Origin of the sequence: Borborobacter arsenicus (assembly GCF_003934165.1) — a bacterium.
Classification (GTDB): Bacteria; Pseudomonadota; Alphaproteobacteria; order Rhizobiales; family Rhizobiaceae; genus Pseudaminobacter; species Pseudaminobacter arsenicus.
In genome coordinates this window covers 1-45,180 of the sequence record NZ_RKST01000032.1, presented here as the reverse complement: position 1 = coordinate 45,180, position 45,180 = coordinate 1, and the positions used below count along the sequence as shown (strand labels likewise).

General features: G+C 63.2%; 42 protein-coding genes. 10 read left to right on the top strand and 32 right to left on the bottom strand.

Features of this window, described 5'->3' with window-relative positions:
* Positions 1-274: 274 nt before the first annotated feature.
* The 14 genes from cueR to EET67_RS22295 all read right to left on the bottom strand — a co-directional run bounded on the left by cueR (position 275) and on the right by EET67_RS22295 (position 13,242).
* Positions 275-673: a Cu(I)-responsive transcriptional regulator gene (cueR, locus tag EET67_RS22360; RefSeq protein ID WP_128628439.1), complete on the bottom strand. Its 399-nt coding sequence runs from the start codon at positions 671-673 to the stop codon at positions 275-277.
* A gap of 355 nt (positions 674-1,028) precedes the next feature.
* The gene (locus tag EET67_RS22355) at positions 1,029-1,430 is read right to left on the bottom strand and encodes a four-helix bundle copper-binding protein (RefSeq protein ID WP_128628438.1); all 402 of its coding nucleotides are present in this window, start codon (positions 1,428-1,430) and stop codon (positions 1,029-1,031) included.
* A gap of 139 nt (positions 1,431-1,569) precedes the next feature.
* A complete protein-coding gene (gene copM / locus EET67_RS22350; protein WP_128628437.1) occupies positions 1,570-2,004 on the bottom strand; it encodes a CopM family metallochaperone in 435 nt (144 codons plus the stop codon).
* 42 nt (positions 2,005-2,046) lie between these two features.
* Positions 2,047-2,373, bottom strand: a complete 327-nt coding sequence (locus EET67_RS22345; protein WP_128628436.1) for a hypothetical protein — start codon at positions 2,371-2,373, stop codon at positions 2,047-2,049.
* A 137-nt stretch (positions 2,374-2,510) separates the two neighbouring features.
* Positions 2,511-5,654: an efflux RND transporter permease subunit gene (locus tag EET67_RS22340; RefSeq protein ID WP_128628435.1), complete on the bottom strand. Its 3,144-nt coding sequence runs from the start codon at positions 5,652-5,654 to the stop codon at positions 2,511-2,513.
* Complete coding sequence (locus EET67_RS22335) at positions 5,651-7,105, bottom strand: efflux RND transporter periplasmic adaptor subunit (protein ID WP_128628434.1); 1,455 nt, start codon at positions 7,103-7,105, stop codon at positions 5,651-5,653. The genes EET67_RS22340 and EET67_RS22335 overlap by 4 nt, the downstream gene beginning before the upstream one ends.
* Positions 7,102-7,503: a FixH family protein gene (locus EET67_RS22330; RefSeq protein WP_128628433.1), complete on the bottom strand. Its 402-nt coding sequence runs from the start codon at positions 7,501-7,503 to the stop codon at positions 7,102-7,104. The genes EET67_RS22335 and EET67_RS22330 overlap by 4 nt, the downstream gene beginning before the upstream one ends.
* Before the next feature lie 854 nt (positions 7,504-8,357).
* Positions 8,358-8,642, bottom strand: a complete 285-nt coding sequence (locus tag EET67_RS22325) for a copper-binding protein (protein ID WP_128628432.1) — start codon at positions 8,640-8,642, stop codon at positions 8,358-8,360.
* A gap of 32 nt (positions 8,643-8,674) precedes the next feature.
* Complete coding sequence (locus EET67_RS22320; protein WP_128628431.1) at positions 8,675-9,163, bottom strand: cupredoxin domain-containing protein; 489 nt, start codon at positions 9,161-9,163, stop codon at positions 8,675-8,677.
* A gap of 41 nt (positions 9,164-9,204) precedes the next feature.
* Entirely contained in the window at positions 9,205-10,566 is a 1,362-nt protein-coding gene (locus EET67_RS22315; protein ID WP_128628430.1) for a multicopper oxidase family protein, read from the bottom strand.
* Positions 10,567-10,580: 14 nt separating this feature from the next.
* A complete protein-coding gene (locus EET67_RS22310; protein ID WP_128628429.1) occupies positions 10,581-12,026 on the bottom strand; it encodes a TolC family protein in 1,446 nt (481 codons plus the stop codon).
* Positions 12,023-12,253 carry a hypothetical protein gene (locus EET67_RS22305; protein ID WP_128628428.1) on the bottom strand — a complete coding sequence of 77 codons (231 nt, stop codon included), beginning with the start codon at positions 12,251-12,253 and terminating at the stop codon, positions 12,023-12,025. The genes EET67_RS22310 and EET67_RS22305 overlap by 4 nt, the downstream gene beginning before the upstream one ends.
* An 86-nt stretch (positions 12,254-12,339) precedes the next feature.
* Positions 12,340-12,981, bottom strand: a complete 642-nt coding sequence (locus EET67_RS22300; protein ID WP_128628427.1) for a hypothetical protein — start codon at positions 12,979-12,981, stop codon at positions 12,340-12,342.
* A gap of 63 nt (positions 12,982-13,044) precedes the next feature.
* A complete protein-coding gene (locus EET67_RS22295) occupies positions 13,045-13,242 on the bottom strand; it encodes a heavy-metal-associated domain-containing protein (RefSeq protein ID WP_128628426.1) in 198 nt (65 codons plus the stop codon).
* Positions 13,243-13,519: 277 nt separating this feature from the next.
* On the opposite strand from EET67_RS22295, the gene EET67_RS22290 reads away from it, so the two are divergent.
* The 9 genes from EET67_RS22290 (at position 13,520) to EET67_RS22255 (ending at position 22,776) form a co-directional block, all read left to right on the top strand.
* Positions 13,520-14,551: a hypothetical protein gene (locus EET67_RS22290; RefSeq protein ID WP_128628425.1), complete on the top strand. Its 1,032-nt coding sequence runs from the start codon at positions 13,520-13,522 to the stop codon at positions 14,549-14,551.
* Positions 14,552-14,684: 133 nt separating this feature from the next.
* Positions 14,685-15,002: a hypothetical protein gene (locus EET67_RS22285; RefSeq protein WP_128628424.1), complete on the top strand. Its 318-nt coding sequence runs from the start codon at positions 14,685-14,687 to the stop codon at positions 15,000-15,002.
* A gap of 90 nt (positions 15,003-15,092) precedes the next feature.
* Positions 15,093-16,616, top strand: a complete 1,524-nt coding sequence (locus EET67_RS22280; protein WP_128628423.1) for a multicopper oxidase family protein — start codon at positions 15,093-15,095, stop codon at positions 16,614-16,616.
* Positions 16,617-16,634: 18 nt separating this feature from the next.
* A complete protein-coding gene (locus tag EET67_RS22275; protein ID WP_128628422.1) occupies positions 16,635-17,078 on the top strand; it encodes a DUF411 domain-containing protein in 444 nt (147 codons plus the stop codon).
* Between the two features lie 64 nt (positions 17,079-17,142).
* Entirely contained in the window at positions 17,143-17,286 is a 144-nt protein-coding gene (locus tag EET67_RS25725) for a hypothetical protein (protein WP_165899998.1), read from the top strand.
* Complete coding sequence (locus EET67_RS22270) at positions 17,283-17,759, top strand: c-type cytochrome (RefSeq protein ID WP_128628421.1); 477 nt, start codon at positions 17,283-17,285, stop codon at positions 17,757-17,759. The genes EET67_RS25725 and EET67_RS22270 overlap by 4 nt, the downstream gene beginning before the upstream one ends.
* 508 nt (positions 17,760-18,267) lie before the next feature.
* The gene (locus EET67_RS22265) at positions 18,268-20,802 is read left to right on the top strand and encodes a heavy metal translocating P-type ATPase (RefSeq protein ID WP_128628420.1); all 2,535 of its coding nucleotides are present in this window, start codon (positions 18,268-18,270) and stop codon (positions 20,800-20,802) included.
* 50 nt (positions 20,803-20,852) lie between these two features.
* A complete protein-coding gene (locus EET67_RS22260) occupies positions 20,853-21,293 on the top strand; it encodes a YqaA family protein (protein WP_128628419.1) in 441 nt (146 codons plus the stop codon).
* A gap of 118 nt (positions 21,294-21,411) precedes the next feature.
* A complete protein-coding gene (locus tag EET67_RS22255) occupies positions 21,412-22,776 on the top strand; it encodes a glucoamylase family protein (RefSeq protein WP_128628418.1) in 1,365 nt (454 codons plus the stop codon).
* Positions 22,777-23,010: 234 nt separating this feature from the next.
* Here the strand turns inward: EET67_RS22255 and EET67_RS22250 are convergent, their stop codons facing one another.
* The 18 genes from EET67_RS22250 to EET67_RS22165 all read right to left on the bottom strand — a co-directional run bounded on the left by EET67_RS22250 (position 23,011) and on the right by EET67_RS22165 (position 42,419).
* The gene (locus EET67_RS22250; protein WP_128628417.1) at positions 23,011-23,940 is read right to left on the bottom strand and encodes a DMT family transporter; all 930 of its coding nucleotides are present in this window, start codon (positions 23,938-23,940) and stop codon (positions 23,011-23,013) included.
* A gap of 108 nt (positions 23,941-24,048) precedes the next feature.
* Positions 24,049-24,705 (bottom strand): CBS domain-containing protein, encoded by a 657-nt coding sequence (locus tag EET67_RS22245; protein WP_128628416.1) that lies wholly within the window; start codon positions 24,703-24,705, stop codon positions 24,049-24,051.
* A 3-nt stretch (positions 24,706-24,708) separates the two neighbouring features.
* Complete coding sequence (locus tag EET67_RS22240; protein WP_210211153.1) at positions 24,709-26,127, bottom strand: hypothetical protein; 1,419 nt, start codon at positions 26,125-26,127, stop codon at positions 24,709-24,711.
* Between the two features lie 227 nt (positions 26,128-26,354).
* The gene (locus EET67_RS22235; RefSeq protein WP_342634681.1) at positions 26,355-27,641 is read right to left on the bottom strand and encodes an acetate/propionate family kinase; all 1,287 of its coding nucleotides are present in this window, start codon (positions 27,639-27,641) and stop codon (positions 26,355-26,357) included.
* Positions 27,562-29,952 carry a phosphoketolase family protein gene (locus EET67_RS22230; RefSeq protein WP_128628415.1) on the bottom strand — a complete coding sequence of 797 codons (2,391 nt, stop codon included), beginning with the start codon at positions 29,950-29,952 and terminating at the stop codon, positions 27,562-27,564. The genes EET67_RS22235 and EET67_RS22230 overlap by 80 nt, the downstream gene beginning before the upstream one ends.
* Positions 29,949-30,497 (bottom strand): SRPBCC family protein, encoded by a 549-nt coding sequence (locus tag EET67_RS22225; RefSeq protein WP_128628414.1) that lies wholly within the window; start codon positions 30,495-30,497, stop codon positions 29,949-29,951. The genes EET67_RS22230 and EET67_RS22225 overlap by 4 nt, the downstream gene beginning before the upstream one ends.
* Before the next feature lie 17 nt (positions 30,498-30,514).
* Complete coding sequence (locus tag EET67_RS22220; RefSeq protein WP_128628413.1) at positions 30,515-30,976, bottom strand: DUF411 domain-containing protein; 462 nt, start codon at positions 30,974-30,976, stop codon at positions 30,515-30,517.
* The gene (locus tag EET67_RS22215; protein WP_128628412.1) at positions 30,973-31,902 is read right to left on the bottom strand and encodes a ribose-phosphate pyrophosphokinase; all 930 of its coding nucleotides are present in this window, start codon (positions 31,900-31,902) and stop codon (positions 30,973-30,975) included. Before EET67_RS22215 ends, EET67_RS22220 begins: the two co-directional genes overlap by 4 nt.
* Positions 31,899-33,449 carry a thymidine phosphorylase family protein gene (locus EET67_RS22210; RefSeq protein WP_128628411.1) on the bottom strand — a complete coding sequence of 517 codons (1,551 nt, stop codon included), beginning with the start codon at positions 33,447-33,449 and terminating at the stop codon, positions 31,899-31,901. The genes EET67_RS22215 and EET67_RS22210 overlap by 4 nt, the downstream gene beginning before the upstream one ends.
* The gene (locus EET67_RS22205) at positions 33,446-34,810 is read right to left on the bottom strand and encodes an MBL fold metallo-hydrolase RNA specificity domain-containing protein (protein WP_128628410.1); all 1,365 of its coding nucleotides are present in this window, start codon (positions 34,808-34,810) and stop codon (positions 33,446-33,448) included. Before EET67_RS22205 ends, EET67_RS22210 begins: the two co-directional genes overlap by 4 nt.
* A 5-nt stretch (positions 34,811-34,815) precedes the next feature.
* The gene (locus tag EET67_RS22200; protein ID WP_128628409.1) at positions 34,816-35,487 is read right to left on the bottom strand and encodes a methyltransferase family protein; all 672 of its coding nucleotides are present in this window, start codon (positions 35,485-35,487) and stop codon (positions 34,816-34,818) included.
* 3 nt (positions 35,488-35,490) lie between these two features.
* Entirely contained in the window at positions 35,491-35,769 is a 279-nt protein-coding gene (locus EET67_RS22195) for a DUF2933 domain-containing protein (RefSeq protein WP_128628408.1), read from the bottom strand.
* An 84-nt stretch (positions 35,770-35,853) separates the two neighbouring features.
* Positions 35,854-36,456: a Spy/CpxP family protein refolding chaperone gene (locus EET67_RS22190; RefSeq protein ID WP_128628407.1), complete on the bottom strand. Its 603-nt coding sequence runs from the start codon at positions 36,454-36,456 to the stop codon at positions 35,854-35,856.
* Positions 36,457-36,511: 55 nt separating this feature from the next.
* The gene (locus tag EET67_RS22185; RefSeq protein WP_128628406.1) at positions 36,512-37,651 is read right to left on the bottom strand and encodes a YncE family protein; all 1,140 of its coding nucleotides are present in this window, start codon (positions 37,649-37,651) and stop codon (positions 36,512-36,514) included.
* A 26-nt stretch (positions 37,652-37,677) separates the two neighbouring features.
* Positions 37,678-39,117: a multicopper oxidase family protein gene (locus tag EET67_RS22180; RefSeq protein ID WP_128628405.1), complete on the bottom strand. Its 1,440-nt coding sequence runs from the start codon at positions 39,115-39,117 to the stop codon at positions 37,678-37,680.
* Between the two features lie 65 nt (positions 39,118-39,182).
* Positions 39,183-39,641 carry a hypothetical protein gene (locus EET67_RS22175; protein ID WP_128628404.1) on the bottom strand — a complete coding sequence of 153 codons (459 nt, stop codon included), beginning with the start codon at positions 39,639-39,641 and terminating at the stop codon, positions 39,183-39,185.
* A 51-nt stretch (positions 39,642-39,692) separates the two neighbouring features.
* Complete coding sequence (locus EET67_RS22170; RefSeq protein WP_128628403.1) at positions 39,693-41,765, bottom strand: copper-translocating P-type ATPase; 2,073 nt, start codon at positions 41,763-41,765, stop codon at positions 39,693-39,695.
* A 270-nt stretch (positions 41,766-42,035) separates the two neighbouring features.
* A complete protein-coding gene (locus EET67_RS22165; RefSeq protein WP_245451147.1) occupies positions 42,036-42,419 on the bottom strand; it encodes a hypothetical protein in 384 nt (127 codons plus the stop codon).
* A gap of 561 nt (positions 42,420-42,980) precedes the next feature.
* Here EET67_RS22165 and EET67_RS22160 point away from each other — a divergent pair.
* Positions 42,981-44,465 (top strand): oligosaccharide flippase family protein, encoded by a 1,485-nt coding sequence (locus EET67_RS22160; protein ID WP_245451145.1) that lies wholly within the window; start codon positions 42,981-42,983, stop codon positions 44,463-44,465.
* Positions 44,466-45,180: the final 715 nt, after the last annotated feature.

The window sequence follows — 45,180 nt, the reverse complement described above, 5'->3', positions numbered from 1 at the left end:
TCCAAAACGCAAATGCCTCCGATGAAACCGGAGGCATTTTGATGACCCCACGTTAAGGGGTCCCGTTTGGACGAAAATCACCCCTCAAACAGGGTCCTCATTCCACGAAAAATCACACCCTCAAACATTCCGGAGATGGTCTTGGCGGCCTCTGCCATGGCCTTCATCGATGCCTGTCGCTCGGCGACGAGCGGAGCCACGGCCGTGCTCGCGAGTGCCATTCCCGCGGCGCTCCCGACCACGACAAGAACTGCTGCAATGACGGGCGCGCGACTCACTGGGGCGTACCGCTTCCCGCAAGGCCGTCGATGATCGGGCAGTCCGGGCGCTCGTCGCCGTTGCAGGCCCGCACGAGATGGTTGAGCATTTCGCGCAGGCTCGCCAGTTCCGCGATCTTGCGGTCGATCTCGGCAAGTTTGACCTCGGCGATCGCCTTCACGTCGGCGCTCTCGCGTTCCTTGTCTCCGTAAAGCGACAGCAGCTGGCGGCATTCCTCGACCGAGAAGCCAAGGCTGCGGGACCTCTGCAGAAAGCGAAGCCGATGCACGTCCGACATCGAATAGTCGCGATACCCATTTCCTGCCCGGTCGGCCTTCAGAAGCCCGATTTCCTCGTAGTAGCGGATGGTCTTCGGCGGCAGACCGGATTTCACGGACGCGGTTCCGATATTCATAGGTTGTCTCCTTGTCACCAAGCAGGAGAGATATAATGCTTCCAGTTACTGGAAGCTCAAGGGCTTTTTTTTGAGGCAGCAGCCGCGCTTCCCTTCGGCATTCGCCTTTCCACTCGTGATCTTCAGGCGGAATATGGCCTTAGCGCAGGCATAAGGCGGCTCCTCGCTGTCCGTAGATATCCTCACGGGCGCTTTGCCCGCGCAAGACTAGAAGCCGCCAGGGGGAAGTTCGGCCCGTCGAAGGCCTCCATGGCGGCGGAGGCTTCAAGGCGTCCGCCGTCATGGAAGCGTTGCATTCACCTCACGGGCCTGCCGACAACGCACGGCGGGGGCAAGAGGCGATCACGTCGGAAGGTCATCGCACCTCAGCAACCGCATCCCTGCAGGATTCCGCACAGCGCATGCATTCGTCGGCGCAGACGCGGCAGTGTTCGTGCATGTCGGCGTGCCTCCGGCACTCGTCGCCGCACGCACGGCAAGCCTGCTCGCATGCCAGCATGACGGCGCGCAGGACCGGGACGTTAGAACCCGTCCTGCGGGATGCCATCGAGCCGGTCGCCGCACAGACATCGGCACAGTCCAAGTTCAGCCGGATGCACTGCTTCAGCGTGTCAACGGAGGGTTCGGCCAGGCAGGCATCGGCGCATGAAGTGCACGTCTGCGCGCAGGAATAGCAATCCTCGATGCAGCGGAGCAGCTTCTCCGCGACGTTGCCCTGAACCTCAGGGTGGGAAGTGATCATCTCATGGACATGCATGGTGGACTCCTATGTCTTGAATAAGTTCGGAGACTGCGGACGCGGCAGGACGCGGCCTGCCGAACCCGGACCCGTTCCGGCAAAAGCCAACCGGCGCTGGCTGGAGGAGCGGCAGGCTGGCCGCTCCTCGTCTCCATGTTCATTGCTTTGCGTGTTCCTCGACCCAGGCAGTCATCTCGGCGATTTCCTTCTTCTGGGCATCGATGATCGCTTGGGCCATCTTCTTGGATTCGTCGTCCTTGCCCATCTCGAGTTCAACCTCCGCCATGGCAATCGCGCCTTGATGGTGAGCGATCATTCCGCAGTTGAAGGCGAGATCAGGATCCTTGATCATGACGGCGCGCATCATTGGATCATGCATCTTCATCATGGATCGCATGTTGGCTTTCTGAACCTCGTCCATGTCGGCCATCATGCCCTGCATCATGGTGTCCATCTGGGACATGTCCATTTTGCCGCCCTGTGTCGGCGCATCCTGGCAGGCTGCAGGCAGGTCGACCTTCTCGCTTTCCTGGGCCAGCGCTGGCGACATCAGCAGGAACGAGAAAGCGGCAACAGCAACGATCTTGCTCATCTCGATTCTCCTTTGTGATCGGTTCGGGTCCATTTCGACTGATCAGGCTTTGGGCGGGCGCGGAAGCGTTGGCGGCATGAGGCCTTCCAGCAACAGCGAGAGGGGCGGCCGAAAGCCGAGAGGAAGGTGACGTGGATGGAGGCCCGGGGCTTCGGTAGCCATCAAGACGATGCAGCCTCCGTCACAGTGGAATATATCGCCGGGATGCGCGTGCTCGTCCGCGCCGGGCTGAACCTGCTCCATGCGCGCTTCCTGGCGGCTTTGTACGTCTGCCGAGTGAAAATGAATGCTCGGCCGTTCTGGCATGGCGCTTGCAAACACGTTCAGCGGCACCATGGCGCAGAACGCGAAGAAGGCCAGAAACTTCACAGCTAAAGGCATCGTCCGCCCTCCATCACGAGAGTCCAGCTGAAGGTAGGGCGATGCAGCCGCATGGCCACCCGGGCGGTACCGTTGGGCCCCCAAAGCCAGCTGCCTTCAAACGCCGCCGCAAGACAGCTGAAACTTCAACTAGAAGCCGCCACGAGCCGAACCACGGCGACCGCCTTAGGCAGCCGCCAGCCCTTGACGATCCCGTAGACGGCGGGGATCACGACCAACGTCAGAACGGTCGAGGAGATCATCCCCCCGATCATCGGCACGGCGATGCGCTGCATGACCTCCGAGCCTGTGCCTGTGCTCCACAGGATCGGCAGCAGACCCGCCGTGATGGCGACGACCGTCATCATTTTCGGCCGCACCCGCTCAACCGCGCCGACCATGATGGCTGCATGGAGGTCATCCAGTGTCAGGTCCCGTTTATCTGCCGCGGCTTTGACCTCCGACCACGCATGGTCGAGATAGATCAGCATGATCACGCCTGTCTCGGCGGCCACGCCCGCGAGCGCGATGAAGCCGACCGCGACCGCGACGGACATGTTGAAGCCGAGCCACCACATCAGCCAGATGCCGCCGACCAGGGCGAAGGGCAGCGACAGCATGACTATCAGCGTTTCGGTCAGCGCCCGGAAGTTCAGGTAGAGGAGCAGGAAGATCAGCGCGAGCGTCAGCGGCACGACGATCTTCAGGCGTTCGATGGCCCGCTCGAGATACTCGAACTGTCCGCTCCAGGCGACGGAGTAGCCCGGCGGCAGGTCGACCCCGCTCGCGACCGCGGCTTGCGCGTCGGCGACATAGCCGCCGAGATCTCGGCCCGCGATGTCGACGAAGATATAGACGGCAAGCTGGCCATTCTCGGTGCGGATCGAGGTCGCGCCCCGCGTGAGTTCGACCTTGGCCACTTCTCCGAGCGGCACGAAGCCGCCGCCGGGCAGCGCGACCTGCACCTCCCTGGCTATGGCCTGCGGGTCGCTGCGCATGGCGCGCGGATAGCGGATCGACACGCCATAGCGTTCCCGGCCCTCGACCGTAGAGGTGACCACCTCGGCGCCCAAAGCCGTCGAGATCACGTCCTGTACGTCGCCGACCGACAGGCCATAGCGGCCGAGCGCGGCGCGGTCGGGAACAATGTCGAGATAGTAGCCGCCGATGACCCGCTCGGCATAGGCACTGGACGTTCCCGGAACGGCCCTGAGCACCGCCTCGATCTGCCGCGCAACGCTCTCCATTTCCGCAAGATCGGTACCGTAGACCTTGACCCCGACGGGCGTACGGATGCCCGTCGATAGCATGTCGATGCGGGCGCGGATCGGCATCGTCCACGCGTTGGAAACTCCCGGGAACTGCAGCGCCGCGTCCATCTCCGCCTTGAGGCTCTCCACGGTCACGCCCGGCCGCCATTCTGGTTTCGGCTTCAGGGTGATGATCGTCTCGAACATCTCGGTCGGTGCTGGATCCGTGGCCGTCTGTGCCCGCCCTGCCTTGCCGAAGACGGATTCCACCTCGGGAAAGGACTTGATGATCCGGTCCTGCATCTGCATCAATTCGGCCGCCTTGGTGACCGATATTCCGGGCAACGTGGTCGGCATGTACATCAGCGTCCCCTCGTCGAGGTTCGGCATGAATTCGCTGCCGAGCTGGCGCACGGGCCACACGGTGACGGCAAGGGCGGCGATCGCGAGGAGGATGGTGAACGTCTTCGCCGTAAGAACCCTGGCGATGATCGGGCGGTAAAGGCCGATCAGAAGCCTGTTGATCGGGTTCTTGTGCTCCGGGATGATCCGGCCGCGCACGAACACGACCATCAGGGCGGGCACAAGCGTGACTGAAAGAAGCGCCGCCGCAGCCATGGCGAAGGTCTTGGTGAAGGCGAGCGGCCCAAACAGGCGGCCCTCCTGGCTTTCGAGCGTAAAGATCGGCAGGAACGAGACGGTGATGATGAGCAGGCTGAAGAACAGCGCTGGACCCACTTCCGCCGCCGCCTCGACCAGAATCTGGATGCGGGGTTTGTCCGGGCTGGCGCGCTCAAGATGTTTGTGCGCGTTCTCGATCATGACGATCGCAGCGTCGATCATCGCGCCGATGGCGATAGCGATGCCGCCAAGGCTCATGATGTTGGAGCCGATGCCGAGAAGTTTCATCGCGACGAAGGCCACCAGGATGCCGACAGGCAGCATGATGATGGCGACCAGCGCGCTTCTGACGTGAAGCAGGAAGACAACGGTAACAAGCGCCACCACGATGCTCTCCTCGACCAGCGTCGACTTCAGCGTCTCGATCGCCGCCTCGATGAGCTTGGAGCGGTCGTAGACGGGCACGATTTCGGTGCCCTCGGGCAGGCTGGTCTCGATCCCGGCGAGAGCCTTCTTGGCGTTCTCGATGACCGTCAATGCGTTTGCGCCGACGCGCTGCAGCACGATGCCGCTGGCGACCTCGCCCTCGCCGTTCAGTTCGGCGATGCCGCGTCGTTCGTCAGGGACGACCTCAACCCTGGCGACATCCGCTAGTCTGAGCGGCACGCCGCCGACGGACTTGAGCGCGATGTTCTCGATGTCGGCGACGCTCTTCAGGTAGCCACGCCCCCGCACCATGAACTCGAATTCGGAGATTTCGACCGTGCGCCCGCCAGTGTCCATGTTGCTGGCCCGGACCGCTTCACTGACCTCGGACAGCGTCACGCCTTGGGCGCGCATCCGGTCAGGGTCCACCACGATGGAATACTGCTTGACGAACCCGCCGACGCTCGCCACCTCCGACACGCCCTCGGCCTTCGAGGCGGCGAAGCGCACGACCCAGTCCTGCAGCGACCGCAGTTCCGCCAGCGACAGCTCCTTGGCCACGACCGCATACTGGTAGACCCAGCCGACGCCGGTCGCGTCCGGGCCGAGCGCCGGGGAAACGCCGCCCGGCAGCCGGCTGGCGGCGGCGTTCAGATATTCGAGCACGCGGCTGCGCGCCCAATAGGGATCGACGCCGTCCTCGAAGATCACATAGACGAAGGAGACGCCGAAGAAGGAGAAGCCCCGGACCACCTTGGACCGCGGCACTGTCAGCATGGCGGTCGTCAGCGGATAGGTGACCTGGTCCTCCACCACTTGCGGGGCCTGGCCGGGATAATCGGTGAAGACGATGACCTGGACGTCCGAGAGGTCCGGGATCGCGTCCAGTGGCAATGTCTTCAGCGCGTATGCCCCTGCGCCGACCGCCAGCGCCGCGGCGAAGAAGACGAGGACGAGGTTGCGCGCCGACCAGGCGATGAGCTTGGCGATCATGGCTGCGCCTCCGTCGGGACGAACGCGCTCAGCGCCGCCTTCAGGTTGCTTTCGGCATCGATCAGGAAGTTTGCCGAGACAACGACCCGCTCGCCCTCGCTCACGCCCGTGAGGATCTCGGTCATCTCTTCGCCGCGCATGCCGATCTGCACGTCGCGCGGCTCAAAGCGGCCTTCGCCCTTGTCCACGATCACGACCTGGCGATCGCCCGTATCGATCACGGCGCTCTCCGGCACGGTCACGACAGGTGCTGCGCCGCCCGTCAGGATCTCCACTTCGGCGTACATGTTGGCGAGCAGGCGGCCATCCGGATTGGGCATTTCGATACGGACGCGCGCGGTCCGCGTCTGGCCCTGGATTTCCGGATAGATCAGGCTGACCTTGCCGTTGAACTCCTGGCCGGGCAGGCTCCTGACCCGCACGACCGCAGGGTCGCCGGGGCGCACGGAACTTAGCCCGTATTCGGGAACGTCAGCGGTCACCCACACATTCGAGATGTCGGCGATCCGGAACAGCGTTTCCCCGGCCTCGGCCATCATCCCGTCGACGGCCATTCTTTCCAGCACCACGCCGCTGCGCGGGGCCGTGAGCGTCACGGAAAGCGGCACCTTCTTCGTCTTCTCGATTTCGGCGACCGCTTCCGCCGGAACATCGAGGTTTTCCAGGCGCTGCAGGCTGCCTGCAGCCGCGGTTTTCCCCTTGCCGCTCTTGAGATCGGCCGCGTAAAGCGCCCCTGCCGCGGCGATCTCCTTCGCGTAGAAGCGCAGGAGCGGCTGGCCTTTCTCGATCCTGTCGCCGGTCGTGATGTCGGCGACCTTCTCGATGAAGGCTTCGGTGCGAATCGCGACGACACTGACCCGGCGCTCGTCCAGCGTAACAGTTCCGGGGATGCGGACCGCGCGCATGACTGCGCTGCTGGTCGCCAGCGCTGTCCTCACGCCCGTTCGCTGCAGCTTCCCGGCCGAAACCTTCACAGTCGAGCCGTCTTCCGCCTCGCCTTCGTAGACGGGCAGGTAGTCCATCCCCATCGAATCCTTCTTGGGGACCGGGGAGGTGTCCGGCAAGCCCATCGGGTTACGGTAGTAGAGGACCTTACGGCTGCCTGCCTCTGACCCGCCGACGGCCGCTTCCTCGTTAGGCGTAGGGACACCGTCGAAGCTCACGTCCTCGCTCGCGCGGACCGCCACGAACTCGCGGCCGTCTTCGGCCCGCTTCGGGGTCGCCGAATAGACCGGATCGCCGTCAGGATGGCGGTAGTAGATGACGGGTTGTGGTGGAGACGCCTCGGCCGCCTCTGCCGCGGGTTCCTGACCGAGCATTCGCGCTATCGCGTACCTGGCCGTCTGCATCGCGGTCTGAAACGAGAGATCGCGCTGGCCGGCCCAGTATCCGCCCGCCCCAGCCCCCGCCGCCACTACGGCGAGGGCCAGGAATGAGCCGAGCTTGCTCATTGGACGGCCTTCAGTTCCAGGCGGCTTTCGACCGTTTCGGTCTCGCCCTGGACCTTGGCCGCGATCGAGAAGCGCCATGCTCCGGCCATCGTCAGATCGGTCCTGAAGCGGTAGATGCCGGGCTGGTCCGACGGCAGTGTCTCGACGGGCGTGGTCATCGACTCCATCCCTTCCGGGGCCATGTCCATCCGGGTGGTGAAGACGACGGCGTCCCCAACGGGTCTGCCGCTGCGCTTGTCGACCAATCTGACGGCGACAACGGCGTCGCTGCCTTGCTTGATCACATGTTCGACGAGCTGGAATTCGTAGTCCTGCGGCTGGGCCTCAGCGGATTGGGAAGCTGCGATGACGGATGCGAGCGCCAGCATCGCGGCGCGAAGAACGAGTTTCGATTTCATGATTTGAAAGTTCCGACTGTCATTGACCGTGCAGGCGCACGGCATCGGCGTGGCGCAGGCCACGCGGCTCCGCTCCGTGCGGATCCATCCGCACGGTCTTTGGCGCAAGAACGCCAGTGACAGTCAGGCTTGGGGCGGTTTGGGCGCGGGTTCCCGGGCAAGCGATGCCCGCACGGTTTGGCCGCGGTTGCCGAATTCGCCGTTCAAAAGAGCGCGGATCGGAAATGAAGGATCAGGAACCGAAACGCCAGCTATCCCGGCGGCGCACAGGACGGCCAGCGGGCAGTCCATGGCGCACTCGGGTGCGACAGGCTGGTCGTCAGGACAGCACGCCATGCCGTCAGGCATCGGCATGGCAGCCGCTGCCATCGCAGGCATCGCCGAGGCGGTACCCACAGGGCTGGCTGCAAGCCCTAACAGAGCCAGCACCAGCAGCAGGCGACTTGCGAATGACCAGCAGCTCATAGACCGAACATGTCATAGCTCATTGCCCGTGACTACCCGCTTCAGCTGAATGTGATGAAAGAGATTTCGCCCGCGCGCTGGAACTTCGTGGGTCAAGCCTCCGGCTGCGGGCGGATGCTTGACCCAACACTCCGAAGAGGAGGCAATATTGGATGTCGACGGGCAGCCTATGTAAACGGTCCCGATTTCCGCCCCGATGTCTGAATGCGGGCCCTCGGAATCCGAATGCACATATTTTGGATCCCACAGTCGGGACCAGTCCGTCGCCGTTGCAAGAAGCAACACTACTGCGCAGTAAATCACAGCGCCCGCGCCTAATTCCGTAGCCTCCCATTCCAATGGTTGCGAGACGGGACGGCTGCGGACGCCGCCCCGTTCCTGCTGTTCGCTTACTTTATTTCGGTGACGGTGATGCGCCCGTTCACGCGTTCCGCGACGAACTCGATCGCCTGCCCTTCGCTGACTTCATCCAGCATTGCATCGTCAGCAACCACGAACACCATCGTCATGGCGGGCATGTCGAGGTTGGTCAGTTCCTCGTGCTTGATGGTGATCTTTTTCTGTTTGGTGTCGACCTTGGTGACCTTACCCTTGGTGTATTCGGCAGCCAAGGTACCCGACGCGAGCCCGAACACGGCGAGGCCGATAACCGCGACTTTGGCAAAAGCATTCATCTCATAAGTCCTTTTCTCGGTTGAGTGTGGTTTCAGTTTCTTGCGACCTTAAGGCTGCCCTTCATGCCGGAGTCGTAATGTCCCGGCACGAGGCAGGCGAAGCCGAAATCGCCTGCCTTCGCGAAAGTCCATATGATCTCGCCGGTCTCTCCAGGCGCCAGCCTGATCGAGTTCGGATCCGCGTGTTCCATTTCGGGGAACTTCTCCATCAACGCCTTGTGCTCCATGATGCCCTCATGGACATCCATGACGAACTCATGGTCGATCTCGCCCTTGTTGGTGAACTTCAGGCGGATCGTGTCGCCCTCCTTGATCGACAGCGACGCAGGTTCGAAAACCATGCCGCCGTCCGGCTTTTCGCGCATGCCGATTTCCACGGTGCGCTTCACTTCCGATTTTTCGCCCGGCTTGCCTATTTCCATCATTGCGGCCTCTCCATGGCCGCCGCTGTGGCTCCCTCCTGCCGAGGCGAAGGAGGGAACCACAGCGGCAAGGAAGGCTGCTATCATCAATCGTTTCATGCTCATCTCTCTTCAGTTGTTTGTGAGTAGAGTACCTGAGGTCATCCCTGTTTTCCGTGGCTGCCGTGCGGGGTTGCAGGAGCCATCGTTTTTGCGTCGCCTGACTTTGCGGGGGCGGGAACGTCCCCTTTCCACTCGTAGGCGACGGTTCCTTCCGGATGCTGGAACCATCCAGGATCCGCGTAGTCGGCCGCCGACAGGCCCTCGCGGACCTTGACGACCGAGAACATGCCGCCCATCTCGATGGGCCCGAACTGGCCCCAGCCAGTCATCATCGGGATGGTGTTGTCGGGGAGCGGCATCTCCATCTCGCCCATGTCGGCCATGCCGCGGTTGCCCATCGGCATGTATTCGGGCTGCACCTTGCGGATCTTCTCGGCGACCTTGGATTTGTCGACACCAATGAACGTGGGCACGTCATGGCCCATCGCGTTCATGGTGTGGTGCGACTTATGGCAATGGATCGCCCAGTCGCCCTCGTACTTCGCGTCGAATTCGTAAGCCCGCATCGCGCCGACCGGAATGTCGATCGACACCTCGGGCCACCTGGCTTCGGGACGCACCCAGCCGCCGTCGGTGCAGGTGACCTCGAAGTCGTATCCGTGCATGTGGATCGGGTGGTTGGTCATCGTCAGGTTGCCGACCCGAACGCGCACGCGGTCGTTCTTTGACACAACGAGGTGGCTGATCCCAGGAAACACGCGGCTGTTCCAGCACCACATGTTGAAGTCGGTCATTTCCATAACCTTGGGCACATAGGTACCCGGATCGATGTCGTACGCGTTGAGGAGAAAGACGAAGTCGCGGTCGACAGGCATGAACTTCGGATCCTTGGGATGGATGACGAAAAAACCCATCATCCCCATCGCCATCTGAACCATCTCGTCGGCATGCGGGTGGTACATGAAGGTGCCGCTCTTCACGAGATCGAACTCGTAGACGAAGGTCTTTCCCGACGGGATTCCCGGCTGCGTCAGTCCTGTCACGCCGTCCATGCCGCACGGCAGGATCATGCCGTGCCAGTGGATGGTGGTGTGCTCGGGAAGCTTGTTGGTCACGAAGATACGAACGCGGTCGCCCTCGACTGCCTCGATGGTCGGACCCGGCGACTGTCCGTTGTATCCCCAAAGATATCCGGTCATTCCGGGAGCAAGTTCCCGCTCGACGGGTTCGGCGACCAAGTGGAATTCCTTGACCCCGTTGTTCATCCGGTGCGGCAGCGTCCAGCCGTTGAGGGTGACGACCGGCTGGTAGTCCGGGCCGCTGGTCGGGAAGACCGGCGGCTGCATGTCGGGAGTTTCCATCACGGGAGCGTCCGGCAGGCCCATGGCCGAGGTCTTGGTCCACGCGGTCGCACCCGCCAGAAGCGCGCCGGCGCCGAGAATCTGTCGTCTTGAAAGCATCTCTGTTCTCCTTCTCAGTGGCCAGCGCCGCCGTCTTCGGCGACCGCCTGAGGGGCGCTGCCGCCCGACGAGGCACCGCCGCCGTACACGGCGGTTGCGAGATTGACGTCGGCCAGCCAGAAATTGCGCTTGGCGTTGATGGAAAGCATGATCGAATTCACCTTCGCGCGGGTGTCGGCGAGGAGTTCGAAGGTGTTGGTGATCATGCCGTTGTAGGTGAGAAGGGACTCGTCCTCGATCTTGGTCCGCAAGGGGACGACATTGTTCCGGTAGTGTCGCGCGATCTCTTCCGTCGAGCGGTACGCGTCATAGGCGGACCGTGCCTCCGAGCGGACGTTGACGGCTTTCTCTGCCAGGAGGTTTGCCGCCTGCATGTAGCCGAACTCCGCCTTGCGCATGCGCGCCTTGCCCGTGTCGAAGATCGGGATGACGAACTCCAGCTCAACATTGCCGGATACGGTCGTCTCCGTCTCGCCGTCTTCCTTTTCCTGCTCGATCTCCACGCCCGAAAGGACTTCGAGATCAGTCAGGTAGCGCGTAGCCTCTGTCAGCCCGTAGGATTTTGCCAGCGCCTCAAGCTCCAGCCTGGCGACCTGCAGGTCGACGCGGTTTTTCAGGGCATCGGCTTCGACGGTCCGCTTCGCCTTCGAACCCTTTGGCAAAGCAGGAAGGGCGTTCGGCACCGAATATTCCGTGTCTGAGCCCCAGAGCCCCATAAGGCGTGTGAGCTCCTCCTTGGCGGTGCGTGCGGCAAGCCTCGCTTCCGCGGTCTGGCCCGCCAGTTCGGCATAGAAGACGTGTTCCCGGGCCTGTCCGGTCTTGGTGAGAGCGCCTGTCTCGCCAAGCTTCTGCGCCAGTTCGGAAGCGGCATCCGCGGCTGCCTGCGCCTTGTTCAGGTATGCGACGGTCTCCCAGGCCGAGACCGCGTTGATCCAGGCGCGGCGCGTGTCGGCGGCCAGTTTCAAGGTCTCTTCGGCCGCCCTGAGCTGCGTCTGTCGGAAGCGGGCGTCCGCAACCGCCACCCGCCTCGGTTTCGTGATCAAAGCGAGGATGTTGTTGGCGACGGCGCTCTCGACGGTCCGGCCGATGCCGATCCCGGTCACGCCGACCGATAGCGTCGGGTTGACAGGCATCGTCTCCTGCCAGACATCGGCGGCGGACAGTCCGACCTCCGCGTAAGCGGCCTGGAGGCCCTTGTTGTTAAGCAGGGCGACCTGGACAGCGGTGTCGGGCCCGATCGTCTTCTTCTGCACGAGGTGCTTGACGCGCTCGCCAACTGCGCGGGCCTGTCCGCTTGACTGCACCCACACAGCCTCCTTCCCGGTCACCGAGGCGGTTCGCGCGGCCACGGTGACGAAGCCTGCATAGGGATCGGAAACGCCGTTCGCCGTCGTCGCGCATCCGGCCGCAAGCAGCGGCAGCGAGACGGCCGAGATCGTTTTCAGGAAGCCCCGGATCACGAGCCCGCTCCCTCGTTGCCAGGGGCCAGCCTGTCGTTCAGCTGACGCCAGTTCTTGGGTTCCGTCGGCTCCCGGTGGCGGTAGTCGATCACGGAATGGTGGTGCGCTTCCCGCAGACCCATGATCGGGTCAGCCGGATTGAAGTCTGGAAGCACGTTCGGAGGATTGGTCGCCGTGCAGCCGGCGACAGACAGCGATGCGAGCACCGCGACGCTTGCGAGTTTCATTTATGATCCTGGAGTTTGACGTGTGCGAATGCGTGCGCCGGACAAGGATTCCGGACGCTGCGCGCGGCCGCCTCAACGAGGCGTCGTCAGGCCAGGTGTTCAGGAGGACGAATGAGGGTCGCGTATTCCCCGTAAGGAAAGACCGCTGCCTCGACCGGGGCAAAGCACCGCGCGACTACCCGCTCGATGTCGGGACAGCCTACGGGCACCGCCTGGCAGGGGGCGCAATGAACCTCACAACTCTTGTCAAAACCGTCCGAGCCGTGCGGATGCTGCTTACCGTCTTCGGACGAAGCGGCATGATGCGCCTCATGGCCATTCGTCTCTTGGATCGATTCCGGGTCATCACTGGCCGCAGAGGCTTCGCCGTGGAAGCCCGTAGCGTTCGCCCCCGCAAACATGCCCGGCTGAAGGCACGACATGAACAGGAACGCAAACGCGAGCACCGCGCGAAGCGATCCCATGCGTCGAGTCAAGATTTGTCCAAAGACAGCCATTGCGCTTCTTGGGCCCGTGTTCGCGAAAAATGTCAAGAACCGCAGCCGCCAACTTGCGCGGCTGCAATCAAAAGTGATCGAGCGACAGGCGGCATCGGCACCCCGTCCGGACAGCTCAACGCCTGGAATGTCGGCTTTCTGCCCGACAAGTAATGTTGGCCGTAAGCTGCTGGCCCGAGCATGCACGCCGCCATCGATCCGACCCGGGCGGCCGACCTTCAAGGCGTTCAACTGGCGGGCGCACATCCCGTGTCGGTTCGTCCGGCTGCACGGGTGCGCGCTGCGCCAACGGTGTCAGGCGGGCTTGTTGGCGTATCCAGCGGCCTCCACCGCTTTTGAGATCTTTGCGGGATCCACGGCCGTAACGATCGACACTGTCTTTGACGGCAGGTCCACGGTTACCGACGCGTGGCTGTCCACGCTCTGCACTGCCTTCGTCACCGTTCCCGCGCAATGCCCGCATGTCATGTCAGGGACGTTCAGTTTCAGCATTTCTGTCTCCTTCGTTGTTCGGCACATTGCCAAGAAACGAACATCGGGTTTCCAGCCAGAGGAAGGTCAAACCCGCCATGATCACGGTTTCGTGACCGAGCGCCCGCCTAATGAAAGGGTTGCACGGGTGTTGGACATCCGCGCGTCCATCCCGTCGCCGAGCTTTCGCCCGGGGTCGCATAACGCTCCGATCCAGGCCGATGGCCGGGTCAGTCACGAAAGTTGCATGTCAGAGTCAGCGCAAATATCATCGCCGCGGGCTTTGAGGAGGGGGGAAATGTCGAACAACGGTGAATTGAAGTACGGCGGATTTACGCTTGGACGCATCCACGCGAAGAGCAATCGCAGGAAGGCCGAGGCATATTGGTTGGGTTTTCTGGAAGGCGTTCTCGCCAGCGGATCCATTGAAAGCCTGGAAACCGCTTCGATCAGGGCTGAAGCCGAGCAGTTCCTTCGCCTGTTCGGCGACGAGGACGCGGCCGACCTCATCCAAGACCTGGATACCGCGTATGCCGACTTTCACAACGAGATTTTCGGGGTGATCTCCGGCATCGTCGATTATCGCTCCAAAGCCTTTGCCGCGGAGCGCGATGCGAAGGATACCTGCAACCGTTTCTTCGGTTTTTGCGCCGGGATCGCATGCGATGGCCGCCTCAAAGTCAAGGAGGTCGAGAAACTGATCGGGCGCATCGGTCGAGCTCCTGTTCTCGAGGAAGACCCGAGGATAGTCTCCCTCAGAAGCGTAGCATTAGAGGCCGTCACGGACGGGCACCTTTCTCCTGAGGAAGAGGAAGACATCGGTGAATGGATCGCCCGCCTGGTAGGCGACAGCTGCGCCGATACCGGAATAGCCACCTACGGAAATACGCCCTCGATCGAAGGGGTGCTGCGCGATCCTGGCAAGCTGGTTTTCCGGGATGCGGGGTTCGTGGTGACCGGCGCTTTCAGCATCGGACCCGAAAGGTCATCGAGCGCTGGATTCTCGAACGGGGTGGGACGGTTGCCAAGAGCGTCTCCCGCAGCACCGACTATCTTGTCATTGCCGCGGTTGCCTCCCGGGACTGGCTCCACAGCCATCAGGGGACCAAGATCATCGAAGCGCGCAAGCTCCGGGAGCGAGGGGGCCTTCCGCATTTCGTGGAGGAGATCACCTTCCGAAGGGCTCTGGAAGGAACTGTCTGAAACGGAGAGCCCTCGACATCACCCCCGGTCAACTCCGGCCTTGACAGAAACGGCTCTCGTCTCAGAAGAAGAAGTTTCACCGCACGTCTACCACCCGCCCTTGGTAAGGGGATATCGCGTCCTGTGACGTTGCGTCCATCATCGAAGTCAAGCGGCCAACCTGCGGGCATGCTTCTATTGCGACCGGGGTCCTGAGGTGGCGGTTGCTGCCGAATGGCACGTTCTGGACATGTTGCGGGGCGAGGACTACCTTGTCCCCGATGAGCAAGCTTGCCCGCATCCTCGCAATCGTCTTCCTCGCGGTCTTCGCCGCGAGCACGGCGGCGCAGGTCGGCACTGCCACCGACATGTCCCTGACAACTATGGATAGCGGAATGGCAGATTGCCAGGGTTGTCCCGGCGATGACGCGCAGGCATCGACATGCGACCAGTTCTGCGTGACCGTGCTGGCCGCGATCTGCCTGCCGACCGCAACCGAGCTACCATATGTCGCGGTCATCGATTCTGCGCCACCCGGGGAGCAGTCCGACGGTCGCACCGGGCCGCCTGATCCCTACCCTCCTCGATCCATCGTTTAGCTGTCGGCCACGGCGACATCCGCTTGCGGCCGACCCGCCGATGCCCGGCTACGTCCGCGCGTCACTACGGCTATTCCAGGATGATTGATCATGTCCGATTCCCGCATGCCGACGCTGACGCGTCGCGCCTTCATTGCATCCGGCGCCGCCCTATCGGCGGGCGCGATGCTTCCATTGCAATCCAATGCCCGCGCCGCTGGCGCTCGGGAATTCCGGCTCCGGGCGGAACAGGGCCGCGCCAGGATAGTGCCCGAGCCGTACGGTGACACGTCCGTCTGGTGCTACGACGGCAGCGTCCCCGGCCCTGAACTCCGCGTGAAGCAGGGCGAGCGCCTGCGGATCACCGTGGAGAACGGGCTCGCCGAGGACACCACCGTCCACTGGCATGGCGTGAGGGTTCCCAACGCCATGGACGGCGTGCCGCATCTCACGCAAGCGCCGATCTCAGCCGGCAAGGATTTCGTCTACGAATTCGACGCGGTCGATGCCGGCACCTTCTGGTACCATCCGCACCAGCGCAGCTTCGAGCAGGTCGGCCGCGGGCTCTACGGCGCGCTGATCGTCGAAGAGCCGGAGCCGATCCGGGTCGACCGCGACATCGTCTGGGTGCTTTCGGACTGGCGGCTCACCGAGGCGGCGGACATTCGCGACGACTTCGGCAACATGCACGATGCCATGCATGGCGGCCGCGTCGGCAACGCCGTCACCATCAATGGCCGCATTCCCGAGGCTGTCGCGGTGCGCACGGGCGAGCGCATCAGGCTGCGGTTGATCAACGCCGCCAATGCCCGCATCTTCGGCCTCGACTTTGGAGGTCACGAGCCGATCATCGTGGCACTCGACGGGCAACCCGTCGAGCCACACGCGCCGGACGGCGGGCTGGTCGTGCTCGGGCCCGCGATGCGCGCCGACATCATCCTCGACATGACGGGCAATCCCGGAAGCCGTGTTACCGTGCAGGATCGCTTCTACGAAGGCCTGGAGTACCGGCTGGTCGATCTCGTCTATGCCGATACGTCGGTCAGGGACAAGACGCCGGACTGGCCTATCGCGCTGCCGCCAAACCCCTTGCCGGAGCCAGACCTGGCCACCGCCATTCGGCACGACATCACCTTCAACGGCGGCATGATGGGGGCGATGGTCATGCAGGAGATGGGCGGCAGCATGGGCGAGAGCGAGGGCTCCCCAAATCCCACGGAAGGTATGATGGGCAACATGGGCAAGGACAGCTCAATGGGCGGCATGATGGGCAACATGGGGATGATGATGGACATGATGCACAAGGGCGGCATCTGGTTCATCAACGGCGTCGCGGCCGAAGGCCATGTCATGGAGCCGATGTTCACGCTTGCGCGGGACCGCAGCCATGTCATCGCCATGACCAATGCCACCGCCTGGCACCACCCGATCCATCTGCACGGTCACTCGTTCCGCGTCATTTCGCGCAACGGCCAGCCGACCCGCCACCGCGAATGGCAGGATACGGTCTTGATGGCGCCGCGCGAAAAGGTCGAAATCGCTTTCGTCGCCGACAATCCCGGCGACTGGATGATCCACTGCCACATTCTCGAACATCAGGCCGCCGGCATGATGGGTGTCTTCCGCGTCGCCTGAAGAAAAGGAGAAACGTCAATGCGCAACATTCTGAAACCTGTCGTTCTCGCCTCGCTCCTGCTTGGTTCAGGCGCGGCATTCGCCGATGAGAGCAAGGACGTGACGCTGTACAAGACGCCGCAATGCGGCTGCTGCGAAGGCTATGCCGACTATCTGCGACAGAACGGCTTCACCGTCACCGTAAAGCCGACGCACGATCTTGCCGCCATGAGCCGCGAGGCCGGCATTCCCGACGAATTCCAAGGCTGCCATCTGTCGATGGTCGATGGCTATGTCGTCAGCGGCCATGTGCCCGTCAACACGGTGCGCAAACTGCTTACCGAGCGGCCCGACATCAAGGGGGTGACGCTACCGGGCATGCCCTTGGGCTCGCCGGGCATGAGCGGGGCCAAGGAAGCACCGTTCGAGATGCTGGAGATCACGAAGTCCGGCACCGTGGGCGGGGTCTATGCGAAAGAATAGGACTTTTGCTCAAAACAGCCCTCGGCACTCCTGGCGTTTGCCGAGGGTAGGAAAGGAATGAACCATGATGAACGGTCCCAACGGCATGATGGAAGGAATGACTGGCATGATGTGGGGCATGGGCCTGGTCTGGCTGCTCGCGGTGGTCGTACTCGTGCTCGGGGCAGCGGCCCTGGTCAAATATGTCTTCTTCGCCGGTCGCAGATGAAGGCCACCACGCGGATATTCGGTGCAGGCGTGGCAGCCGCCGCGCTCGGCGGTGCGATAACCGCCTTGGCCTGGGCCTGGCCGTTCGGCACGGGTGACGATGCGTCGTCGGCTTCGACCATCGCGCGCGGCCGCTTGCTCTATGCGCAGCACTGCGCCACCTGCCACGGGGTCAATCTGGAAGGCCAGCCTGACTGGAAAAGCCAGCTCCCCACGGGGCGGATGCCCGCCCCGCCGCACGACGTGTCCGGCCACACCTGGCACCATCCCGACGGCGTGCTCTTCAGGATCACGAAGGAAGGTCCCGCCGCTGTGGTTGGCGGGGGCTACAAAAGCGACATGCCGGGTTTCGGGGAGGTGCTGGGCGACGAGGAAATCCGCGCCGTCCTCGCCTTCATCAGGAGCACGTGGCCGGACCGAGAGCGCGCCTACCAGGCGGAGATGAGCCGACGGGAGAAGGAGAAGACACCATGAACGATCCTGTCCACGCGACACCTCGTTGCCGTGGCCAGATAGGAGGTCATAAGGTCCGCGCGACCATCCGAGCGTTTTAACGATAGCTGGCAACAACTTCCGTCTTCCCGTCCCGCTTGACGAGATGACGTGGTAGGATAGGCAGCCGCCTCAGCCGCGCCCATACCCGGGTAGCCGTTGGCACGTCGGGCCCTTACGCCGATCGCATCCGGGCGCGCGGCCAGCAGGCGCTTAACGTCCCAAGGATGCGCGGTGGCATCCGGGCGCTGTCCGGCCATTCCCTTTGCGGTCACCAGCATTGACGAGAATCAAGCTGCAGCGAACCATTTACCTTGCCGTCGGCCGAAATGGGCGCCGATCTCGTCCACGGTCACGGAAGCCTGGCTGTCCCGCTCTGGCTACCCTGGATTTTGACGCGCAAATCCGGGCAAAAATAGATGTTGACCTTCCGGACACTGGAACCTCTAGAACTCGACCATACTGCAAAGCGATAGAGGAACAGCTCAAAATGAACGCTCACAGCGGATGGCCTCGACCAGGAACCAACAACGACGTGCGGCAGAGTATCGGCATCGAAGGAATGACCTGCGCCTCTTGCGTGCGCCGCGTTGAACTCGCGATCGGCAAGGTGCCGGGCGTGAAGGCAGCTTTTGTCAATCTGGCAACCGAATCCGCCGACGTGACGTTCGACGGAGTTGCCGATCAGGCCGCGATCATCGCCGCGATCAGCTCCGCCGGATATCACGTCCCGACAGAGGCGGCCGAGGTCGAGATCGAAGGCATGACCTGCGCCTCGTGCGTCAGACGTGTCGAACAGGCGCTTGCGGCGGTTCCGGGTGTGCTCAAGGCCTCGGTCAATCTTGCAACCGAGCGTGCCACCATCGAAGCGATTTCGGGAGCTGTCGCACCTTCTGCCATCGAGGCGGCCATCAGGCAGGCCGGATACGAGCCGCGCCGGGCGGCGGCCTCCGTCGGCGGCTCCGAAGCGAGGCAGGAGGCCAAGGACAAGGAACTGCGCCTGCTCAAGCGGGATGTATCGGTCGCGGCGATCCTGACGCTGCCGATATTCCTCCTTGAGATGGGTTCGCACGCGATTCCCGCCTTTCATCATTGGCTTCTGATGAACATCGGCCAGCGGCCGCTCTTTCTGGCCTTCTTCGTGCTGGCCACCATCGTGCAGTTCGGCCCGGGCATGCGGTTCTACCGGAAGGGCATCCCTGCCCTCTTGCGACTCGCTCCCGAGATGAACTCGCTTGTCATCCTCGGCTCGACCGCCGCCTGGGGCTACTCCGTCGTCGCGACGTTCGCGCCGTCGGTGCTGCCTGCTGGCACCGCCAACGTCTATTACGAGGCCTCGGCGGTGATCATCACCCTCATTCTCCTCGGTCGCTTTCTCGAAGCAAAGGCAAAGGGCCGCACCAGCGAAGCCATCAAGCGGCTGATCGGGCTGCAGGCAAAAACCGCCCGTGTCCAGCACAATGGCGAGTTCCTCGATGTTTTGCTTGAAGAAGTGCGCGTTGGCGACGTGCTGCAGGTTCGACCGGGCGACAAGGTTCCCGTCGACGGCGAGGTTCTCGGCGGCTCGTCCTATGTCGACGAGTCCATGATTTCGGGCGAGCCTGTTCCCGTCATCAAGAGCGAGGGTTCGCAAGTCGTCGGCGGCACCATCAACAAGACGGGCAGCTTCACCTACCGCGCGACCAAGGTGGGCGCGGACACGCTCCTTGCCCAGATCATAAGGATGGTCGAAGCCGCACAGGGCTCGAAGCTGCCGATCCAGGCAATGGTCGACAAGGTCACCGCGTGGTTCGTGCCGACGGTCATGGCCGCCGCGGCGCTGACTTTCCTGACCTGGCTATTCTTCGGCCCGCAGCCCGCCCTCGCCTTCGCGCTGGTCAACGCGGTCGCCGTTCTCATCATAGCCTGCCCATGCGCCATGGGCCTCGCGACTCCGACCTCGATCATGGTCGGCACCGGCCGCGCCGCCGAACTGGGCATCCTGTTCCGCAACGGCGAAGCGCTCCAGACGCTCAAGGGCATCGATGTCGTGGTGCTCGACAAGACCGGGACGCTGACCGCCGGACGCCCGGAACTGACCGACCTGGTAGTAGCGGAAGGCTTCGACCGTGATCGGGTGTTGTCGCTGGTGGCCTCCGTCGAGGTGCATTCCGAGCATCCGGTTGCCGCGGCCATCGTTGCCACCGCGAAGGCGAACGGCCTGCCACTGCACGCGATCGAAGGATTTGACGCGGTGCCCGGCTTCGGCGTGAAGGCGCGCTCCGGCGGACACGAAATCGCCATCGGCGCGGACCGCTACATGGCGCAGCTCGGCATAGAGGTGGAGAGCTTCTCCGAACAAGCCACCGAGTTCGGCCGGAAGGCCAGGACTCCGCTCTATGCCGCGATCGATGGCCGGCTCGCCGCCATGATCGCGGTGTCCGATCCGGTCAAGCCGACGACGCCTCAGGCGATCCGCGCTCTGCACGCGCTCGGGCTGAAGATTGCGATGATCACAGGAGACAACCGCCGGACGGCGGAAGCCATCGCGGCCGAGCTCGGCATCGACGAGGTCGTCGCCGAGGTCCTGCCTGACGGCAAGGTCGACGCGGTCAAGCGCCTGCGCGACGGCGGACGCGTGGTCAGCTTCGTCGGAGACGGCATCAATGATGCCCCCGCGCTCGCCGAAGCGGACGTGGGCCTGGCGATCGGCACCGGGACCGACGTGGCGATCGAGAGCGCCGACGTGGTCCTGATGTCGGGTGATCTCCTGGGTGTCGCGAACGCGATCGCACTGTCGAAGGCGACGATCCGGAACATCCGGCAGAACCTGTTCTGGGCCTTCGCCTACAACGCCAGCCTGATCCCGGTCGCCGCCGGCGCGCTCTATACCTTCGGAGGCACGCTGTTGTCGCCGATGCTGGCCGCCGGAGCGATGGCGTTGTCGAGCGTCTTCGTGCTCGCAAACGCCCTGCGCCTGAAGCGATTCCAGGCTCCCTTGGGGGCTACCACCCCCACGGCGGCTGCGAAGACGGCAGCCGCATAGGATACCTAAGCTACCCGGGGGCCGCCCCCCGCTACGGGGATCCGCGATCCATGAATGACCTTGCAAGCCTCGGCGGGCTCTTTGGGGCCGCTTTCGTCGCGGCGACTATCCTTCCGGCGCAGTCCGAAGCAGTGCTTGTCGGCTTGCTCGTGGCCGACACGCATTCCACGCTCCTCCTGGTTGCCGTGGCGAGCGTCGGGAACGTCCTCGGGGCAGTAGTGAACTGGGCGCTCGGTCGTGCCGTGGATCGCCTCCGTGACAGGAAATGGTTTCCGGCTGGACCTGCAGCACTCGAACGGGCGAGCCGCTGGTACCGCCGCTGGGGCAGGTGGAGCCTCCTGTTCAGCTGGGCTCCCTTCGTTGGCGACGCACTGACGGTCGCGGCAGGAGTGCTGCGCGAGCCACTCTGGAGCTTTCTCGCCCTGGTTACGGTGGCGAAGACTGTCCGCTATGCAGCCGTGGCTGCCGCGACAGTGGGGATTCTTGGTTGACGCGCGAGGCCACGGCGACTTGGGCACTCGCGCACGCGGCACCGCAATCTCACTGCCAATACGCCAACCCGCACACATCGGCACTGGCCCAGTCCGTCCCTTCCCTTGCGACATCCGAATGAAGCCTGTTAAATCGGGCTCGTTTCGGAAATACATCCAGTCTGGGTTCCAAGTGTGTCCGCCTGTCATAAACGATGATCTCGCGACACTGCAGCGCGAGACCTTCGACTACTTCGTTCGGGAAGCGAACCCGGCGAACGGTCTGGTCCGCGACAAGACCGAGGAGAACTGGCCCGCAAGCATCGCGGCTACGGGACTTGGCTTGGCATGCTATCCGGTGGGCGTGAAGAACGGCTACATGAGCCGCAGCGCTGCTGCGGAGCGCACGCTCGCCACGCTCCGTTTCTTCCGGGACAGCCCACACGGGCCGGAGCCTGACGCGACCGGCCACCGAGGCTTCTATTATCACTTCTTGGACATGCAGACTGGCCGTCGCGCTTGGGGTTGCGAACTGTCCACGATCGACAGCACGTTGCTTCTGGCCGGCGCGTTGGCTGCGGCAGCGTTCTTCAACGAAGACCCGTCGACGGAAGCCGAGATACGGACCCTGGCAGTCGAGCTCTATCGCCGGGCGGACTGGCTCTGGTCACTGAACGGAGGAGAAACCGTTACCCACGGCTGGACCCCGGAGGGTGGCTTCCTGAAACACCGCTGGGAAGGATACGACGAGGCCCTGCTTCTATATGTTCTAGGGCTCGGCTCGCCGACCCATGCCCTACCCAGAAGCAGCTACGAAGCCTGGACCGATACGTTCCGGTGGGAGCGCTTCTACGGCCATGAATACCTCTATGCAGGCCCACTGTTCATCCACCAGCTCTCTCCCGTGTGGATCGATTTTCTAGGTCTGCAGGATTCATTCATGCGCAGCAAAGGAATCGACTACTTCGAAAACAGCCGCCGGGCCACTCTCGTCCAGCAGCGGTATGCGATCGAGAACCCACGCCGTTTCGATGGCTACGGCGAACATTGCTGGGGCATCACAGCGAGCGAGGGCCCTGGCCCCTCCACGCTCAAGCTGAACGGTACCGAGCGCCGCTTCGAAGACTATGTCGCGCGCGGCGTGCCCCATGGCCCAGACGACGGCACGCTCGCCCCCTGGGCGGTTGCAGCTTCCCTGCCGTTCGCTCCAGAAATCGTTCTACCCTCGATTGCCTTCTGCATTCATCAGGCAAAGCTCAAGGCTGCCAACGCCTACGGGTTCAAGGCCGCGTTCAATCCCACTCATTCCGGATCACCCGACAATGCCTTCGGTTGGTGGGTTTCACCATGGCACTTTGGGCTAAACGAAGGCCCTGTCGTCCTCATGATCGAAAATGTAAGAAGCGGTCTATTGTGGGAGTTGATGCGGTCCTGCCCGTACGTTCTGAAAGGTCTCCGACGTGCCGGATTCAAGGGAGGCTGGCTGGCTGACGCACCAGCCTGATCCTGTCGCAGCGGGCACTTCGTCCGACAGGGGACCTAACTGCTGCCTTGCCGGGGCTACAGTAACCATGCCGCTTCGCTCGGGGCGGCGGAAGAATTCTGCCGTCCCACCTGGACGACATGAAAGCTTCGCCGCGACTATCAAACTTATAACCGGAAAGTCGGTTATGGCTCCGGCGCTCGCGGTCGGGCCCGTGCGATGCCCGTCGCGGCACCGGAGCGTCGAACACGCGCTTCAGGGCAGCCGCTGGCGATCGCACCATGGATCAGCGGCTACTGTGTTCTCCGTCGGCGTAGCGAGCGCCGCGCGTTCGACGATGACGACTCCGAGGGCGGTCAGAATGAGGCCGACGAGGGTCATCGGGCCGATATGCTCGCCAAAGAAAGTGGCACCGAGAATGAGGGCGAAAACGGGGGAAAGGAAAGTGAATGCGTTGACCCTCCCCAGGGGGGCGTGGCCAAGGAGCCAAAACCAAAGCCAGTATGCCAATGCCGTGCCAGGAAGGGCGAGCGCAAGTAGCGCGACGACAAATTCAAGGGTCCACTCTATCCGCGTGGGTTCCTCGAATATCAGCGCCAGAGCGACCAGCGGAATGGATCCCAGCAGCAACTGCGCAGCCATAGCGATAAGCGGATCAACGTAGCGGCCCAGGCTCTTCATCAGAACATTGCTTATGGCGATTCCTGCCACCGAAAGAAGAATGTAAGCGAGGCCAATGGAGAATGCCGCCTGATCGCCACCTCCTATTTGTGGAAGGCTCGTCGCGGCGATGCCAAGGAAGCCCAGGCACAATCCCGCATATTGCAGCCCTCGAAGACGCTCGGACAGAAAGAAGAATGCGAGGACTGCGGTGATCAGGGGCTGACTGTTGGCGATGACCGTCGCAAGACCGGGTGCGACGAACTCTGCGGCATGAAACATGCCGAAATACGCAAACGAGGTTGCGCCGAGGCCGATGGATGCCAAGGCTAGCCAGGAACGAAGATCCGTCGGGAGCGGGCGACGCAAGGCAATAGCGATCATGGCCAGGAAAAGGCCGGCCACGATCGCGCGCAAGGCGGCGAATGTTAGGTGAGGCGAGTATGTCAATCCCAAAGCAATGAACGGATAGCATAGTGAATTGAGCAGGGCGACAAGCACCAGAAAGGGGGTAAGGCGTAGCACGGGTTGACCGACCTAGTACCCAACGCCGTGGACAAGATCTTCTTCTCGGTTTCGGCCGACAAGGGCTTCCAGCCTGGCGGATGGGCGGGGCATCTTCAGGTTTCTAATTCATGCACCGCTGAGATGATCTTCGAAACCTGCGCCGGCAACGATCTCGACGATCGAGCGAATGACATCGCGCTCAGCCGGTGACCGCACAGTTCCGGTGACAGTCACTATTCCGTCCTTCACAGCGACAGCTGGCTGCGCTGATAAGACAGACGCGGCATCCTTCAGACGTGCGACAATGGCACGCCGCAGCGCCTCGTCACCCCGAATCTGCGCACGGGGCCTGGGTATCGAAATGACCTTCAGGAGATCCGCGCGGCTGACAATGCCGGTCAAGCGCCCGTTGCGCATGACCGGGAGGCGCTTGATGCCATGTCGGTTCATCAGCATAGCGATTTCGCGCGCGGACGCGTCCTCGTCCACGGTGACGACATCCTTGGTCATGACATCGCCGACCTTCCAGCTACGGCTCTTCGCGTAGAGTCTGGCAAGTGAATCGGCATCGTGGAGGGAATCTTCGGGGAAGGCATCTTCGGTTCCGAGTTCTGTTCGGCGAAGAAGATCGCCCTCGGTCACTATGCCAGCAAGCGTGCCGTCATCAGTGAGCACCGGAATCCCGCTTACATGCTCGGCCAACATGATCCGGGCCAAGTGCCACACGCTGTGCTCCGGACATACCGTGGTCGGCGCTGGTGTCATCATATCCTTCGCGATCATGGGTTATGTCCTTTCTGCGGCAGGAACTCCGCATGATGCTGTGGCTTTGTCGCAGGGCAGAATCGCGTGTTCGAGGATGTCGCTCAACCCGCCAGTGGAATCTTTTTCTGAAGTAGTGAACACCGGCGCAAAGCCGCCTCCCGGAGTACGGGCATTGGTGGTCTGGCCCTGGTAAAGACGTGCCGTCACGAACTGCACCTCTCCGCCGTAGACGTAGTTCCGCACGTCGAACTTGAGCGGTGTCGGGGACTCAGGCGCTCCGATCATCCTCTCGCCGGGAGCAACAAGTTCCTGGGCAACGTAGTCCCCCGCGAGGATTTCCTCCCACACTCGTCTGGTCAGCTTGTCCCCCCGATAGGCAGCCCTGCTTCCGAACCCAGACGCAGGCTTGAAGAACAGCTTACGCCGCCTGGACCAAAGCGAGTCAGCCTTGGATGCTTTGACCGTTTCGGTGCTGGGAACACCAGCCACGAGTGTCGTCGAAACGTCGTCTGGAATCCCGAGCGCGCTCAACCGGGCGTGGTCGCTGAGCACCGCCAGATTTCTCTTGTTGGCGTATAGAACGTGTGCTCTCGGGTGCGGTGTCAGCACGACCGAACCTTCCAGGTACGCCTTGCGTATGGCGTGGTGTGCCGGCCGCTCAAGCATGAAATCCGTCAGTCGGTTGTAGACCAGATCGACCGGGCCCCGTTCGTGCCGGAGCATGCCGTCGCTCATCGACAGCGCCGACGGGTCGGCGATGACCGCGTCGATGCCGTTCCGGACGAACAGCTGCTGGAAGAGCAGAAACTCGGGGTAGAGGTACTGACCCTCCGGCTGCTCGTCGACGATGGCGATTCGGCGGAGCGGCAGTTCGCCACGTTCGAGATGCCATTCGGCGAGAAACATGTCCATGAACCGATGCTCCAGCGCGTCGAGGGCGGCCGCACCGGGCATCATCGGCTCGACGGCCTCGCAACAGGCGCGCTGAGCCCGCGCCAGCGAGAGGTTGAGGAGAGCGCCCCCTGCGTTCGTGTTGATCTCGATGAGCTTCGGCTCGTCGGATGACAGATGGAAGTCGAAGCTCATGAAGACGCCTCTCGCCCGCGGCTCGAACTGCGCGATAGCGGGCGCATTTTCGAGCACGAGGTCGCGATAGGCGCGCGATGATATAACCGCCTCCGCGGCCCGGACGATCTCTGCCATCCTGTCCAGGTGCTGCCGCGCAACGAACACCGGAAGCGCGGCGAACATGTTCGCATGCTCGTCTCCCATGGCGGAAAGCGCCGTGTGTGTTTCAGCACTCGTCTGGAACTCCCTGGCGAGCTCGTCCCGGTCCACGCTGATGCAGAAGCAGCTGCTGTTCAGCGAATGGGGGACGGCTCCCAGGTCCCGAATGCCTGGAGCCGGAGTTTCACTATGATCGACCATCGTCTCCTCCATGTTGGACTGCCAAGGCGGCTCCCGGAGCGTGAACATACTCCCATGGCAGAGTTGATGAACATGGAAGCGTAGTCCAGAACCGATTGCGCATGCCCGCACCATGTCCCGCACGTCGCCGACGACACGACAAGTGGGTCAGTGCCACTCGCAATTCCGCCGACATCCACCGTGGTGGGTCTGCAACTCAGGCCCTTTGTACATTGCTCCGCTATTGTGCCGGATTGCCTTCACTTGTCTCGAACTGGCACCCCTTGCGACATTGCCGACGACACCTGCTCTGCGACGGCTCTCTCCTCCTCTGTCGGGATCACCAAAACGTCGACCACAGAGCCATGGGCGCTGATACGCTCGTTGCCTTGTCGGTTACGCTCGGCATCAAGTGTCACGCCGAGCCAGGCCGCGGCCTCGCAAATCTTGTCGCGGATCAAGGGGGAATTTTCACCGATCCCGGCGGTGAACACCAATGTGTCTAATCCACCCAGCGCGGCGGCCAGCGATCCGATCTCGCGACCGGCACGGTAGACAAAAAGATCGATCGCCTCTTTTGATTGCGGGTCGTCAGACTCAACCAAGGTCTGCATATCATCGCTGATGCCAGAAACACCGAGCAGGCCCGACCGATCGTAGAGAAGTCGCGAGATCTCGTGGGCACGCATCTTACGGTTCTGCAACAGATAGAGGATGACCCCAGGGTCGATCGAGCCAGAACGCGTGCCCATCACCAAACCGTCGAGCGGCGAAAACCCCATTGTGGTTGCGACGCTCTTTCCTTCATGCATCGCGCAGAGGCTGGCTCCGCTGCCGAGATGGGCGACGATGGCACGCCCGCCGGCAGCCGACCCATAACGCTCGCGCAGCCGCGACGCGATATGACCGTAGGATATGCCATGGAAGCCGAAGGACATGATGCCTGAATCCGTCAGCGCGCGCGGGAGTGCGTAAAGCGTCGCCAACCTCGGCCGTGCGGCGTGAAAGGCGGTATCGAAGCAACCGATCTGCACGGCCTTGGGCAGGAAGCGGACAGCAAGTTCGACGATGTCGAGATTGTGTGGCTGGTGAAGCGGAGCTACGGGGGCAAGCGCTCGCAGTGCCTCGAGCGTTGGCGGATCGAGGATGGTCGCGGCAGTGAAATCGCGTCCCCCATGAACGATTCGGTGGCCGACTGCGCTGACAGATTGAAGGAGCCCCTTCCCCTCGACTTCGGCAAAGACGAACTCCAGTGCTTCTTCGGTGCTGATCGGACCGTCTGCCAGATCCGCGTGCTGTGCCTGGCTGCCTTCCGGACCGAAGACGCTCATCTGCGGCTTGCCATTTAGTGACGCAAGGCTGCCTCGCATCAGGACAGGCAACTGCGTGCACAGCTCGAACACGCCGAACTTGAGGCTCGACGAGCCAGCGTTCAGTACGAGAATTGTGTCGGCGATCATCGTGTCATCAAACCAGCGCGTTCCACTTCCAATCGCGGATTTCCGACAAATCCTGCCCATGAGCCCGAACGTAACCGTAATGATCAAGCAGCTTGGTTTCCATCAGCTGTTTCAGCCGGAAGCCGGTTGATTCCACCTTTGGCGTGCGCTCAATCACGCTCTGCACCAGGTGGTATCGGTCCAGCCCGTTCAACACGGTCATGTCGAAGGGCGTGGTCGTCGTGCCTTCTTCGTTGAAGCCCCGGACGTGGAAGTTGGCGTGGTTCCTCCTTCGGTATGTCAGCCTGTGGATCGTCCACGGGTAGCCGTGATAGGCGAAAATGACGGGCTTGTCGGCCGTGAACAGCCCGTCGAACTCGCGGTCGGACAGGCCATGCGGATGGACCTCCCGTGGCTGCAGGGTCATCAGGTCGACCACGTTGACGACCCTTACATTGAGATCCGGCATGTGCTCCCTCAGGATCTGCACAGCAGCGAGGGTCTCTACCGTGGGGACATCTCCGGCGCATGCCATCACCACGTCCGGGTCGCTCGGTCCCTTGCTGGAAGCCCAGTCCCAGATGCCGATCCCAACCTCGCAGTGCGCCCTCGCCTGGTCCATGGACAACCACTGCCAGGAGGGTGCCTTTCCGGCCACGATGATGTTGATGCGGTCCCAGGTCCTGAGGACATGGTCTGTAACGCACAGCAGCGTGTTCGCGTCCGGCGGGAAGTAGACGCGCACGATGTCGGCCTTCTTGTTCAGGGCGACATCGACGAACCCGGGATCCTGGTGGCTGAAACCGTTGTGGTCCTGCTGCCACACATGGCTCGTCAGCAGGTAGTTGAGAGACGAGACGGGATGCCGCCATGGGATGTCGCGGCTCGCGTCCAGCCATTTTGCATGCTGGTTGAACATTGAATCCACGATGTGGATGAAGGCCTCGTAGCAGGAGAACAGGCCGTGCCGTCCGGTGAGCAGATAGCCTTCGAGCCAGCCCTGGCAGGTATGTTCCGAAAGAATTTCCAACACCCGGCCATCGGGGCCAAGATCCGTGTCTTCCGGAAGGACCTGCTCCATCCAGGCGCGCCCCGCCACCTCGAAGACGTCCTGGAGCCTGTTAGATGCTGTCTCGTCGGGGCCGACGAGACGGAAGTTGCGGTGGGCTCCGTTCAAACGCATCACTTCGCGAAGGAAGCCGCCCATCACCCTCGTGGCTTCGGCCTTCCTCTCGCCGGGGCGGCTGACCTGGACAGCATGCGGAGCGAGCCCGGGCATGTCCAGGCTCTTGCGGAGCATTCCCCCGTTCGCATGGGGATTGGCGCTCATGCGCCGGGACCCGGCTGGCGTTGCGGAGAGGACCTCCGGGACGGGGCTGCCGTCCTCGCCGAACAGTTCTTCGGGGCGATAGCTCCCAAGCCAATCCTCGAGCATCCTGAGGTGCTCCGCGTTCCCGGCGAGGCCCGAGAGCGGCACTTGATGAGAACGCCAGAAACCTTCGGTCTTCAAGCCATCGACCTCTTTCGGCCCGGTCCAGCCTTTCGGGCTCCGCAGGACGATCATCGGCCATCGGGGGCGTTTTTTCCCTCCACTCCCTGCACGGGCGTGTTCTTGGATCTCTCGGATTTTCCCGAAAGCCTCCTCCAGCACCGATGCCATCCGCTCGTGCATCTCCGACGGGTCATCCCCTTCCACGAACAGCGGTTCGTGCCCGTAGCCGATCAAGAGCGAGCGCAGTTCCTCCGGCGGGATGCGGTCGAGCACGGTGGGATTGGCGATCTTGTACCCGTTGAGGTGAAGGATGGGCAGCACGGCACCGTCATGCGCGGGGTTCAGGAACTTGTTCGAGTGCCAGGCCGCGGCAAGCGGCCCGGTCTCTGCCTCGCCGTCGCCGATCACGCAGGCGACGATCAGGTCAGGATTATCGAAGGCGGCACCGTAGGCGTGCGACAGGGAATACCCGAGTTCACCACCCTCGTTGATCGACCCCGGAACCTCGGGCGCGGCATGGCTGGGAATGCCTCCTGGAAACGAAAACTGGCGGAAGAGCTTCCGCAAGCCTGCCTCGTCCCGGGAAATGTCGGGATTGAGCTCGCTGTAGGTACCCTCGAGGTAGGTGTTGGCGACCATCGCGGGGCCGCCATGCCCCGGTCCGCAGACATAGATCATGTTCGCGTCGCGCAGCCGGATAAGCCTGTTCAGATGGGCGTAGACGAAGTTGAGTCCCGGCGAGGTCCCCCAATGACCCAGGAGCCGGGGTTTGATATGTTCCAGCCTCAGAGGCTCGCGCAGGAGCGGGTTGTCGAGCAGGTAGATCTGCCCGACTGTAAGATAGTTGGCGGCTCGCCAGTAGGCGTGGATCGCCATAAGCTCTTCGGCGGAAAGCGTCCCTTGAACCGTCTGCTGCTTGCCGGTCATTGTTGTTCTCCTCCTGATTGTCGGCCGGGCGCTTGCGTCCCGGCATCGATGGTCGCTTTGCGAAAATGCCGCGCGGCGTCGCCCGCCATGCGCCGGGTGCACCATCTGGCGTAGATGCCGCCCAGTAGCCAGCCGAGCATGCGCGTTCCGAAGCCTTGCGGCAGGTCGTAGCCGATGAACACGGTCAGCAGCGACGACCCGGATCGGGGAGCTATCCTCAATCCCATCCTGTAGCGCCCGATCACCCAGAGCCTCGGCTCGCCGATCGTCGTCCAGGTCTTCAGGAATGGCGGTTTGCGTTCAGTGATGATCTCGTCGACAGCCAACGGCATTCCCAGGAAGCTTCCCGTGAACCCGAACTTCGAGCCGACCGATCGGGTTCCGCTCGCGTCCATGTGGACTTCCATCCTGGCCCCCATCATGGCCCAGGATGGCTGATCCATGTGTGCGGATAGGTTCCCATGGTTGTCCAGGTACCCGAACAACGCCTCGGCCGGAGCGTCGACGCGAACCGTGGCCTCGGCGGAATACGCGAACTGCGGCATCGTCCTGCTCCGGCTTTTTACCGCCTGCTTCCCGCTTCGTAGTATACGGCGGCAGGTCCAGAGGCATCGCGCGCAACGGCATAGACCTGATAGGTCGCCGCAGGATCCTCTCCCATTCCAAGCGATCCCTGGGGCATCCCTGGTACAGCTAGGCCACTGATGGCCGGGCGCTCGGCAAGAAGCTTCTCGATCGCTTCGAGAGGGACGTGGCCCTCGAGGAAGTACCCTTCGATGGCTGCGACGTGGCAGCCTTCCATTTCGGTGGGAACGCCGGCCTGCTTGCGAATCTGCGAAAGGTCTTCAAGATCGACCGTCTTCACTTGATACCCAGCCTTTCCGACCGCCTCTGCCCAGGCGTGACAACAGCCGCACCAAGGGGTTTTGTACACGGCGATGGACTCTCCCGCCGCTGCTCCCGCAGCCGTGGAAGACAGGACCATTGCTAGGGCCGCGAGGAGGGATTTGCTGTGGTTGGTCATTTTGGGAGGGCTTTCCTGCTTGTGTTGTTGCCGTAGGCCGGACCGATCGCCTGTGCGGCGGCTTCGGCGAGTATACTTGAGAGATCGATGACGTTGGAGGGATGGACAACGGAATCAGCCGAGACCACGGCCGAGGCGCTTGCCTTGAGGTTGCGGTAGGTCTCGTCGGAGTACAGGGCGTGCACGGTCACGAGGACGGGGCGCTTCAGTCCCTGTTGCTGGAGGCGGCATGCCGTCTCCAGCATGGTCCTGCCGGAAGACACGATGTCGTCCACGAGGACTGGCGTATGCCCGGCGAAGACGCCCAGGTCCGGGACGGCGACCTCGACATTCCTGTCGCCGTACCTGGTCTTCCGCAGCACCTGATAGGGAGCGCCGATAGCGCCCGCCACCTCCGAGACCCATTGCTCGCTTTCCACGTCGGGTCCGAGCAGCAACGGGCGGTCCACGTTCGCCCTGATCCAGTCGGACAGAAGCGGTGCGGACCGGACGGCCCTAGCGGGGATGGGGTAGACCTCTTCGAGGCTGGCGTAGCGATGGAGATGGGGGTCGACGGTCACAAGCCAGTCGACATGCGAGGAGACTATCCGCGCGAACGTGCGTGAAGTGATCGCCTCGCCCGGTTGGAAGCGGCGGTCCTGCCTCATATAGGCCAGGTAGGGAGCCACGAGGCCCACGCTAGAGGCACCAAGGTCCCTCGCGGCATCCGCGGCGAACAGGAGCCGCAAGGACTTGTCGTCAGGACGGTCGAGCGTGCAGACAAGCACCACGTCCCTGTCCTTGGGATCGGTCGCGAACCTCAGGTAGGTTTCGCTGTCCGGGAAGTTGCGCGTATCCAGTGCCCCACGCTCCCCGCCGAGGGCGGCGCGGAGCCGTTCAGCCATGGACTCGTTGCCTGGCAGTGCGAAAACAAGCGGCCTTGTCATGGCGTGGGCTCCTTATCTATTCCGAAGATCGCGAGGACATCGCGTGCGTAGTCCAGCGCGTATTGCAGTTCTCCTGTCGTTTCCGAGCAGACGGTGCATAGCGGTTCGCCCGCTTCCAGCGCTGCCCCGAGCCTGACGTGCATCTCGACTCCGGCTGCCTTCGATCCGGGAGCCCCCGCGAGCTTCGCCACCCTTGCGATGCGGCGGTTGTCGATGGAGCGGAGCGTACCCGAACGCGGAGCCAGGAGGGGCATCCGCTGGCGGGCGACAGGCGGGATCCGCATGCCCCCCTGGGCCTCGCAGATGCGCTGGAACTTCGCCCATGCCCTGCCGTCGGCGATCGTGCTTTCGGCGAGCGCCTTGCCTGCGCCAGGCCCTGCGCGGCCGCCCAGTTCCAGGAGCGTGCCGGCGAGCGTGCAGGCGCGGTCCCGCAGGTCCGCAGGCGCGTGCCCCGCCTGCTGGAGCACGGCAAGCACGTCCATAGCCTCGAGTGCCGGGCCGATGCCGCGGCCGACAGGCTGCGATCCGTCGGTAAAGATCGTCGCCGACTTCAGCCCGAAGGCTTCGCCGACCATGGTCAGGCGCGCCGCGAGCGCCCTGCCGGCCGCCTCGCTCCGGACCTTCGCCGTTGAACCGACGGGGATGTCCAGTACAAGGTGGGTCGATCCCGCAGCGATCTTCTTCGACATCACCGATGCGACGAGCTGCCCCTCGGAATCGATGTCGAGGGCGCGCTCGACGCGGATGAGGATGTCGTCGGCCGGGCTGAGGCGTACGGCGCCTCCCCAGACGACGCAGCCCAACTCCCGCTCGACGACGCGGCGGATGTCCGCGAGGTCGAGATCGACCGGAGCTAGGGTCTCCATGGCATCGGCCGTACCCGCGGGAGACGTGATGGCCCGGGAGGATGTCTTCGGCATCGTCAGGCCATGCGCCGCGGCGATCGCCACGACGATCGGCGTGGTGCGGTTCCCGGGCAGCCCCCCGACGCAGTGCTTGTCGACGACAGGCGACGCGTCCCAGTCGAGGCTATCGCCGATTTCGACCATGGACCGGGTGAGCGCCAAAGTTTCGCCGTCGTCGAGGGGAAACGCGGATGTTGCCGTGAGGAAGGCCGACAGCTCCACGTCCGAGTAGCGGTCTGCGGAGATGTCCCCGAGAATGGCCGCGAAATCCCGGTCGCCGAGCCGGGTGCCGAAGATCCTCCCCCTCACCTTGCCGAACGATTCGACCGGATCGGGATGCCGCACGAAGACAGCCGCCCCGTCGGCTGCCTGCAGGTGCTGCCACGCGGTCTCGGAGAGCCCGGCCTCGTCGATTTCGATGAAGTCCGAGGAGACCTGGTGGAGCGTGGCGATCACGTCCCGGCCGTTTGCCGAAAGCAACACGCGGGAGTTAGCGGCAAGCCCCTCCGAGCGGCATACGTGGCAGTCTGTCCGCATGAACACCACCGCTTCGTGCTGGGTGTGGATTCCCAGGCGGCGGCTTCTCAGCGGATGGCCTTGCCGCGGGGCGGCCTGTGCGGCGGAGTTGCTCTGTCCGGTCATTCGAGAACTGCCTTTTCCAGATGTTCGGGGACACGGCACGCCCAGCCGAGCTCGTCCTTTATGCGCCGGCGCAATGCATCTGACTCCTCGGGCTCACCGTGCGAGATGAAGGTCATCCTGGGCGGCCGATGGAAGCGGCCGAGCCAGGCGATGATCTCGTCGGCATCGGCATGGGCGGACAGCATCGGCAGGTTCGCGACCTCGGCCCGGACCCGGATGTACTCGCCATGGATCTTGATGCGGTCCGCCCCATCGAGCATGTCGGCGCCCCGAGTCCCGGCGGCCTGGAAGCCGCTGAACAGGATCGTGTTACGCCTTTCCGGTGCGTATCTTTTCAGGTGATGCAGGACGCGCCCCCCGGTCGCCATGCCGCTCGCCGAGACGATCACCTTAGGCATCGGGTTGGAAGTGAGGGCCTTCGATTCCCCGACCCCTCGGACGTATTCGGCGATGCCGCAGGCGCGCTCGCATTCGTCCGGCGTGAGCCTGTGGTCGCCGGAATGGCGGTGCAGCAGTTCTGTCGCGTTGATCGCCATCGGACTGTCCAGGAACACCGGAATCCTGGACACGCGTCCGGAGGAGACGAGACGCTCCAGGTGGTAGAGCAGAGACTGCGCGCGACCGACGGCGAAGGCTGGAATTACGACGGTGCCTCCCCGTGCGATCGTCCGGTTTACGATCTCCGCCAGCGCGTCCTGAGGATCGCGCTTTTCGTGACGCCTGTTCCCGTAAGTGGACTCCACGACCACGTAGTCGGCTTCAGGCACAGATTCCGGATTCACCATGACCGGGTCGCCGAAGCGGCCAAGGTCTCCGGAGAAGGCGATCCTGACGCCGCCCCAGCTGCATTCGAGGGAGGCAGCCCCCAGGATGTGCCCCGCGCGCCTGAGCAGGATGTCGGGGCCGTCGGGCAGGGAAAGCCTCTCGTGGAACTGTACCGCATGGAGGTGCCGCAAGGCAGCCTCGGCATCTTTCAGCGTGTAGAGCGGGAGTGCGGGCTTGTGCTTGGAGAAGCCGTGCCTGTTGGCGTATTCGGCGTCCTTCTCCTGGAGGAAGCCGCTGTCTTTCAGGAGAATCTCACAGAGCTCGACGGTGGCGCTGGAAGCATGGACCTTCCCCCGGAAGCCATCGCGCACCAGCGCGGGCAGGTAGCCGGAATGGTCGAGATGCGCGTGCGTCAGCAGGACTGCGTCGATGCTCGCGGGATCGACGGGGAACTTAGCCCAGTTGCGGAGCCTCAGCTGCTTGAGGCCCTGGAAGAGGCCGCAGTCGACAAGTACCTGCCGGCCGTCGTGCTCGAGGAGGAAACGCGAGCCTGTCACGGTGCCTGCGCCGCCCAGAAACGAAATCGACAAGGTCATGGAATTCAGCTCCGTCTATTCATCCCGCCACCCGTGGCGGGAACTTTAGCCCATCGGGGCAGGAATGCCGGGACCCCGGCGGCGTAGCGGTCGTAGGCCTCCCCAAAGCGGGCGCGCACCTCGGCCTCCTCGCGCCGGGCAAGCCGCACATACATCGCGACGAGCACCGGAAACATCGCGAGCGTCAGCAGCGTTGGCCACTGCACCAGGAAGCCCAGCAGCACCAGCACGAACCCAACGTACTGAGGATGGCGGACGTACCCGTACGGTCCATCGGTCGCGAGACGTCCGTTCCTCTGCGCATCGAACAGCACCCGCCAGGAGGCCGAAACCAGCAGGAAGCCTCCGCCGACGAGGACAAAGCTGAGGAGGTGGAACGGCCCGAAATGCGGATTTCCCTGCCAGCCGAGGGTCATCTCCAGCAGGTGTCCGGCATCATGGGCGAACCAGTCCGTGTCCGGATAACGACTCTGCAGCCAGCCGGACATCAAGTAGATCGTGACCGGGAAGCCGTACATCTCGGCGAACAGCGCGATGAGGAAAGCGCTGAAGGCGCCGAAAGACGTCCAGTCGCGGCCGCTCCGCGGCCTTAAGAAGCTGAAGGCGAAAAGAATGAAGACCGCGCTGTTGATGATGACCAGGCTCCAGAGTCCATAAGCGGAAGGAGACGCTTCCATGCCTCATGCTCCCGTGTCGACGCGATTGCGCGGCGGCGGCGCAGAGCGATGGTGCCCGCCGTGGCCATGCCCGCGATGCAGGAACAGATGGAGCAGCGGACATGCCAGCAGGAGCACGAACGGCAGGTAGCCGAGGACGTGGAGCCTGTGCTCGAAGAGAAGCACTGAAGCTCCGATGAGCAGGAACCCCAAGGCGACCAGGCCTGCTCTCGACCTCCAGAACCCGCACGCGTGGCCAACAGGCCGCATATCCTGAGAACGATCAGGGTTGTTTGCTGTCATCGGTAATCTCCTGTCGTTTGAATGCTTTCCCATCCGGGAAACGCGCTTGGAAGGGCGCGCGACTGCCGCGCGCCCGGGCTTGCGTTACATCATTCCCATCGAGATCAGCAGTGTGTCGGCAGCCGTCTTTTGCGCTTCGTCAAGCGACGCGTAGAAGGGTTCGACCGCTGTCCTCAATCGCTTCACCGCTTCAAGACGGGCCGACAGCTGCTGCTCCCGCCGCTCGAGCGAAGCCGACAGTCCCCCGGCAGTCGACTCCTGCCGCATCGTTCCCGTGGACGCACGCGCGTTCTCCCGCATGGCAGCGGCCACGGCCTCCCAGAGCGGTTCCTGCGCGCTCGTTACCTTGAGTTCCGCCCGCAGGAACGCGATCCGCCCCTCGACATGCTCAGGAGCCATCATCCTCGCCGTCATGCCGTCCTGCATCCCCGTCCCGTCGGCCATCATGCCTCGCATCATCCCCGCGTGGCGGCCCATCATCTCCTGCATCATCTTCATCATGTCGCCGCCCATCATGCCGCCTGGCATCGCGGCTCCAGCACCCGGAGCGGGAGCGGACGGCGGGGGAGCAGGCTCCGTCGGGGCCGTGGTTTCCGCCGGAGCCGGGTGGTGTGCGTCTTCGGCAAAGGCCGGAGAGGCGGCAAGCAGCAGCGCGGCTGCAAAAGCAGTTCTGGAAAAGGTGTTCATGGAGGTGCTCCTTGAAAAAGAAACCCGGGCGGCGGAATTGCCGCCCGGGCCACGGTCACTGCGCCTGGAAAGTGATCCCGTTGGGCCCTTCGCCCACCTTGTGGGTGCGGACCACGGACTGCGTAGCCACGGAAATCTCGGACACGGTGCCATCGACGATGTTGGTGACGAAGACATGGGCACCATCGTCGCTGACGGTGACGCCGTGCGCTCCCTTGCCGGTCGTGATCGCCTTCACGACCGTCCCGCTCGCGACATCGATGACCGACACGGTCTCGTCCGGCTCGGTCTCGCTGCCCTGATTGGCCACGTACACAAACCTCCCGTCAGGCGTCGCATGCATCTGGATCGGGGAGCGCCCGACATCGATCCGGGCGGTCACCTGCAAGGTGGCCGTATCGATGACGGCCACCTTGTTGTCGTCCCTCAGCGAGACGTAGACACGGCTCCCGTCCGGCGTGAAGCCGACCTGGACCGGAGCCTTGCCGACCTCGATCCTGTGCATCTCGTTGAGCCCTTGGACATCAATGACCGAAACGGTGCCGTCGTCGACGTTGGCGACGTAGATCGTGCTGCCGTCAGGGTTCATCCGCAGCCCGTGCGGGTAGTCGCCCGTGCCGATTTCGGAGATGGCTTCTCCCTTGGCGAGGTCGACCACCGTCACGGTGTCGTCGCCTGAGTTGGAGACGAAGGCGCGCTCCCCGGCGGGGTCGGCAATCACGTGGGCTGGATGGGAACCCACCTCGATAGTGGCGGCGGGGGCCGTGGAGAGACTTCGCGGATCGAGGACGATCAGCGCCCCCGCGGCCACTGCGTCGCCGCCATGGCCGTCACCGCGGTTGCTGTTCTCGGCTTCGGCGTGTCCGTGGCCTTCTTCCTGGACGGGGGTGCCGACCGCGAGAACCTTGTTCGCCTTGGGCACGAACTGGACGTTGTGGGGCGTGACGGTAACCGGGACGATCTCGACCTTGCCTGAGGCGAGATCGATCCGGCTGACGGAGTTGCCGTATTCGTCCGCCGTGTAGACGAAGCCTGTCGAAGCGGCCTGCGCCGCCTCACCGGCAATCGGCACCAGGAGCGCGAGAACGGATGCCGTCGCGAGCGCCGCTGACGCGATACGCCGAGAGATCGAGACGTGCAAGGTGGAGACTGCGGCAACGGAGCGTGCCGGATGGTTGGTGTTCAGGGTCCTCATGTTCTTCGTCCTTATCCGCACAGGGCTCAGCCGACGTATTCGACGACGGTCATCATGCCCGTGGCCATGTGGTAGAGGTGATGGCAGTGGAAGGCCCACGTGCCCGGGTTGGAGGCATCGAACGCGACGGTCACCGCCGATTCGGGCGGCAGCCAGACCGTGTCGCGCCGCGCTCCATCGAACCTCCGGCCGTTGACCTCGACCACCTGGAAGTGGTGGCCGTGCAGATGCATCGGGTGGCCCATCATGCTGTCGTTCCGCATCGCCAGTTCGACGCGGTCGCCGGCGCTGACCTGAAGCGGAAGGCGCTCGTCCCAGGTCCGGCCGTTGATCGTCCAGACGTATCCTTCCATCGTCCCGCCCAGGACGACCGGATGAGTCCGGATAGCAGGCCTCTCCGGCGGGATGTGCGACGCACGGAGCTGCTCCTCGAAGGCGAGATCAAGCGGGGTCGAAGCCTTCCCCCCAGCCGACATCACTCGCTCGACCCGGCCGCCTGCCGTCGCCAGGATGAATCCGGTCCGCTGGACGGCTCCTTCGCGCAGCGCGAGGACGGGCCAAGCGCCATCCTCGGACGGCACCCGCAGCCTGATGTCGATCCGCTGTCCCATCCCGAGCGGGAAGCGTCGGCCGGGAACGGGAACCACCGGGTTCCCGTCCACCGCGATCGCCTCGCCATCGAGCCCGCCGGTGTCGATCCAGAACGCGGTAGCGGTCGCTCCGTTGATGATGCGCAGCCGAACGGAACCGCCACGGTCCACCCGGAAAACTTCCGGGTCATCGAGCGTGCGGTCGTTGGCCAGGTAGGCATCGTACTCGATGTCATTGATGTCCATGGCCGCGCCGCCGGATCCATGGCCTGAAGCGCTCGACCCGTGTCCGCCATGGCCTCCACCATGGCCCGACATGGACCCGTCCGAGCCGGCCAGTCCTGCCAGGAGTTCCTCCGGAGCCTTGAAGCTGAAGTCATGCAGCAACACGACGACTTCCTGCTCGTCCAGCCCGACTTCCGCCGGATCGGAGACGATCAACGGCGCGGCCAGGAGCTGCTGTTCCTGGAGCGTGTGCGCGTGCATCCAGTGCGTACCCGGCGTTTCCAGCGGGAACGCGTAGTCGAAGCTCTCGCCTGGCTTCAGCAGGGGCTGGGGCAGGTCGGGCACGCCGTCCTGGCCGAAGGGCGGGGTAAGCCCGTGCCAATGGACCAGCGTCGGCGCGTCAAGCGCGTTCTCGAGGCGGACGCGGAAGGCGTCGCCTGCCCACAAGGCGAGCCCCTGCTGGCCGCCTTCCCGCACGAGGCCGTAGACTTTGGCGGCGCGCCCGGCGACCTCGATGACGCGGCTTTCGGCGCGAAGGAGTGTCGGCGTTGCGGCTTGCGCAGCGCCGGAAGCGATCAAGGACGGGACGGCGCTAGCGAATCCGCACGCCGCCGATGACGCCAGGAACTGGCGCCGGGTAATCATGTTCATGGTTCAAAGCTCTCATCGTTTGTGACTCCTTGAGGGAGTGCACGAAGACACGTGCACTCAGGCGGTCACGAGAGCTTGGGAGGGCGGGACAGGGTCGGAGGATCGCGCGGCAGCGAGGCGGAAAGGGTTATCGAGATCGCGAGCTCGCTCATGGTACCGAACGCGAATTCCGCTGATGGAACCGGAACGCAGACGGCGCAGGAGGCGGACGACATGCAGCAACCGTCTTGGCCGCCCTGGTCCGCGTGGTAATCGTCGCAGGGCACGGCGTGCGCGTGCTGAGCCGAAGCGGTAACTTCCGAGTGGCCGCCGGTGGCGTACGCCTCGCCCACCGTTCCGATGTGCGCGTGCGCGGCGCCGAAGGTGGACAGGGAGAACGCGACCAGAACTGCCAGCAGCAAGGCGAGAAGACGCGCGGAGGGTGCCGTCGCTCTGGCTTTCCTTGCTGCGTTGGCCGGGTTCAGTCGCAACCTGCTCGTCCTTCTTACATCCTCGACTTTCAACGATACACCGGAATGGCGCAATGCTGTTTGTCCTGGATCAACGTGAGTTCAGTTTCCGCCTTGATCGCCGGATCAACCCTTCTTTCGATACAGCCTCAGCAGCTGGGCATTGATTGCCACGATGATCGTGCTGGCGGACATAAACACGGCACCGACCGCAGGCGTCATCAGGAACCCGGTTCCGAACGTGATGCCGGCAGCCATCGGTATGGCGACGGCATTGTATCCGGTCGCCCAGATCAGGTTCTGCACCATCTTCCTGTAGGTGGCGCGGGAAAGCCCGAGGATGGCGGCCACGTCCCTCGGGTCGCTCCTGACCAGCACGACGTCGGCGGATTCGACCGCGACATCGGTTCCGGCGCCGATCGCGACACCCAGGTCGGCCTGCACCAGCGCCGGGGCGTCGTTCACGCCGTCTCCGACCATGGCGACTTGGAGACCGCGGGACTGCAGCTCCTTGATCTTGGCTGACTTCTCGTCGGGAAGCACCTCGGCGAAGTACTCCGCGATGCCGAGGTCGCGGGAGACGGATGCCGCCACGCCCGTGGCATCGCCAGTCAGCATCACCGAGCTGATGCCGAGGGCCTTCAACTCCGCAATGGCATTCCGGGACTCGGGCCTCACGATGTCCGCAAGCGCGAACAGGGCGCGGGGCACGCCGGCGCGGACGAGCACGACGACGGTCTTGCCTTCTGCCTCGAGCTCGCCGAGGCGCGCCCCGGGCACCGGGTTGCCCTGCCTGACGAGATTACCGGGACTCACGATCCGGACATCCTGTCCGTCGACCTCCGCGACTATGCCTTCGCCCGTGAGGTTGCGGACCTGGCCGGGAGCGGGGAAGCCGATGCCCCTCTCTTTTGCGGCGGCCACTATCCCTTGCGCGATCGGATGCTCGGAGTGGCTCTCCACGGATGCCGCGAACCGCAGTTCTTCCTCCTCGCTCCCGCCCGCGAGAAGGACGATGTCGCTCACGCCGAACCGCCCCTCGGTCAGCGTTCCGGTCTTGTCGAAGACGACCGCATCCAGGTTGCGCGCGCGCTCGAAGGCGGCACGGTCGCGGATCAGCAGGCCGCTTCCCGCGCTGAGCGACGTGCTTACGGCAACGACCAGCGGCACTGCCAGCCCGAGCGCGTGAGGACAGGCGATGACCATGACAGTGACCATCCGCTCCACGGCGAATTCCCAGCTTTCTCCAGCCATCAGCCAGAAGGCGAGAGAGCCGACGCCAACCGCCAAGGCGATGTAGGTGAGCCAGGCCGCTGCCCGGTTGGCCACGTCCTGGGTGCGGGAGCGCGTCGCCTGCGCCTCCCTGACGAGGCTGATGACTTGCGCAAGGTAGGTCTTGTCGCCCGTCGCGGTGACCTCGATGGTGACGGCATTTGCGCCGTTGATTGCGCCGCCTATAGCGCTGTCGCCCTTCTCCTTTGAAACAGGCCGTGATTCTCCCGTGAGCATCGCCTCGTTGAACGAGGATTTTCCTTCCAGGATTGTGCCGTCGACGGGCACCTTGGCTCCGGGCCGGACGAGAACCCGGTCGCCGGGCACGAGTTCCGTGATGGGAACTTCGGTGACTGACCCGGAAGCATCCAGCCGCGCCGCCGTGTCCGGCAGAAGACGGACGAGTTCTTCAAGTGCACGCGATGCGCCCATGACCGACCGCATCTCGAGCCAATGCCCGAGGAGCATGATGACGATCAGCGTCACCAGCTCCCAGTAAAAAGACATTCCGGTAAGGCCAAACGTGACTGCCGCCGAGTAGACATAGGCCACCGAGATCGCCAAGGCGATCAGCGTCATCATACCAGGCCTGCCGCCCCGGATCTCCGAAACGAACCCGGTAAGGAAAGGCCAGCCACCATAGATGTAAACCGCCGTCGACAGGCCAAAAAGCAGAAGTTCGCTACCCTGGAAATCCATCGTCCCTTGGATGCCCAGCCAATGCTGGATCATCGGCGACAGCAACAGGACGGGTGGGGTCAGCGCAAGCGAGATCCAGAATCTCCGGCGGAAGTCAGCAACCATTTGGCCGTGGTCATGGCCCGTATGACCGGAACCCTCGGCGTGGCCGGGCGAGGCTTTGCCATGGCCAGATCGATGTTGACCCGCAGCTTCGGCGTGATGCCCGTGGTGATGGTCGCGTTCCATGCTACGCCTCTCTGTTTCGGTGCCGGCCGATCAATTCTATCCGCGAGCGCAAGCGATCGCCGCTGTGCGCTTCACGTTCCGTCAAAGCCAGACCATGGACGTTCCAGCCGATGGAAGGTCAAGTTCCTTTTTTTGGGAAAGGCACCAGGTTCCAAGATCTCCTGGGTCGGGCGGGGGCCTCGACGCCGTGAAATGCTGCTTTCCTTCGGATTGGCAAGTGAGGTCGGCGCAACTCCGGAAAGCCACCGTCGATCCTCCTGGCAGGCGGGTCTAGAATGAGCGCGGCGGCACGAACAGACAGATCGCCCGGGGCTTGGCGCTTCCATTCGGCGCGCAAAGGTGAAACTCTCCGTCGGGCGAGTTCTTCAAACGAGGATCCCCGTACCCCACGATTTCGCCCGTATCTTCGATGACATAGCCACTGGGTCCTTCAGTGACATGGCCGTGTACCGGGTGGCAATCACGATCGCTGCAGCATTGGTAAGGATAAGCCCAGCCGGATGGCGCGGCATGCCCCCAAGCCTGCGGAATAACCAGCAAACAAGCCAGATTTATGAAGGTGAACGTCAGACCGACAGGCCCGAAGGCCGTCAAGTTCAACCCGAACCATTCGAGGGTCCAGGGGATTGTCATGGGATGGGACCGGACGTTCATGATGTCTCCGTGAACGGTGCCTCGGGTCTAACTCCCAGGCAGGCCGCGCGTTCCCCGTTTGATTCGTATCAGTATGCGACCGCATACCCGACAAGCCCCGCGTCCGGCTCGATCGACCGGCGAGGCAATCCCGCTGACCGGAGCTGACAACGAAGACGCGCAGCCATCCGGACTGCTATGACGCGGCAGCGACGCTCGTACGTCGTTCGGCTTACCGATTACGCCTACGGTCCGAATTGACCCAAAGTTCACGCGGGCTACAAATGGCAAATGCGGACTACTGGCAACACGAGCCATCCGATGTCTGTCAATGCACGGTCGGTCGGCGGCTGCACAGCCAGGATGAAACACCGCCCAGCCAAAATATTCCCGGACGACTTCACTCGGATTGTTCGTGTATCGCGGGGATTCACGGCCAGGTCGCAACGAAGCGGTCGTAGCCGTGAAGACCAGAGGGATGAGGAACGGCTCCCAAACCTTAGCGGGCGGGGCAAGGAGGCGAGTAGAGTGGGTGGGACTGACGGCGTGAGCCCCCGAGTGGATGCGGAGCGGCGGCTCCGCTTGATCAACCCCAACATCGTTGGCGGCGGCTTCTCGGCGCTTTCGGCCAAGCTCGTTTCCCAGGTGGCGCAGCTTTCCGCGTTCGTCATCGCCGCCCGCGTCCTCACGCCGACTGAATTCGGCTTCTTCGCCTTCACTTCCGCCGTTGCCATCTTCCTCGTGGTGTTGGCAGAGGGCGGATGGGCCGAATTCATCATGAAGTCGCCCGCTGGAGAAGAGCACCTTGATCAGGTTACTACTATTTCGCTCGCGAGCGGTCTTTTGTTCACGGCGCTTGGCTTAGGTGTCGCCGGCATTCTCTACGAAGCCTTCGACCAGGTCATGGAAGCATCGCTCCTAGCACTATTCAGTTGCCTGGCACTACCTTCCGCAATGACAACCACTTATGATGGGGCACTCGTCCATCGCGGGCGATTGCATAGCCAGGCGATCATCCGGATCACCGCCGAGGCGGCTGGGCTGGCCCTGATCGTCTTCGGGCTGTTCAAAGGCTGGAACGTCTTTGCACTTGTTGCCGGGCGGCTGGCGATGCAGCTTGTACTTCTGTGCGGTTCGATTTTGGCTGTGGGATGGATACGTCCAGTCGCTCCAACCCGGATAGTCAGGCGCGAGGTGCTCCTGTTCTCACAGCATATCGTCGCCAATCGGCTGATCGTCTTTCTGCGCTCCTATTCGGGCACGCTCGCGGTAGGCAGTTTTCTCGGCCTGGCCGAAGCCGGCTATTACCGCGCAGCCGAGCGCATCGTGGCTGCACTCTACGAACTAGTGGGCGAGCCGATGCGAATGCTCGCATGGATTGTTTTCCGACGCGCGCGCGATCGCGAGGACTCGGAAGCTGGCAAGGACGACGAGATGAGGAAGACGGGGAATACGCTGTTTCCCCTCCTTCTGGCTGTTGCCGCTCCGGTGTTTGTCGGGCTTGGATTGGTCGCCGACGGCTTTGTCGATCTCGTGTTGGGCGAAGCATGGGCACCTGCGGCAATGGTGGTCAGCATCTTAGCGGTAAAACAGCTGCTTATGGCCTCCGGTTGCATGACGGAGCCGCTGCTCTCCATAAAAGGCAATATCCGCAAGATGGCACCCGTCGGCTTGGCGAACTCACTTGTCCTTATCGGTCTTATCGTTGTCCTCGCCCCTTTCGGTTTGCTTCCCCTCGCATACGGGCAGGTTCTCGCCGCAGCAGTGGTTTTAGCGACTTTGATCTGGCTTCAGGGGCGTTATGGTGGCCTCGACTGGTATGGCATCGCACGTGGCAGCGGTTTTGTCCCGCTCGCCGTCGCGGGCATGATCGGTGCGATCTATGCGCTGGGACAAGCGATCGATCTCTCCACTCTGGCACCCTGGGTGGCGCTCGCGCTTCGGGCGGCAGCGGGTGGAACAGGCTATCTGCTGGTGCTGCTTCTCTTGAGGAGACTGGCCACGGGCATGTTTCCCGTCTTGGGGATGACAGCCATTACATACACACACGACACTGCGGCGCGTTAAAAATCCAGATAACTACCCGTACGGACACCGCCAGAGCCTTGGCTGTTGGCAGATGGCCGAAACCGCCCCTTTCGGATTTAGAAAGATGTCATCCGAACGAGACCCAAAGGCATAGGCCAGAAGCGATCGATTTAGAGCAGCATACCCCATTTGGCTTACAGGGAAGGCCGTCGGCCTGAATTGACAGGACTCGGCCGGGAGCTACAATTCAGGCATGATAGCAACCCTTGAGACATTGAGACCGACTTTGATCTTGCTAAAACTAGCAATGATCTTGTCGCTGCTGTTGTCTGCGGGTTCCCTCAAAATCGATATACGGTCCCACGTGGATCAGTCTCACCCGCTACAGACCGCGGATTGCGCAGGTCCCGTCCCTGCTGACTTTTGGGCGAAGGCAAGCGCGCCCGTAAGCGAGACCGCGAATCCTGAGTGTCCCTGCTGCTGCGGCGCCAGCTGTCCTGTCACTGCTATCTTGAGCAGCCTGCCTGCTATGGCCGCGTTTCCCATTTCTGCCGTGGTCGACCCGATAGTCACGGCTGATTTGGCAACAGCCGAACCGTCCGACCGCAACAAACCTCCCATCGTCTGAACTATCGATTGTGATTTTTCGTGGAATGAGGACCCTGTTTGAGGGGTGATTTTCGTCCAAACGGGACCCCTTAACGTGGGGTCATCAAAATGCCTCCGGTTTCATCGGAGGCATTTGCGTTTTGGA

Excerpts from the sequence above, each read along its gene's own strand:
- cueR (WP_128628439.1), bottom strand. The coding sequence starts at position 673 with ATGAATATCGGAACCGCGTCCGTGAAATCCGGTCTGCCGCCGAAGACC.
- EET67_RS22355 (WP_128628438.1), bottom strand. The coding sequence starts at position 1,430 with ATGCATGTCCATGAGATGATCACTTCCCACCCTGAGGTTCAGGGCAAC.
- copM (WP_128628437.1), bottom strand. The coding sequence starts at position 2,004 with ATGAGCAAGATCGTTGCTGTTGCCGCTTTCTCGTTCCTGCTGATGTCG.
- EET67_RS22340 (WP_128628435.1), bottom strand. The coding sequence starts at position 5,654 with ATGATCGCCAAGCTCATCGCCTGGTCGGCGCGCAACCTCGTCCTCGTC.
- EET67_RS22335 (WP_128628434.1), bottom strand. The coding sequence starts at position 7,105 with ATGAGCAAGCTCGGCTCATTCCTGGCCCTCGCCGTAGTGGCGGCGGGG.
- EET67_RS22330 (WP_128628433.1), bottom strand. The coding sequence starts at position 7,503 with ATGAAATCGAAACTCGTTCTTCGCGCCGCGATGCTGGCGCTCGCATCC.
- EET67_RS22325 (WP_128628432.1), bottom strand. The coding sequence starts at position 8,642 with ATGAATGCTTTTGCCAAAGTCGCGGTTATCGGCCTCGCCGTGTTCGGG.
- EET67_RS22320 (WP_128628431.1), bottom strand. The coding sequence starts at position 9,163 with ATGAAACGATTGATGATAGCAGCCTTCCTTGCCGCTGTGGTTCCCTCC.
- EET67_RS22315 (WP_128628430.1), bottom strand. The coding sequence starts at position 10,566 with ATGCTTTCAAGACGACAGATTCTCGGCGCCGGCGCGCTTCTGGCGGGT.
- EET67_RS22305 (WP_128628428.1), bottom strand. The coding sequence starts at position 12,253 with ATGAAACTCGCAAGCGTCGCGGTGCTCGCATCGCTGTCTGTCGCCGGC.
- EET67_RS22295 (WP_128628426.1), bottom strand. The coding sequence starts at position 13,242 with ATGCTGAAACTGAACGTCCCTGACATGACATGCGGGCATTGCGCGGGA.
- EET67_RS22290 (WP_128628425.1), top strand. The coding sequence starts at position 13,520 with ATGTCGAACAACGGTGAATTGAAGTACGGCGGATTTACGCTTGGACGC.
- EET67_RS22285 (WP_128628424.1), top strand. The coding sequence starts at position 14,685 with ATGAGCAAGCTTGCCCGCATCCTCGCAATCGTCTTCCTCGCGGTCTTC.
- EET67_RS22280 (WP_128628423.1), top strand. The coding sequence starts at position 15,093 with ATGTCCGATTCCCGCATGCCGACGCTGACGCGTCGCGCCTTCATTGCA.
- EET67_RS22275 (WP_128628422.1), top strand. The coding sequence starts at position 16,635 with ATGCGCAACATTCTGAAACCTGTCGTTCTCGCCTCGCTCCTGCTTGGT.
- EET67_RS25725 (WP_165899998.1), top strand. The coding sequence starts at position 17,143 with ATGATGAACGGTCCCAACGGCATGATGGAAGGAATGACTGGCATGATG.
- EET67_RS22270 (WP_128628421.1), top strand. The coding sequence starts at position 17,283 with ATGAAGGCCACCACGCGGATATTCGGTGCAGGCGTGGCAGCCGCCGCG.
- EET67_RS22265 (WP_128628420.1), top strand. The coding sequence starts at position 18,268 with ATGAACGCTCACAGCGGATGGCCTCGACCAGGAACCAACAACGACGTG.
- EET67_RS22260 (WP_128628419.1), top strand. The coding sequence starts at position 20,853 with ATGAATGACCTTGCAAGCCTCGGCGGGCTCTTTGGGGCCGCTTTCGTC.
- EET67_RS22255 (WP_128628418.1), top strand. The coding sequence starts at position 21,412 with ATGAAGCCTGTTAAATCGGGCTCGTTTCGGAAATACATCCAGTCTGGG.
- EET67_RS22245 (WP_128628416.1), bottom strand. The coding sequence starts at position 24,705 with ATGATCGCGAAGGATATGATGACACCAGCGCCGACCACGGTATGTCCG.
- EET67_RS22240 (WP_210211153.1), bottom strand. The coding sequence starts at position 26,127 with ATGGAGGAGACGATGGTCGATCATAGTGAAACTCCGGCTCCAGGCATT.
- EET67_RS22230 (WP_128628415.1), bottom strand. The coding sequence starts at position 29,952 with ATGACCGGCAAGCAGCAGACGGTTCAAGGGACGCTTTCCGCCGAAGAG.
- EET67_RS22225 (WP_128628414.1), bottom strand. The coding sequence starts at position 30,497 with ATGCCGCAGTTCGCGTATTCCGCCGAGGCCACGGTTCGCGTCGACGCT.
- EET67_RS22220 (WP_128628413.1), bottom strand. The coding sequence starts at position 30,976 with ATGACCAACCACAGCAAATCCCTCCTCGCGGCCCTAGCAATGGTCCTG.
- EET67_RS22215 (WP_128628412.1), bottom strand. The coding sequence starts at position 31,902 with ATGACAAGGCCGCTTGTTTTCGCACTGCCAGGCAACGAGTCCATGGCT.
- EET67_RS22210 (WP_128628411.1), bottom strand. The coding sequence starts at position 33,449 with ATGACCGGACAGAGCAACTCCGCCGCACAGGCCGCCCCGCGGCAAGGC.
- EET67_RS22205 (WP_128628410.1), bottom strand. The coding sequence starts at position 34,810 with ATGACCTTGTCGATTTCGTTTCTGGGCGGCGCAGGCACCGTGACAGGC.
- EET67_RS22200 (WP_128628409.1), bottom strand. The coding sequence starts at position 35,487 with ATGGAAGCGTCTCCTTCCGCTTATGGACTCTGGAGCCTGGTCATCATC.
- EET67_RS22195 (WP_128628408.1), bottom strand. The coding sequence starts at position 35,769 with ATGACAGCAAACAACCCTGATCGTTCTCAGGATATGCGGCCTGTTGGC.
- EET67_RS22190 (WP_128628407.1), bottom strand. The coding sequence starts at position 36,456 with ATGAACACCTTTTCCAGAACTGCTTTTGCAGCCGCGCTGCTGCTTGCC.
- EET67_RS22185 (WP_128628406.1), bottom strand. The coding sequence starts at position 37,651 with ATGAGGACCCTGAACACCAACCATCCGGCACGCTCCGTTGCCGCAGTC.
- EET67_RS22180 (WP_128628405.1), bottom strand. The coding sequence starts at position 39,117 with ATGAACATGATTACCCGGCGCCAGTTCCTGGCGTCATCGGCGGCGTGC.
- EET67_RS22170 (WP_128628403.1), bottom strand. The coding sequence starts at position 41,765 with ATGGAACGCGACCATCACCACGGGCATCACGCCGAAGCTGCGGGTCAA.
- EET67_RS22165 (WP_245451147.1), bottom strand. The coding sequence starts at position 42,419 with ATGAACGTCCGGTCCCATCCCATGACAATCCCCTGGACCCTCGAATGG.